Raw genomic sequence first — 56465 nt, forward strand, 5'->3', positions numbered from 1 at the left:
GTGCCGGGCCAAAATCTTCCCGGAAATGTTTCAGGGCACTCAGCACGGGGTAGGGCGTGAAGCCGCCGAGCGCGCAGAGCGAGCCGAATTTCATGGTGTTGCAGAGGTCCTCGACGAGCGCGAGGTTTTCGCTCACGCGCTCGCCGCGCATGATCTTCTCGATGGTCTCGACGCCGCGGGTCGAGCCGATCCGGCACGGCGTGCACTTGCCGCAGGATTCGATGGCGCAGAACTCCATCGCAAATCGCGCCTGCTTGCGCATGTCGACACTGTCGTCGAACACGACGATGCCGCCATGGCCGATCAGGCCGTCGCGCGCGGCAAAGGCCTCGTAGTCGAACGGCGTGTCGAACAGCGCGCGGGGGAAGTAGGCGCCGAGCGGCCCGCCGACCTGCACGGCGCGGACCGGGCGGCCGGTGAAAGTGCCGCCGCCGATGTCGTCGACGAGCTCGCCGAGCGAGACGCCGAATGCGGTCTCGAACAGCCCGCCATGGCGGATATTGCCGGCGAGCTGGATCGGCATCGTACCGCGCGAGCGACCCATGCCGAAATCGGCGTAGGCCTTGGCGCCTTCTGAGAGGATGAAGGGAACGGCGGCGAACGACAGCACGTTGTTGATGACGGTCGGCTTGCCGAACAGGCCGTGATGGGCCGGCAGCGGCGGCTTTGCGCGCACGATGCCGCGGCGGCCTTCGAGGCTCTCCAGCAGCGAGGTCTCCTCGCCGCAGACATAGGCGCCTGCACCGACGCGCACTTCGAGATCGAAGCTCTGGGTGGAACCGCCGATGTTCGTGCCGAGATAGCCGCCGCGCGTTGCCGCCGCAATCGCCGCGTTCATCGCCTCGACGGCGTGCGGATATTCGCTGCGGATGTAGATGTAGCCCTTGGTGGCGCCGACGGTGATCGCCGCGATGGTCATGCCCTCGATCACCAGGAAGGGATCGCCCTCCATGATCATGCGGTCGGCGAACGTGCCGCTATCGCCTTCGTCGGCGTTGCAGACGATGAATTTGCGGTCGGCCTTCGCCTGCGCGACCGTCTTCCACTTGATGCCGGTCGGGAAGCCGGCGCCGCCACGGCCGCGCAGGCCGGACGATGTGACCTCGGCCACGATCGCATCCTCGCCAAGCGACAGTGCGCGCTCGAGGCCCTTGTAGCCGCCATGGGCGCGATAGTCCGCGAGCGAGCGCGGATCGATCACGCCGCAGCGCGCGAAGGTGAGGCGGGTCTGGCGCTTCAGCCAGGGAATCTCGTCTGCGATGCCAAGCCGGAGGGGGTGCTCTCCGTTGCTCGCCATCGAGTCGAACACGGAGGAGACATCCGCCAGGCTGACCGGTCCGTACGCGACACGGCCCTTGAGGGTCGCCACCTCGACCATCGGCTCCAGCCAACACAGCCCGCGTGAGCCCGTCCTGACGATCTCGACTGGAAGGCCGCGCTTCTCGGCGGCCTGCTCGAGCGCCGCGGCCACATCATCGGCGTCGACAGCGACGGCGGCTGCATCGCGGGGAACAAAGATCCGCATCTTCATCGCTGCGCCTCCGCAACCAGCGCATCGAGGCGCTTCTCATCGAGCCGGCCGACGAGGCGGCCATCGAGCATTGCGGACGGGGCAGTCGCGCAGAGGCCGAGGCAGTAGATCGGCTCCAGCGTGACGCGATCGTCGGCAGTGGTGCTGCCGAGCGACACGCCGAGCCTCGCCTCGGCACGCGCCGCCAGCGCATCGCCGCCGGCGGCCTGGCATGCCTCAGCGCGGCAGAGTTTGAGGACGTGGCGGCCGGCGGGCTTGTGGCGGAAATCGTGGTAGAAGGTAAACACGCCATGAACCTCGGCGCGCGACAGGTTGAGCGCCTGCGCGACCATGGGAATCGCGGCCTCCGGGACATAGCCGAAGGCCGCTTGCAGGGCATGGAGGATGACCAGCGTCGCGCCCTCCTGTCCGGCGTGTTCGGCGATGATTTCAGCGCCGCGCGTTTCGTCCCAAGGCTCGTGAATCCCCGTCATTTTTCATTCTCAACCAGAGGGTGACCTGCCCCCATGAGTATTTGGAATCATTCGAAAATCAATAAAGCTGTCCCATGCTGCGATCGGGAATTCGCATCGATAGGGTCACGCAATCGGGTGATACGAAATCGCAATGATTGTTCCGGCAACGTCCCGTTTTCGGGTGTTGGAGAAGGCCCATCGTGATAGCTTGCATCCCACGACATAATCCCAGGGGAATAGCGGTTGCTCGACAAGCTTGAACTTCTGCTGGCGCTCGCCAAGGAGCGGCATTTCGGACGCGCGGCGGAAGCCTGCGGCGTCACCCAGCCGACCATGTCGACCGGGCTGAAGCAGCTCGAGGAGATTCTCGGCGTCATGCTGGTCCAGCGCGGCTCGCGCTTCCAGGGCTTTACGCCGGAAGGCGAGCGGGCGCTCGACTGGGCGCGACGCATCGTCGGCGACGCCCGCGCCATGCGCGACGAGATCAACGGGCTGAAGCACAAGCTCTCCGGCGAGATCCGCATCGCGGCGATCCCGACCGCGCTCGGCATGGTGGCCTCGCTGACGACGCCGTTCCGCGCCAAGCATCCGGAGGTGCGTTTCCGCATCCAGTCGACCACCTCGTCGGAGGTGCTGGGACTTCTCGAAAATCTCGAGGTCGATGCGGGGCTGACCTATATCGAGAACGAGCCGATCGGCAAGGTGCGCACCATCCCGCTCTACAACGAGAGCTATCGCCTCCTGACCGCGCCGGATGCGATGTTCGGCGACCGCGAGACGGTGACCTGGGCGGAGGTCGGCAAGGTGCCGCTGTGCCTCCTGACGCCGGACATGCAGAACCGCCGCATCATCGACCGCGCATTGCGCTCGGTGAATGCCGAGGCGACGCCGACGCTGACGTCGAACTCGCTGCTGGTGCTGTTCACCCATGTGAAGACCGGGCGCTGGGCGAGCGTGATGCCTGCGAAGCTGGCCGAGACGCTCGGCCTCAAGGACACCGTCCGCTCGATCCCGATCATCGATCCCGAGGTCAACTACAGCATCGGCCTTGTGATCCCGCAGCGCGACCCGATGACGCCGCTGATCGCCGCGCTCGTCAACGTCGCGCGCGAGGTGGCGCCGACGCTGCAATCCTGACCGGGGTCAGGCGGCCGCGGGGATCCTGGCTGCGGCCTTGTTGGCATCGCGCGGCAGCGTGACGCGCACGATGGTGCCGACGTCGATCTTCGAGCGCAGCCGCATCGTGCCGCCGTGCAGTTGCGCGAGCGAGCGGGCGATCGCGAGCCCCAGGCCCGAGCCGTGATAGGTCTTTGTGAGCTGGCTCTCGACCTGCTCGAAGGGGCGGCCGAGCCGCGCCAGCGAATGCGGGGCGATGCCGATGCCGGTGTCGGCGATCATCAGCACGACCTTGTCCTCGAGTTGCCGGCTGCGCACCACGATGCGGCCGCCGTCGGGCGTGAACTTCACGGCGTTGGACAGGAGGTTGACGATGATCTGCTTGGTGGCGCGGCGGTCGGCGACAACGGAGATGATGCTGTCGATGTCGGCATCGAGCGTCAGGTTCTTGTCCTGCGCGCGGCCCGAGACCACCCGCAGCGATTCCGCGAGCGTGCGCGACAGGTCGAGCTCCTCCATGTCGAGCTTCATGCGGCCGGCCTCGATCTTGGACATATCGAGGATGTCGTTGATGACCTCCAGCAGGTAGTGACCGCTGGTGAGGATGTCCTGGCAGTATTCCTGGTACTTCTCGTTTCCGAGCTCGCCGAACATGCCGCTTCCCATGACCTCCGAGAAGCCGATGATCGCGTTCAGGGGCGTGCGCAGCTCGTGGCTCATGTTGGCGAGGAATTTCGACTTGGTCTGGTTGGCTTCTTCGGCGCGGGTCTTTTCGCGCTGGTATTTTTCGGCGAGATCGGCGAGCTCGTTGGTCTGGCGCTCCAGCGCCGCTTGCGAGCGCTTCAGGTCGATGACGGTGGCGCGCAGGCGCAGATCGTTGTCGACGAGCTTCTGCTCGTGCTCCTTGATGCGCGTGATGTCGGTGCCGACCGAGACGTAGCCGCCGTCCTTGGTACGGCGCTCGCTGATGTGCAGCCAGCTGCCGTCGTCGAGCTGCGCCTCGAAGGTGCGGGCGCCCGGTCCCTGATTGGCGGTCTCGTTGTGGCGGGTGCGCACCTCCGGCATGCGGCCGACCTCGAGCACGGTCTCGTAGGAGGTGCCGGGGATGACGGCCGAGTCCGGCAGCCTGTGCAGGCGCTGGAAGTGCGAGTTGCAGAGCACCAGACGGTCGCTGTTGTCCCACAGCACGAAGGCTTCCGGGATCGTCTCGATGGCGTCGCGCAGCCGCAGGTCGGCTTCCACCGTCTTTTCGGCAAGGCTCTTCTGCTCGGTGATGTCGACGGCGATGCCGATCAGGTGCATGGCGGAATCGCCCGTGGCGCGCGTGCGCTCGCAGCGCACGCGGAGCCAGATCCAGTGGCCGTCGACATGCTGCATGCGGAAGCTCTGGTCGATGTGGTCAATCTGGCCCGAGATCAGCTGGTCGGCGATCGCGAACAGGTCGATGTCGTCCGACTTCACCAGCGCATTGACCTCGCCGAAGGTGAGGAGCTCGTTGCGGCCGTCGAGGCCCAGCATCGAGAACATCGACTGCGACCAGAAGATTTTGCCGCGCGAAAGATCCCAGTCCCAAAGGCCGCAGCGCCCGCGGTTGAGCGCGGTGTCGATCCGGCCGCGTACGGCGTCGTTGATCAGGTCGCCCTCGCGGGCGCGGGTCGACTGCCAGTGGAAAGCGAAGCCGAGAATCAGGACGACGAAGCCGGTGGTCGCCGACAGCGTCACCGAGAGCGCGGCATCCGAGCCCCAGATCGGCTCGTTGCGCTCCTGGATCACGGTGACCTGACCGGGCAGCGACTTGATCGGCCGCGAGATCGCCACCGCGCTGTTGCCGCTGGGCAGCGTGAGATCGGAGACGTCGTTCTGTTGCGGCGGCGTCGCCACCAGCTGCGCGGTGGTGATCGCATCGAGCAAGCGGTCGTTGCCGGCCGGGTCGGTGTCCACGGGAATGCGTGCGAGGATGCGGCGGTCGGTGCCGACGGAGGTGACGATGACGTGGCGGCCCGAGGCCGTGCCCCAGGAGGGAACGAGCTCGGGCAACAGCGTCGGCAGGCGCTCGATGTTCTTCTGCCGTTCCATGCGCACCGAGGCGAGACGATCGATGCGCTCGGCGAGCAGGTCGGCGAGCGCCTGAATGTCGTGCTTGATCACCAGCCGCTTCTGCCGGGTCTGGTCGACGACCTGGACGAAGGCGCCGAGACAGATGGTGATGAGGAAGGCGATGATGAGAGTAGGCACAGCGCGCCGGAGCGCCGGCTCGGCGATCAGGAGCCGGTGGTAGGCCGGTTTCGCGATCGATTGCGCCAATCCCTTGATCGAATCGGATTGGACGCACGCGCTCGCGGCGTCTGCGCGCGGCATGCCTTCGGCCCCCAGGAGATATTGCTGCACCACAATTCGGAATGAAGCCCCCGCTCGCTTCCGAATCACAGCGATTTGAATCCAGTTTTCGCGGACTGTCGAGAGTCAACGAATCGTTAACGCGAAATAATTCTTATCCAATGGAGAGTTTGCGCCGCGAGCGGCCGCAATATGACGTGCGCGGCGAGTCCGAAACGGGAACGTGTGACTCTTCGCGCACCTGTTCATGCGCGCGGCGGCTCGGCGTGACTGATCACGCGCTTCACGCTCGGGAAGGCGCGACGCAGCGCGCGCTCGATCTCGTCGACATGCTCGTGCACCTTGATCACGCTCATCGACGGCGTGGCGCGGCAGTGGAAGTTGACGATCTCGCCGGCATCCGTGTTGCGCACGCGCACATTATGAATGTCGTGGATATCGCTATCAGCGGCAAAGCCGGTGAGCGCGGCTGCAATGGCCTGCACCCGTTCCGCCGGCGCGTCGACGCCGAACGGCAGCTCCGGCTGGAGCGGCTCGATGTGGACGTCGACCTCCACATCCTCGCCGAATTCCTCCTGGATGTTGCGCTCCAGCGTGTTGGCGACGTCGTGGGCCGCAACCAGCGGCATCTCGGCGTCGACCTCGAGATCGATGCCGACGATCAGCTTGGCGCCGAGGTCGTGCACGGTGACGTGATGGATGGCAAGGCCCGAATTGCGCGCGATCACCATGATGCGGTCGCGCACGGTCTCGTTGTCGCGCGCGACGGGGACGGCGGTGAATGTAAGGTCGGCGTCGCCGAACGCCTTGCCGACGGCGGCTTGCGCGTTGCGCTTGATGTCCTCGACGCGGTCGATCGGATAGGTCCGCGGCACTTTTGCGATGGTGTCGATGAAATAGGTCGCCCCGACCATGCGTACGCGCAGGCGCTCGACATCGAGCACGCCGGGCACGCTTTTGATTACGGCAGTGGCCTTCTCCAGCGCGCCCTCCGGCGCGCGGTCGACCAGCGTCTGCACCGTGGAGCCTGCCATGCGCAGGCCGAGAGCCGCGATCATCACGGCGACGGCGGCCGCCGCCGCGGCGTCGCCCCACCAGAAGCCGAGGCCGGCGAGGATGAGGCCGGCGATGACGGCGAACGAGCCCATCACGTCGGAGGCAAAATGCAGTGCGTCGGCCGCGAGTGCCTGGCTCCGCGTCTCCCGCGCGGCGCGATGCAGCGCCCGGGCGCGCCAGAGATTGACGACGATGTCGATCACCAGCACGACGAAGGGCACGGCGGAGATGGTCGGCGGCGGCGAGCCCTCGCGGATCCGGCTATAGGCCTCGACCAGAATGCCGCCGGCCAGCACGTAGAGCAGGGCGGTGACGCCGAGCGCGGAGACGCTTTCGAGCTTGCCGTGGCCGTAATGGTGCTCGTCGTCCGCCGGCTTGTCGGACACCCGCACCACCGCCCAGGTGATGATGGTCGCGACCAGGTCGATCGAGGAATGCAGCGCCTCCGAGATCAGCGCCAGCGAGCCAATCGCGATCCCGACCGCGAATTTGGCCGCCGCCATGCCGCCGCTGGCGAAGATGGAGATCGCGGCGACCGAGGTTTTGCTGGTGTGAGAATTCATGGCCGGGGATTTAGCAGGCGGTCCGCGAACATCAAGCGACGATCCACAGGTGCAGTCGCAAGTGAGTTGCAAGAGCGGGGCCCGCTCTGTGACTCCGGGTTCGCCCTTCGGGCGCCCCGGAATGACGGTCACGCCCTCACAGCGTGACGACGATCTTGCCGAGATGCCTGTTGGCCTCCATGTGCGCGAAGGCCGCGTCGATGTCGCCAAAGGCAAACACCTTGTCGATCGGCAGCTGCAGCTTGCGCGCTTCCACCGCACTCCAGATGTCCTTGCGAACCTCCTCAAAGAGCTCGCGGATTTCCTCGATCGTGCGGGTGCGGAAGGTGACGCCGATATAGTTGATGCGACGCGCCGCATGCAGGTCGAAATTGAAGTCGGCATGGGTGCCGCCGAGCCGGCCGACATTGACGATGCGGCCCTTCACCTTGGTTGCGGCAGGGTTCTGGCTCGCGACCTTGCCTGAGACCTGGTCGACGATGAGGTCGACACCTTCGCCGCCGGTGGCCTTCAGCACCTGGTCGACCCAGCCGGGGTCGGAGGAGTCGATCGCGAGATCGGCGCCGTAGTCGGTGAGCCGGCTGCGGCGATGGGCATCCGTCGACGAACCGATCACGAGCCTTGCGCCCTTGAGCTTGGCAATCTGCATCGCCATCAGGCCGACGCCGGAGCTTGCGCCCTGGATCAGGACGGATTGGCCCGGCTGGACCGCGCCGACGGTGACGACGGCGTTGTGCATGGTCGCGAGCGCGACGGGCAGGGTGGCGGCTTCCTCGAAGTTCATGTTCGAGGGGGCGCGGAACAGGCGGCCGTGATCGGCGAGTGTGTACTCCGCAAACGCCGCGGCGCCCGAGCCCATGATGCGGTCGCCGACCTTCACGCCCTTCGCGTCGGGCCCGAGGGCCGCGACTTCACCGGCCCATTCCATGCCGAGTACGGTGCCGACCCCGCCGGCCGCGCCATGGGCATGGCCCTTGCGCATGCCGGTGTCGGCGCGGTTGAGCGCGCAGGCGCGGACGCGGACCAGCACCTGCGTGCCCTTAGGCGTTGGTTGAGCGACGTCGGAAATCGCAGCTCCCTCAGGGCCATAGACGTAGGCCTTCATGCGTCACCTCTGGTTCATCCTAAACGTGAATCGCAACGCTAAGCGCGCGCTGGCGATCATTCCGCAGCTTGTGCCACCGGTTGAACGATCATGCCTTCGAGCCGGTTCCTGATGATGGCCTCCGCCTCGCGCACGATGCGGGAGATGAGCTCGGCGCAGCTCGGGATGTCCTGGATCAGGCCCTGCACCTGGCCGGCCGACCAGATGCCTTCGTCCGAATTGCCGGTCGCATAGACCATCTTGCCGCGGGCGCCCGCCACCAGCTCGCGGATGTCCTCGAACCGGGCGCCTTCCTTCTCCATGGCAACGACCTTGGTGGAAATCGCGTTCCTGGCGACGCGCGAGGTGTTGCGCATGGTGCGGAAGATCAGCTCGGTCTCGCGCTCGTCATTGGCGACGATCTTCTCCTTGATGAGCTGGTGGATCGGGCTCTCCCTGGTCGCCATGAAGCGGGTACCCATGTTGATGCCGTCGGCGCCCAGCGCCAGTGCGGCAACGAGGCCCCGCGCGTCGGCAAAGCCACCCGAGGCGATCATCGGGATCCTGACCTTGTTGGCGGCGGCCGGGATCAGGATCAGGCCGGGCGTGTCGTCCTCGCCGGGGTGGCCGGCGCACTCAAAACCGTCGATCGAGATGGCGTCGACGCCCATCCGCTCGGCGGACAGGGCGTGGCGGACGCTGGTACATTTGTGCACGACCTTGACGCCGTGCTTTCTGAACTCGTCGACATGCTCCTGCGGCTTGTTGCCAGCGGTCTCGACCACCTTGATGCCGGCCTCGATGATGGCGGCGCGATATTCCGCATAGGGCGGCGGCTTGATCGCTGGCAGGATCGTGAGGTTGACGCCGAATGGCCTGTCGGTGAGTTCGCGGCAGCGCGCAATCTCCTTGGTGAGGTCCTCGGGCGTCGGCTGGGTCAGCGCCGTGATGAAGCCGAGCGCGCCGGCGTTCGCCACCGCCGCCACGAGCTCGGCGCGCCCGACCCACTGCATGCCGCCCTGGACGATCGGATGCTCGACGCCGACCAGATCGGTGAAACGTGTCTTCAGCATGAGTCCCTCTGTTTCCTCGGGCGCGCGCGATTGGCCGTGCGGCCTCTTATCGATCGTGTTCGGCGGCAGGATGCCGCCCGGTCCGGCAAAAGTCTATTCGCGGGAAGTGCGGCCAGGGCAGGGCGAGCATGCGAGGGACGAGCGATGTTCCGCGCGGCGGATAATTCCTGCCGGCAGTCGCCAGATGCGCTCTCCGGTATCGTCCTGGCGAACGCCAGACGATCGCGAAACGCTGCACTTATAAAATCAAAAATTCGGTAGAAGATAATATTGGTCGTGAGTGCGACACAGTGACCGTGCGAAGTGCGGCCGCCCTGTGATCCAATTCACAAATGTGACCTGTCCGAAATGCTACCTTCGCGGGAACTCGGAAGTCGGCTCGAAACACTGCCTGCAGCGATGCGCGCGCTGCCGCGGATCGCTCCACTCGCGAAGACGGGAGGCGCCGCCATGCTTGGCTGGATATGGATCGCGCACAATGCGCATTGGCTTGCGGCGCTAGGCTTCGGTGCGATGATCATCGGGGTGTATTTCTGGTCGCGGTTCGACGAGCCGAGCTATGAAGGCACGTCCGAATATTTCGTGCGCTACAAACCGAAATTCTCGACCTCGCGAAGGCGCTACCTGCGCGCCAAGCTCGGCTATGTCTTCGCGATCCTCATCGTCTTCTTCATCCTGTCGGCCGTGCCGGAGATATTCTACGCCCTGCTTCCCGAGGAGCTCAGCCAAAAAGCTCCAAAGCCCAGCGATACGACCCTTCCGCTCGGTGTTGCGCTGATGCTGATAGCATTCCAGACCATTCCGCGGCTGAACGAAGGCGAACGCCGCATCCGAGGGCTTCTTCATTCGGTCGCTCGCATCCCTGAATCGATCCGTCGAACCGTCGCCCGACTTCGCGGCTTCCCGTTCCACTGCAGCGCCGCTGCAGTCGCCCTGCAGACCCGCAAGCTCGGCGTGCAGATCGGAAAGAGCGGTCAAGAGCCGGCAAACCTGAGCAAGCTGATCTTCGAGGACGATTTCCTGCACGTCTGGTACAACACCGGGTGTGTGCTGAGCGCATTGTCCGAGAATAACCAGGCGAGCACCAACATCGATCCGCTCTTCTACGACTACTACAAAGAGGAGCTCGACAGCATCAACGACAGGCACATTGCGCTCGCTCTGCCCGTGCGCAAGTACTTGACCGAGCGGTTGCGCGCCAATTCCAATCCTGACGCAGTTCCCGACCCGGCGGCGATCCGCGAAGTCCGGAACCTGCGAGATCGGCTTTATACCTTCGTGGCTTGCGGCGTCCGGTCCAGCGTCAGGAACGACGCGGAGAGCCTCGACATCATCAGCAAGCTCGGGTTTGCGGTCAGGCCGGATCCGCCCCGCGAACGCCGCATCGAGGCGCTCGTTTGGTTGTCGCTCGCAGCGCTCTCGATTCTGTCCGTGTTCGCGGTCTGGACGACGCAGCTCTTTGAGAACTTCGTTTTGAAGGACGAGCAGACGATCGAAGCGTTGAAGGTGCCGACCGAGTTGCCTGGGCAGTTCTTCTGGTCCTGGTCGACGGATGCCTTCTATTTCTTCGCGATCCTGGGAGCGCTGCTCATTCGCGGCGTCCACATCGGTCGACGGGAGTGGTTCGACATCAACAATTTCGATCGAGAGCGTCCCATCCTGCGTTACGCGAAGCCCATCCTTCTCGGCGGCGCCCTCGGCTATATTGCGCTCGTTCTCATTGCCCTGCTCGTCGGCGGACAGGTGCTCAAAGTGGAGGCCCGCGACATCAGCAAGGGGCTGGTCGAGGCCGTCACTCAAACATTGCCCTGGGCGCCGCTTGCAATCGTCATTGCTGGCGTCGCGTTGTGGCTCGGCGACAGCCCAGTTCAGGACGCGCGGCCGTCGTGGACAAGGATTCTCGGTCGTGCCGTAGTCGGCGCGCTCGTCATGATGGCGGCCGGATTTTTCACGAGCAGCCTCGCCCAGCCGGCCGTTCGCCAGGTGGGGATTGCGAGCATCTATATGAGTCTGTTCGTTGCGATGCAGATCGGCCTCGTTGCGTTTGTGTTGTGCATCATCGTGCAGATTTCGGAGCTGTACACGGACAGAGGACGGTCCTTTGCGGGACAGTTCATCGAAGCTTCGAGCCGACAGGGGCGTCTGTTCTCGATGTATCTCCATCGCGATGGCACGGCATGTCTGCTGTCGCCGAACGGAGGAGGGCTGAAGAGTTCGGCGGTGCGCTGCCAGGGACACTGGCAGCAATTTCCCGAAGGCACTGCCGTGAGATGGGATGGTGAAGGCGATGCCTGCGGAAAAGCCGGGGGCTTCGGCTTGATGTCAGCCTTCGGCGATTCACTCATCTACGAAGCCTATGCGGAGCGCTTCTCCGGCACCCCCGACTTCGTCGCTCAGCTCAACATGCGAGCGAGCGTCGATACCACGAGACCGTCTCCCGCCCCCGACCCTTCGCGAGGCATCCAGCCTTCCGCCTGGCAGGCAAATCCGGCCGATGCGACCAGCGGCGCGACCAGTTGAAGGATGCAATCGAATGCCCAGCGAAGCCCGATATTTCATTCCGGTGTGTCTTTACCCGCACACAAGGTACCGTACGACCGCCGGGCTCATGACGCTCTTCGACAAGTATGACCTGAGGCATCATGATCACCTGATGGTGGTCGCCGATCGCCTGCTTGTCCTGGATCGTCTGATGACCGGCCGATACTGGACCATTCCGTCGGCAGTGCACAAGGCGAAGCAGGAAGCCAGCCAGATCCTTAAGCTGATCCAGCGGACATCCTTCCGATCGGGTGCACGGGCGCGCGGTACCATCGTCTGCTGGGACGAGATCGCGGAAACGGCGCAATACTCGGACTTCGCGCAGCGCCTGCAACAAGCAGTGCTGGCGGACCGGATGCTCGCGGACACGATTCAGGCATTCGTCGAGCAGAGAGCCGGACGCTATGGTCTCGGCGCGTCGCCGGAACGGGAGCGAGACTACGAACGCGAATACCTGCTTTCGGAAGTGTCGATGAGCGTTTACTGCACCGAGATGCTCGGGTTTTCGAACGAGGTGTGGGAGCGACCACCCGGCGCCGACATTCCCGATCCCCTGAAGTTGCTCTATGGCGAACGCCGAGAATTGATCAGACGCGTGACCGGACAAGCCGCGACTCGGGTTCTGACTTTCGTGTTTCCCGACGCCGAGGACAGCGAGCAAGAGGTTTATGAGGAGAGCCGTCCCGAAGCTTAGGGGCAGCAGCCCAGCCAGTCTTGCGCGCGACGCGATTTTCTAGCGATCGGCAGTCAGGCGGAAATTCATCTCGATCTTCGCGGGCGACCCGCCGATCCCGGGGCGCCAGGGCGAATAGCCCGGTGTGGGATCGGGATCGCGGGAGAGATCGATCCGCCAGGTCTCGGTGGGCGTGTCGGGAAGAGTCAGGATGACCTCGCGCCGGCTCGTCTTGTACGACAGCGCGGCGGTCGCGAGGATGACCTGGCGGTCGCCATCGTGACCGTGCCAGCCTTCGCTCAAGGTGACGGGCGCGAAGCCGTGGCTTTCGTCGACATAGATCTGCACGTCGGTCTTGTCAGGCGGCAAGGCCTTGCCGGGCGGCAGGCGGAATTGCAGCTCGAGCGTCATGAAGCCGTGTGTGAGGTAGGGCGAGCGGATCAGCTCGTACCAGCCCCAATAGGCGAGGCCGGCGACGATCAGCACGACAGTCACGGCAAAGGGGTAGGAGATGTGCGTCCGGCTCACCGCGCGCGACATGTCGTCCGGCGGGGCGCTCTCGCGAACGATGCCGAATCTCGTGAACAGCCAGACGCCGATACCGAAGCCGACGAGGCCGCCGAAAGGGCCGATGTTGAAGAACGCCCCCATGGCGATGCCCCCGTCGCGGTCAGGCCCGGACAGCGCCACTACCAGCGCGGCAAGGCCGGACCAGCCGGCGAGTGCGCCGAGGAGACCGGATAGGAGGCCGAGGATGAAAGACATGATTGGTGCGTCGACGTGCTTGCGGTGAGCGGCGGCTATTTTGTCGCTCTGTCAGGCGCCCGGGTTCGAGCCGCAAGATCCGAAAGTACGTCATTCCGGGGCGGCGCGAAGCGCCGAGCCCGGAATGATGCACGGCCGCCTTGCCGGCTCGTGACCCAACTAACGCTCGCGGATATGGATTCCGGGCTTGCGCTTGGCGCGTCCCGGAATGACGAGGAGGCTCGTGGAAGGGCAGGAGGTCCTGCCCAGTGGGTATGAACGCGCGCGCTACTGCTCCGGCGCGAGCCGGACCATCTGGCGGCCGGCGTTCATTTCCTTCAGTTTGCTGACGTACTCCTCGGGGCGTTGCCAGCGCATGGGGACCTTCAGTCCCATGAACTCCGCGATGTTGCCGATGAAGCCCGTGCAGTTCATGGTCTCGGCGTTCCAGACCGGCGAACTGTCCTGCAATTTCCTGATATAGGCGAACACCCGCTTGGCGTCGGCCTCGTTCAGATAGACGCGGTAGCTTGCCGTCAGATATTCCGGATCGAGGTCGCCATAGCTCGCCCCCGTCTCGGACGGGACCGGAATGACGTGGCCGAGCATATAGGTGAGCGTGTCGCCCGCGGGCGTCAGGCCTGCGACTTCGACGGCGCGCTCGCTGGTCTTGCCGTACCAGACGAAGGCATGTCCCCAGCTTGCCGCGGTCCTTGCTCTGAAGTCCACGTAATAGGGGCCCTTCGCCTGACCGGCCTTGGACGGGGCAGGCGCGTTACGGGGCGCAAGCGCATTCGCGTCAGCGATGCGCTTGCGTGCCTCGTGGGCAGAAGCCGACTGGATTGTGCAAACGAGCGAAAGGACTGCGCATCCCGCTAGGATGCGCAATCCCGATCTCTGACGTGTGATTGCCACGCTTCGCCTTTCAGCCGTCGACAAAAGCAGCTTTGGAGATGCGTGAGGCTTCAGTAGCGCGACACGATGGGGCCGGGCGCCTTGCCGATCGGAGCTTTTCCAATCGGCGATTTGCCGATCGGCATCTTGCCGATCGGAGCCGGTCCCTGCGGATAGACGGGGACGGGCTGCCGGTGCGGCAGATCCGCGGCGCTCGCGGCCGTCGCCAGGGCAAGCGTTGCGCCCATTGCAATCACGATTTTCTTCACTGGTAGTTCCCCTTTGAGATCAGACAAAGCACGGCCGTAGCCCGCCGCGCTCCCCAAGCACCTCGAAGATGCGCGTCGGAATGCGTCCACAGTGCGGCGAACGCGCGGCGCGTTGGAGAAATATGTTTGCTGTGCGTGAGACCTCACACGCGCGTGATGAGCGCAGGATGGGTTTTGCGAGAACTCAAGCAAGCCATCCCGCGGAGGCGCGCCTCCCGGATGTCGCTTCGCTCATCCGGGTTACGACGGTTCGGCTACAGACGAAACTCGTTGGTCAGCTCGCCGATGCCGTCGATCGCGACGGTCACGGTGTTGACGGGCTCCTTCATCACGCCGACTCCGACGGAGGTGCCCACCGCAATGAGGTCGCCCGGAAGCAGGGTCATGTCATGCGAGATCTTGCTGACCAGCTCCTGCGCGCTGAAGATCATGTCGGAGATCGGATAGTTCTGCCGCTCCACGCCGTTGAGGATGGTTCGCACGACGAGCTTTGCGGGATCGAGACCGGTTACGATCACCGGGCCGAACGGGCCGTAGTCGTCGATGCCCTTGGCGCGGGCCCATTGCGCGAAGGTAGGATCGCGGGTGAGGATGTCGTTGGCGGTGATGTCGTTGACACAGGTGTAGCCAAAGATGAAGGCGTCGGCCTCGGCTTTCGAAACGCGGCTGCAGCTCTTGCCGATGACGATGCCGAGCTCGCCTTCATACGTGGTCTTGCCGTCATAGGAGGAGGGGCGGCGGATCACGGCGCCCGGCGTTGTGATGCTGGTGGTTGCCTTCAACAGATACAGCGGCTCCGGCGGCTCGGGCTGATTGAGCTTTGCGGCGAGCGCGTGAAAGTTGTTCCAGAGCGCGACGATCTTGCTCGGCGCGCACGGCGCGAGCAGCTCCACTTCGTCGAGCGCCAGCACTCGGCCGTTCGGCGCGTTGCGGCCGAAAATCTCGCCGTCATGTACCGCGATGCCGCTTGGCGTGAGCGTTCCGAATCCCGTCGCGCCGGCGTGTCGGAAGCGGAGCCATTTCGTCGGGCCGGCCGCGCTCATCACGCCACCGCCTTGGTTTGGGCAGGCGTCGTGACGCCGTCGTAGAGGCCGGCGATCCGGGCGCGCTGGGTGACCATGGCGAGCACGGAATCGAGCGCCGGCGTAGCGATGCCGGTCATGCGGCCCATCTCCTGGACCACAGTGACGAGCGGATCGATCTCCATCGGGCGGCCGCGCTCGAGATCCTGGAGCATCGAGGTCTTGTGCGCGCCGACCTTGCGGGCGCCCTCGATGCGGCGCTCGACGTCGACGCGGAACTTGACGCCAAAAGTCTCGGCGATCGCCTGCGTCTCCAGCATCACCGCACGCGACAGCGCACGCGTCGCAGGATCGGTGCAGATCACGTCGAGCGTTGCATGGGTCAGCGCGCTGATCGGGTTGAAGCAGACATTGCCCCAGAGTTTCAGCCAGATCTCGTCACGGATGCGGTCGAGCACCGGCGCCTTCATGCCGGCGGCGACGAAGAGGTCGGCCAGGCGCTGCACGTCGGGCGTGATCTCGCCCGAGGGTTCGCCGAGCGGGAAATTGTTGCCGTAGACATGGCGGATCACGCCGGGCGCCTCGATCTCGGTGGCGGGATAGACGATGCAGCCGATGGCACGCTCGGCGCCCAGCTCCCGCCACTGCCGGCCGCCGGCATCGATGCTCTCGAGCGTGGAGTTCTCGTAACTTCCGCCGTGCTTGTAGAAGTACCAATAGGGGATGCCGTTCACCGCGGTGATGATGCGGGTACGCGGCCCCAGCAGCGGCTGCATCTTCTCGATCACGCCGGTGATCGAATGCGCCTTCAGCGTGACGATCACGTAGTCCTGCACGCCGAGCTCGGCCGCGTTGTCGGTGCAGCGCGGATGCACCACGTGCTCCTCGCCATCCATGAGCAGCCTCAAGCCGCGCTCGCGCATGGCGACGAGGTGAGGGCCGCGCGCAACGAGGCTGACGTCGGCGCCCGCGCGCTTAAGCTGCACTCCAAGATATCCGCCGATCGCGCCGGCGCCGTAGATGCAGATCTTCATGAAATCCTCGCAGAGGGGGAGCTGAATCGGGAATCTGGGCACGAAGGGTCCTGGCCGGCTCGGATGGTCCGAGCCGGGGCCAGAAGTCGCAGGGGAAGTAGTTCAGCCTGTCAGGCCGCGTGCGGCGTGCTGTCGGTGATCGCGTCGACGGCGGCGGCGATGTCGCGCATGCTGATGACGGAGACGAGGCTGTAGTCGTCGATCACGGGCAGGTGCCGGATGTGGTGCCGGTTCATCAGATGCCGCACGTGCTCGATTGTGTCGGAGGAGGTGCAGGAGACGAGCTGCTGCACCGAGATGAGCTGCGAGACCTTGACGTTGACGCTGGCCGCGCCGTGCTCGGCGACGGCGCGCACCACGTCGCGCTCGGTGAACATGCCGACGGCGGTGTTGCCCTCGGAGCGGACGACGTCCTTGACCACGAGCGCGCTGATGTTGTTGGCGCGCATCAGCTTCGCGGCAATACCCACCGTTTCGTTCATACGCACGGTCACGACGCGCGACGTCTTCTTGCGCAGAATGTCTCCGACCAGCATTGCAACCTCCCTGGGTGAACGATCTGGAAATAGTCTGGTATACATTATGCCAATCGTCAAGCGCTGGATTTGGCGCATCCGAAAAATCTTGCGGCAGCAATGCTGACGTTTCGCATGCGCCAACCAGCAAAAAGAAAGGGGCGCAATACTGCGCCCCTTTTGGCCGATGCGAAAGCGTTTGCTCTCGCTACGCCGTCTCGGTCTTTGCGTTGCCCGTTGCAGCCTCGATCGTCGCGGCTTCCTTGCCGAGGATGAAGGAGCGCCGCAGCGGCTTGATCACGAACACCGCCATCAGCGCCGCCGTCGCGTTCAGCGCGACTGCAACGACGAACACCGCCTTCCAGCCATAGGTCGCCGAGATCACGCTTGCGAGCGGCACCAGCAACGAGGCGGTGCCCTTCGCAGTGTAGAGCATGCCGTTGTTGGTGGTTGCGAACTTCGAACCGAAGGTGTCGCCGCAGGTTGCGGGGAACAGCGAGTAGATCTCGCCGAACACGCCGAAGTACACCGCCGTCGCAAGCACGAACACGATCGGCACGTGGCCATAGGCCGATAGCGTCAGCAGCATCAAGGCGGCCGTGCCGAAGGCGATGAACATGGTGTGCTCGCGGCCGATATTGTCGGAGACCCAGCCGAAGAACGGACGGCCGAAACCGTCGAAGATGCGGTCGAGCGAGATCGCGAAGGTCAGCGCCGCCATCTGGAAGCCGGCGAGCGTGACCGGCGTGTTGGCGATGTTGAAGTCGTGTGCGATCGGCGCGATCTGGGCAGCGGTCATCAGGCCGCCGGAGGCAACCATCACGAAGACCACATACATCACCCAGAAAATTGGGCTGCGCAGCACCTGCGGCGGGGTGAAGTCGATCTTGGTCTGCGGCAGGTTGAGCTTCTTCTTCCTCGGCGGCACGAAGATCGACGGCGGCTGGATGAAGAAGGCGAGCACGAAGACGATCACGCCCTGGCCGATGCCGAAGGTGAAGAACGCGGTCTGGTAGCCGCTGGAGGCGATCATGCTGGCGATGGGCACCACGGTGATCGCCGCGCCCGCACCGAAGCCTGCGGCGGTCGCGCCGGCGGCAAGGCCGCGACGGTCGGGGAACCATTTCAACGCGTTGCCGACGCAGGTGCCGTACACCGCGCCCGCGCCCATGCCGCCGACGACTGCGGCGGCGTAGAGAAAGGTGAGCGAGTCAGCGTAGGAGTTGAGCACCCAGGACAGGGCGATCATCACGCCGCCGAACATGATCACGATGCGCGGGCCGTATTTGTCGACGAACCAGGCCTCGATCGGCACGAGCCAGGTTTCGGTCACCACGAAGATCGTGAAGGCGAGCTGGATCGCGGCGCGGCCCCAGTGATGCTTGGCATCGATCGGATCGACGAACAGCGTCCAGCCATATTGCAGGTTGGCGATCATCGCCATGCAGACGATGCCCATCACGAGCTGGAGCCAACGGAAACCACTTCGAAGAGGCGCGGCCGTGACGGCGCCGTCCGTGCTGGAAATCATCAACAACCTCCCAACGCGCTGCCTGTTGTTACCCGGCGTCGGCAAGACGACGGAGTGTCGCAAATCTTGTGGCGTATGGTCGCAAGCGCGGCGCGGAGCTTGGTATACCATATCCCAGAATGCAAGTCCTATCTTGCGGTGCGTCGCAGCAAAATGCGCTGGTTCCTTCGGATTATGTGAAGTTGGAACTATTCTCTAAAAACGAAACGCCCGGCCCCCAAAGGGGCCGGGCGCAGTGCGCGAGATTGGAAGGGTGAGGGCTTAGGCGGACGCCTGCGCGACGACCGTCTTGCGCCAGGGTTTCAGCACCAGGATCGCAAGCAACGAGGCAAGGATGTTGGCGCCGGCCGCGATGATGAACACGTTGTCCCAATGGCCCGAGGTCTGCTGCACATAGTTGGCCAAGGGAACAAGGAGCGCGGCCGTGCCCTTCGCAGTGTAGAGCAGGCCCGCATTGGTGGTCGCGAACTTAGCGCCGAACGTGTCGGTGCAGGTCGAGGGGAACAGCGAGTAGATCTCACCCCAGGCGAAGAACACGAAGCCCGACAGCAACACGAACCAGACGGGATCGTGGCCCCAGAGGTAGAGCATCCAGATGCCGATGCCTTCCATGCCGAAGGCGATGAACATCGTGTTCTCGCGGCCGATCATGTCGGAGATCCAGCCGAAGAACGGACGCGTCAGGCCGTTGAGCACGCGGTCGATGGTCGCTGCGAACGTCACCGCCGTCATGGTCATGCCCATGAGCGTGACCGGAATGGCGTCGACCTTCCAGTCGACCGCGATCGGCTTGAGATTCGCCGTCACCATCAAGCCGCCGGCGCCGACGATCATGAACATGAAGTACATCAGCCAGAAGATCGGCTGGCGCAGCACTTCCGTTGGCTGATAGTTGCGCCGGCTCTGCACGAGCGCGGCATTCTGCACCACGTTCGGCACCTGGCCCGGCTTCGGCGCGAGCAGGAAGAAGGCGAGGATGCAGATGATGATGCCTTGGCCGAGGCCGAAATAGAGGAAGGTGGACTGGAATCCCGAGTCCTTGATCATCGCCTGGATCGGCGCGACCGTGAGCGCGGAGCCGGCGCCGAAGCCGGCCGCCGTGAGGCCGGCGGCAAGACCGCGCTTATCCGGAAACCATTTCAGCGCGTTGCCGACGCAGGTGCCGTAGACGGCGCCGGCGCCGATGCCCGCGATGATCATGCCGAGATAGTAACCGTTCAGCGTGGTGGCCTTGGCGTTGATCATCCAGCCGATCGCGCAGAGCACGCCGCCGACGAGGACGACGATGCGCGGACCGTATTTGTCGACGAACCATCCCTCGACCGGCACGAGCCAGGTCTCGAACAGCACGAACAACGTAAACGCCCACTGGATCGAGGCGCGATCCCAGCCGAATGTTTTCTGGATGTCGGGGACGAAGAACGTCCAGCCATATTGATAGTTCGCGATCATCACCATCGCGGCGACGCCGATCGCGAGTTGAGCCCAGCGAAAGGTGTCGCTGACGCGCGCGGCCGTTGGGGCCGTTGTTGCGTGCACCATGTCCGTCATGAATCCTCCAGATGCGCTTCTCTTTTTTGCGAGCGCTGTAGAGGCATTCTTGTATTCATTATGCCAAGCTTCAAGCGCCCGACGGCTCACCGTGCGCTTATGCCGCAACCTGCTTGTGTGGAGGTCGCGCAACGAGCCGTATGCGCAAATAGAAATGGCCCCGCGCAGAGGGGCCATTCATCGAAAGTCGCAATTCGGGAGATTTAAACTCGGCGCGACAATTCGACGCGCTGAAGGTCTCAGAGGCCGAAGCGCGGCTGGTCGCCGTTGCGGATGGAGATCTCGGCGCTTGCCATCAGCAGGCGGTCGATCGCGGCCACGAGGCGGCTGATCAGGGAGCTGGAGGGCTGGAGCGCGACGGCGGCGGACTTGGACATCGGAAGTTCCCTTTCTCAAGACGGTCAGTATTGCTGTCTCATCCTTGAATGGCAATCTATGTATACCAGATGCCAACGGCAATCGGTTTGTTTGCATAGCAGCATTTGGCATCCTGCATTGCAGCATAGAAATCCCCTAAAGCAGCTGTTTCGGGCATAAAGCTCCGAAAATGGAGCAAAACGGGGCCGTTTTCGTTGCTGTAGCCGTCCCCAAGCCCGATCGGCTCCACCCAGGTTGACGCCGTGGGGCGACAGGGTCTTTATTCGCCTGACGGGGATGTGCGATCTCCCCGTGAGGCGACATGCCCAAGAATCGCGTCCTGACTTCGCAAGGACGCCGCATGTCAGCTCCCATCCCGATTTCACCAGACAAACGATCTCGACTTGCCGGCAGCACGAGCGCGCCGGCGCACGTTGAGGCGCGCTGCCTCCGCGGAGCGGCGCCTGTTGCCCTGGGGCAGGACACAACCAGGAGAACAATCATGCGCAAATCCATCATCTCTTGTGCGGCACTGCTGTTGATGGCGATCAGCGGACTTTTGCCCGCGCACGCCCAGGACATCGACTGGCAAAGGGTCGATGACACGCTGGGACGAAAGCCGGCAGTGGCCGGCGACGTGCATCGTTACGGCTTTCCGCGCAGCGATCTTGCCGTGACGCTCGACGGCGTGGCCATCAAGCCGGCGCTTGCGCTCGGTGGCTGGATCGCGTTCAAGCCCGCGCATGGCGGCGCGATGATCATGGGTGATCTGGTGCTGCTCGAATCCGAGATCAATCCGGTGATGTCTAAGATGATCGCGAGTGGGCTCGAGATATCAGCCGTGCACAATCATCTGCTGCGCGCCAATCCTATGACGTTCTACATGCATGTCGCCGGACATGGCGATCCCGTTAGACTTGCCACGTCCATCCATGACGCGCTCGCCGAGAGCAAGACGCCGCTCACCGTCGCCGCGCCGTCGAGTCCGCCGCCCGCGGTCGATCTCGACACGGGGCAGCTCGATCAGATCATCGGCGTCAAGGGACAGGCCAACGGTGGCGTCTACGCGTTCACCGTGCCGCGTCGCGATCCCATCAGCGAAGGCGGCATGCCGCTCAATCCCGTCGGACCGCTGGGAGTTGCGACCGGCATCAACTTCCAGCCGACCGGCGGCGGCAAGGCTGCCATCACCGGCGATTTCGTGCTGACAGGCGAGGAGGTGAACGCGGTGATTGCGGCGCTCAAGTCGAACGGCATCGAGGTGACCGCGCTGCACAGCCACATGCTCGACGAGCAGCCGCGGCTGTTCTTCATGCATTTCTGGGCCAACGACGACGCGGTCAAGCTCGCCAGGGGCCTGCGCGCCGCGCTCGACAAGACCGCAAGCACGAAGAGCTGAGGCAATGGTCGCAAGACCGGTGACGGGACGCGATAGCGCAAAGGAGTCAGGCGATGTCTTACCAGGCCAAACCGATACCGTTCGATCCAAAGTCGATCAGCGGCATCTCCGAAAAAATACTCGTGAGCCACTACGAGAACAACTACGTCGGCGCGGTGAAGCGGCTCAACGCGATCGGCGCGCAGCTTGCCGAGCTCGACTTCGCCAAGGCGCCGAACTTCGTCATCAACGGCCTGAAGCGCGAAGAGCTGATCGCGTCGAACTCGATGATCCTGCACGAGGTCTACTTCGACGGCCTCGGCGGTGCGGGCGGGCCGAGCGGCGCGCTCGCCGACGCGATTGCGCGCGACTTCGGCAGCGTGGAGCGCTGGCGGACGGAATTCGCGGCGATGGGCAAGGCGGAAGGCGGTGGTTCGGGTTGGGTGATACTTTCCTATTCACCGCGCGACAGGCGGCTCATCAATCAATGGGCCGCCGACCATACGACAACGCTTGCCGGAGGTCGCCCGGTGCTGGTGCTCGACATGTATGAGCACGCCTATCACATGGACTTCGGCGCCCGCTATGTCGACGTCTACATGGAGGCCATTCGCTGGGACAACGCCGCCAAGCTGTACGAACAATACGCGAGGGAAACCTGAGGAGGAACGCGTGAACGAACAAAGGGGACTCGACCCGCAATATCCGGGTGGCGGCCGCTGACGAAAATGTCTCGCCGGCAATCCGCTGCTGATCGCGGCAACCGCAGTCGTCGGCTTGATCTCCTATCCGATCCTGCGACGAGGCTGAGTGAGGGTGCACTACTCGAACGCAACGGGGGCGACGATGTCCCATTGGTTCAGGAAATTGGTCGTGGCGTTGGCCGGCGTCGTGCTGGGCGGCGCTGCGACGTCCGCTCAAGCGGAAGAGAACGGCCCCCTGCAACTCGAGGCCAAGATTCTGTTGGGCAAGGTGCGTGGACGGATCGATCACTTGGCAGTCGACCTGAAGCGACAGCGGTTGTTCATAGCCGAGCTCGGCAACGACAGCGTCGGCGTCGTCGATCTCGCAAGTCGCAGCGTGATGCGCACGATATCCGGGTTGAATGAGCCGCAAGGCGTTGGCTATGAGCCAACGACCGATACCCTGTTCGTCGCCAATGCCCGAGATGGCTCGGTGAAGCTGTTCGATGGCAACGACTACAAGGCGAAGGGGCAAATCGAGCTTGGAAGCGATGCTGACAATGTTCGCATCGATGCCGCTGCCCAACGGGTCATCGTCGGCTACGGCGATGGCGCATTGGCGATCGTCGATGCTTCGAGCCGCAAGAAGGTCCGGGATGTGCCGTTGAAAGCGCACCCCGAAAGCTTCCAGATCGAGCCGGAGACCGGTCGCATCTTCGTAAACCTGCCTGACGCCCACGCCGTCGCGGTGATGGACAGCCATTCGGGGAAACAGCTCGCCAATTGGCCGATGGACAAAGGCGGGAATTTCGCGATGACCGTCGATTACAACCGAAACCGCGTCCTTCTGGTGTTCCGCAGTCCGGCCGAGCTTGCTGTCCTCTCCTCGACAGACGGCAAGCCCGTCGCCAAGGCCGAAACCTGCGGCGATGTCGACGATCTCTTCATCGATGCAAAGCGTGAACGCGTCTATGTGAGCTGCGGCACGGGTTATGTCGACGTGTTTGAAATCGACGGCGCGACCTATCGGGGGACCGCGCGCATACCGACCGCGACAGGTGCGCGAACTTCACTGTTTGTGCCGGAGATGGACCGTCTGTTTGTCGCCGTCCGTGCGGGCTTCGCCGGGTCGGCAGCCATATGGGTGTTCAAGCCGATGCCGTGAGGTCGATTTGTCGGGAGGCAGCACATGTGCAAAAGCGACGAAGGTTTCCGGGAATGCCCGAAGCGCCTTGCACCCGACTTTGCCATCGGGCGGCGACCGCTTGCTTGGTCCGCTCCAGCGTTGGCCTATCGCCCCTTATCGCCGAAGCGCCGATTTAAGGCGGCGTGCATCCTCTGCCGCTTCCGCCAAAAGCCAGTTTCGGAACGTCACGATCTTCGGCACGTTCGACGTCGCTTTGGGGCACACAATCCAATACGTCTTCGACAATGGAAGCGAATTCGGAAAGGGGCGTATCAACCGGCCGTTGATCAGATCCCATGCGGCCAAGGTCGTTCGCGCCAGCGCAATGCCCTGCCCATTGATGGCGGCATCAATGACCATGCTCGCTCGGTTGAGAAGCGGTCCATGTGTGACCGCGCTCTCATCGACTCCGGCCTCCCGCAGCCAATGCGTCCAATCCGCCCGGCTGTCCAGATGGATCAGAGGAAGCTTCAGGATGTCCGTGGGCTCTCTGAGTCTGCGGCGTCCCAAGAGCAGCTTCGGGCTGCAAACTGCAAAAAGCCGCTCGCCGCTCAACTGGACGGTATCGAACCCCGGCCAGTTGCCGTCGCCGTGCCGGACGGCAAGGTCGACGTCCTCGCGCGCGAAGTCCACATGATGCAGCGTTGCCGAGACGCGGAGATCGATGCCGGAGTGCGCTTCGGCAAAATGACCGAGACGATGCACGAGCCATTTGGCGGCGAAGTCGGGCGAGGTGCTGACGGTCAGAACACCGGCGTTCTGACGTTGGAGAAGTCGCTCGGTGCCAACTGCAATCCGGTCCAGGGCGTCGCGCACGACCGTGAGATAGTCGCGCCCCGCTTCCGTGATGACCAGACGCTGGCGTTCACGATTGAACAGCTTGAGCCCGAGCCCCTGTTCGAGCGCCTTGACCTGCTGGCTTACCGCACCCTGCGTAACACAGAGTTCCTCGGCAGCGCGCGTGAAGCTTTCGTGCCGTGCGGCGGCTTCGAACGCTTTCAGGTTGTTGAGGGGCGGCAGGCGCGGGCGCATCGTGCGACTAACTTCATAAGCTAAGCTAGGGCAGGGACGAGAAAGGATGGTTTGCCGTCAGCCTGCCGGCGGAATTATTGAAAGGCTCCAGATCAACATTTCATGAGTTTTGGAGCTTGTCGATGTCAACCTCGACCATTCGTGTGGATCGCCATGGTTCGTTACTTCATCAGAAAAAGTGGGGCACCGGCGCCGGCCTGGCCTGGCGTCGAATTTGCCTTATGCGGGCGCGACACAGACAGCGCAAGGCGCTCCGCGATCTTGCTGATGATCCCCATCGGCTCTCGGACATCGGCATGACTCGCGAGCAAGCACTGCAAGAGGCCGACAAGCCCTTCTGGTGGTGACGTCCGATCAACCGCCCATCGAGTGAGACTACAATGCCCGATCCGATTGTATATGGCTTCCCGCGAAGCACTTACGTCAACATCGTTAGGCTTGTGCTGACGCACAAGGACGTGCCGTATTCCTTTCATGACCTTGAAGCGGTGATGGGCAAGCCGGAGCATCTGGCGTTGCATCCGTTCAACCGTGTACCGATCCTGCAGCACGGCGGTCTTACGATCTACGAGACCAGTGCGATTGCCTCCTATGTAGACGAGGCGTTTTCCGGGCCACGCCTGACGCCGCAGGACGTCGGTGACCGTGCCCGCATGAACCAGTGGATCAGCGCGGTCAACTCCTACTACTACCCATACATGATCTATCATGTGACGCATGAACGGCTCGTCTTTCCCGAGCTTGGCATCGCATCCGATGAAAAGGTCGTGGCGCATGCGCTGCCAAAAGTCGAGCTTGGGCTTGCCGTCCTGGAGCGCGAGCTATCGCATGGGCGGGACTATCTGATCGGTGCCGAGATCACGCTTGCGGATTTCTTCATCCTGCCAAGTACCTTCGCGTTTAGCCTGACCGAGGAGGGCCGCAAGATGTATCCGCAATTCCCCGCCTTTTGCCGGTGGCGCGAGCGAATGGAAAGCCTGCCCACAACGAGGAAGTTGCGGGCAATTCTACCACCTCGAGCTCCCATTGATCACGCCGGCGAATGGGCCAATTCGCACCGGCCGAAATATTGATGCGTCACGCTGTCGGCGCGGCTCCGAATGGTCTGGATCAAGAGATTTCGAAGCAGCGTTGGGAGGCGACTTATGGATGGACTTGTCTTCGCGCTGTTTGCGCTTGCCGCGCTCGTCGGCGGCTTCGTCAGTGGCTTCTCCGGCTTCGCCATGGGCCTCGTCGTATCCGGCGTCTGGCTGCACATCATCACGCCGATGCAGACCGCCACGCTGATCGCGGGCTATGGCCTGCTCACGCAAGGCTACGGCATCTTCAAGCTGCGGCATGTGCTCGACCTCAGGAAAGCCTGGCCGCTAACGCTCGGCACCGTCATCGGCATACCGATCGGCGTCAGCATCCTCGCCTATCTCAACCCGGCCCACCTGCGGTCCGGCGTCGGCGTCCTGCTGATGCTCTATTCGATTTATGGCCTCACGCGGCCGGTGTTCGCGCCGATGAAGATCGGCACCGGGGCGGACATCGCGATCGGCATCTCCAACGGGCTGCTCGGCGGCCTGACCGGGCTCGGCGGTATCATCTCGACGATCTCCTGCCAGTGGCGCGGCTGGCCCAAGGAGGTGCAGCGTGCCGTGTTTCAGCCGGTGCTGTTCGTGGCCTTCGTGGTGATCTCGCTGTCTCAGGCCGCCGCCGGGACCATTACCAGGGATACGCTTGTGCTCTATGCGCTGGGCGTGCCGTTCATGGTCGCAGGCCTTTGGTCGGGCTTCAGGCTGTTTGGAAAGATCGACGACGATACCTTCCGCAAGACGGTGCTGGTGCTGCTGCTGTTCGCGGGATTGTCGCTGATCGTCTCGGTGCTGCCGTTTGCCTTTCGCTAACTCGTGAGGCCACCGTGCCGCTGAAAACCCTTGGCGTCATCGCCATCCCCGGCGGATTGAACAGCGACTTCGATCACGCCGCCTTCGATCCCAGAACCCGCCGCGTCTTCATCGCCCACACCGCGCGCGATTGCATCGAGGTGATCGATCACGACGCGCACACGCACATCGCAACGCTTCCGGGCTTTCCGGGGGTGGCAGGTGCGGTCGCCGATGACGGCGAGATCCTGACCACAAACCGCGGCGCAGCCACGATCTCCTGGCTGGACGCTGCGACCTACGAGATCAAGGGCGTCTTCCCGTCGGGGCCGCGGCCGAACGGCGCAGCGATCATTGGGCGTAAGGGGATCGGCATCGGCGCCTGCATCGGCGATGCGCAGCGGGGACCGACGCTGCAATGCATCGATCTGAATGAGGTGACGCAGCGCGCGATCGATCTGCCCGGCCGGCCGCGCTGGTGCGTCACCGACGACGCGGCCGAGCGGGTGTTTCTCTGCATCCGCGAGCCCTCGATGATCCTGACGGCCCGGCTACCCGATCTCGGCGACGTCGTGCATTGCCCATTGCCATCAGGCGGTGCACACGGTCTCGATATCGATCACATCAGCCGCCGGCTTTACGCCGCCTGCGATGACGGCGAGCTGGTGGAGGTCGACATCACGTCTGGAAAGGTGACCAACGCCTGGCCTATCGCAGGCCCGCCCGACGTGACCTTCTTCAACCCGGCGACCGGCCGTGTCCATGTGGCAATCGGCGAGCCCGGTGTGATCGAGACGATCGATCCGAAGACGGGTGCGCGATTACGGACCACGACCGGGAAGGGGGCGCACACCACCGCGATGGTCTTTCCCGACCAGCTCTACGTGATTTCGCCGCGCCATGGCGCAGTCTTGGTCTTGGCCGACGGATGACGGCATTTCAGTTGATCGGGGTCTTGGCAGGGCGATTCAAAGCCGCTAATGGTCTGCCCCCTTTTCCAATCATCTGTCAGAGTGGTTCATGTCGAGCGCCTCGCCCGCCGTCTCGATCGGCATCGATTTTGGGACCAGCAACACGGTCGTCGCGCTCGCGACGGACGATCGCCGGGTCGAGGCCATCCGCTTCGATCATGGCGGACAACGCCACAGCGTCTTTGTGTCGGCCCTGTGCTTCTGGGAGGACCGGCCGGGAAGCGGAGCCCAGGCTGAAGGCGGCCCGTGGGCGATCGAGCAGTTTCTCGAAGGACGCCACATCTACCGCTTTCTCCAGTCGTTCAAGACCTTCGCTGCCAGCAGCAGCTTCAATTCCACCCAGGTGTTCCGGCAGCGCTACAAGTTCGAGGATATTCTCGCGGCGTTCCTGCGAACGCTGGCGCGCCATGGCGGAGACAAATTCGGCTTCGAGGCTGCAAGCATCACGGTCGGCCGCCCTGTGCGCTTTGCCGGGGGCAATCCCGACGAAGCGCTGGCGATGCAGCGCTATCGGGCCGCGTTCGAACGCCTGGGCGCCGGCCACGCGCGCTATGTCTACGAGCCTGTGGGAGCGGCGTTCTCCTTCGCCCGTCGGCTGGAGCGCGATGCCGCCGTATTGGTTGCGGATTTCGGCGGCGGCACGAGCGATTTCTCCGTGATGCGTTTCTCGCGAACGGGGGGCAGCTTGCGGGCGGAGCCGCTCGGCCACGCCGGCATCGGCATCGCGGGCGATACGTTCGACTACCGCATCGTCGACCACGTCGTCTCGCCGCGGCTGGGCAAGGGCTCCAGCTTCCGCACGTTCGACAAGGTGCTGCCGATCCCCAGCGGCCACTACACCAACCTCGCGCGCTGGCATCAACTCGCGATGATGAAGAGCAACGGCGATCTGCGCGAGCTCCGGGAGCTTGCGCGCACCGCGCTCAAGCCGGCTCTGCTCGAGGATTTCATCACCATCGTCGATCTCGACCTCGGCTTTTCGCTGTACCGCGCGGTGTCCGACGCCAAGGTCGCGCTGTCGGCCCAGGATCAGGTCGATTTTCGCTTCAATCGCGGCGGGGTCGACATTGGCTCGACCATCACACGGAAAAACTTCGAAGCCTGGATTGCCGACGATATCGCCCGGCTCAGCGCGACCATCGACAAGGTGCTGGGCGAGGCCGGCATCACGGTGCGCGAGGTGGAAAAGGTGTTCTTGACCGGCGGGACATCCTTCGTGCCCGCCGTCCGGCGGTTGTTCGCCGAGCGGTTCGGCAACGAACGGCTGATGTCGGGAGATCAGTTCGAGTCGATCGCCTACGGCCTCGCCCTGATCGGGCACAGTCCCGACCCGGACCGCTGGGCCGCTAGTGGCGGACTCAAGTCGAGAGCGGGCGCCTGAGCATCGGCCCGCGGTCACGCGGCTTCCCAAGACTCGAGTTCATCAATCCGCGTCGGCTTCGGTCGTAAGCAGACATGCGGCCGCAAGTTGGTCGAGGTCTGCCAAGACCCGAGGCCGACATTCATTGATTTAGATCAATTCGCAATCGCGTCATTCTGTCTCTTGGCGCGGCGGGGGCGGCGCTTCGATTATTTCGGGCAAGTCGCAGGAGGTCCAAGATGAAGCCCAACAAGTCGTTGTCTGGCATCAATCGCCGCGTGCTGCTTTCAGGATTTGCGATGGTTCCGGCCCTGTCCGGTCTCTCCCTTTCTGCATCCGCACAAATGCGGTCGACACAGGACGAACCGTTGGGTTCTTGGAACGAAGGGCCGGCCAAGAAAGCGATCCTTGATTTCGTCCGTTCCACGACCGATCAAGCCAGTTCCAAATTCGTGCCGCCCGAGGGGCGTATCGCCACCTTTGACCAGGATGGCACGTTATGGGTTGAGCACCCGGTCTACTCGCAGGTTGTTTACTGCTTGGACAGGGTGCCAGCCTTGGTCGAACAAGACCCGAAGCTCAAAGACGTTGAGCCATTCAAGACGGTCCTGTCGGGAAATCGCGAGGCAATCGCCAAGCTCTCGCTACATGATCTCGAAAAAGTCCTCTTCGCCACGCTGACCGGCATGTCAGTGGACGACTTCGACGTGGACGTAAAGAAATGGGTGACGAGCGCAAAGGACGGACGCTGGAAGCGACCCTACACCGACCTCATCTACCAACCCATGCTGGAAGTGATGCAGTATCTGCGCAGTAACGGCTTCAAGACCTACATCGTGACCGGCGGCGGTCAGGACTTTGTGCGTGTTTACAGCGAGCGTGTCTACGGCATTCCGCCCGAGCAGGTGGTGGGTACGGCTGCTGGCACGAAGTTCGGATACCAGAAGGACGGCACGCCGTTCCTAACCAAAGAGCCCACGTTGCTTCTGAACGACGACAAGGCTGGGAAGCCCGAAGGCATCCATTTGATGATCGGCAGGCGGCCTCGAGCGTCGTTTGGAAACTCGGACGGCGACCGGGAGATGCTTGAATACACGGGCGTTGGCGACGGTGCGCGGCTGATGATGCTGGTCATGCACGACGACGCGCAACGCGAGTACGCGTACGGACCAGCACAGGGACTTCCCGAGACCAAAGTGGGCGCGTTCAGTCAAGACCTCTATGAGGAAGCGAAGAAGAAGAGCTGGATCGTTATCAGCATGAAGAACGACTGGAAGCGCATCTTTGGGTTCGACGGAAACGGTTGACGTCCGTTTCTGGCCTTAGCTGACCACGCTCAGAACGCTGCGACGTCTGTTGTCGGAAGAGGAGCGGACGGGGGCGGCAAGGCTAACGATGTGCTGAATGGACCTTGCGCGAATGGATCTAAATCCTAGGCGCAGTAGAAAACGGCCCGGAGGGTCGGGGAGACTTCCGGGCCGAGCGTCTCCTCCACTAAAGACCCCTCGTGCGGCGAGGAGGCTACGCTTCGATGGAAACACCACGGTGCAACAACCGCAGAACACGCGCCGCTGCAAATATCTTCTTGGTAAGGCAGATTAACTCGCCGCAAGCTTCATCCGTTTTGGGTTCGAAAGCGGTCGCGGGCTACCGATGACAGGCGCTGCCCGGCCGCGCCCCAAATCCGAAGGACACCTGCGCTCAGGCGTCCCGCGTGAACCCAGCGCGCAGTGTCCGCCAAAGCATGATCCGGACAAGTGCGAAGCGGCTTTCCGGGGCGGCGCGATGACGGTTCATCCCAATCTCATCGCGCTTTAGTGCACGACCAGCACCGGCACGCTTCCGTCGGCCAGGACCTCCGATGTTTGGCTCCCCAGGAATAGCTTCCTGAGGCCGCGACGCCCATGAGAGCCCATGACGATTAGGTCGCAGCCTCCAGACTTTGCTGTTTCGATAATCGTAGTAGCTGGGTGCGCATTCGGAACATGCAGGAGTTCTACGGATATCCCGATCCGCTCCGCCATAGCTCGAGCTTCATCGAGCACTTTGCCCGCACGTTCCTTGCAGGCTGCGTCAAAGCGATCAAACTCTTCCTGTGAGGGAATCCACCCTCCGGCGTGTCCGCCGCCATAGTCGACCGGGAGCGGTTCCGTTACGGTGATGACTGTCACTTTGGCGTTCAAGGCCTTTGCCAAACCAATCCCATGCTCAATGCCTTTTTTCGCGACATCCGATCCATCCGTGCTCAAGAGAATATTGGCGTACATTTGGAGGCTCCCTTGCTCGTCGAATATTTCCCCCGCTTTCGCAGGCGGTCGCACGCCGCGATCTTCGTCAGCTTGTGCGCTGATGCACATCCTGTTTGCCGGTATGCGCCTTTCAGGGGAAATGGTGGGGTTCTATCAGAAACATGACCCCGACGCAGAGCAGCACGCCGGTCACGAAGCCGATCAGGAACCCGAAAAAGAATTCAGTTTTCATCGAGGTGATCATGGGAGGCCCGACGCGCCGCTGCTGATCATCGAAGAAGATGCCTGAGTGTTCCGGCGTTTATGTACTTACCAGAAATGATCGACCCTCGCCATGCATCGAGTGCCACTCCGGCGTTCGACCGGAACGAGCTCGAGATATTCGTCGCAAAACGCGTGGTCGGGACGTGCATCGACGGCTGTTTTGTGATCCGGGGCCGCGAAATCATTGGGTCCCTTATTGGATTTTCCCCACCCCGGCGCGAATCATTCTGACCTTGCGTGCCCGAAGCAACTGGGACGGCCGTCTCTGGCGGGCAATTGTCTTTAGGGACAATTGCAAGCCTCGGTTCTGTCGCCTTTTATGGGAGGGCATATCGGCAACCCGATAGGCATCGCTCCAACGGTCCCGTAGCGGCCGCCCGTTGTGGGACCGTTGGTGCGGATCGGGTCGGCTTGCCGATCATCACGGACGAACGGCGGCGAATCCTCACTAAGACCTTTGGCGTTGGAGCAAGCGAAAGACCCCCTAAAGCGGAAGGCGCTCTCACAGAGAGCGCAGCGATGATCGAGGCGTACATTTAAGCACCGACGGCAAAAGTCATCTCGCGCCATAACATCTCCTGAAGTGAAGTCGGCTCGGCCATGGTTGAAGCCGCGAGTCTGGTTGGCGCTCATGGCGTTGGGCTGTGGCAGGGTGAGCAAAAGTCGCGGTCCTGCCTCGGACAGTGAGCAGATCCACCAGCAAAGAACAAGGAAGTGATAATATGGCGACGGGTACGGTGAAGTGGTTTAATGGTCAAAAGGGGTTTGGATTTATCGCTCCGGATGATGGCGGCAACGATATTTTCGTTCACATCAGCGCGGTCCAACGCGCGGGCCTTTCTGGCCTGGCAGAAGGCCAAAAGGTCTCCTACGAAGTCAAGGTCGACCCCAGGCGTGGCAAAAGCAGCGCAGAAAACCTGAGGGTCTGACGCGTCCACTGACGATTGATCTCCCGCAGAAATTGCCGAGGCGACTGGGCTGCGCCTTCCCCCAGAGGACGCAGCGACAAGGAGCTATGACGAAATGCAAGTCTTCGTTCGCGACAACAATATCGAACAAGCACTTCGAATTCTAAAAAGGAAGATGCAGCGCGAAGGCGTGTTCAGAGAAATGAAGCGGGCGAGCTTCTATGAGAAGCCCTCGGAAAGAGCGGCGCGCGAAAAGTCCGAAGCCGTTCGTCGTGCTCGCAAGCTGGCTCGGAAGCAGGCTATCCGAGAAGGATTGATTGCCGCCTCGGTCAAGAAACCCGGCGATAGGCGCCAGAGCCGCGCGCGTCCCAGCGTTGCGCCGACCAGCCCCAAAAAACCATGACGAAACACGGCCGGGGTCCTGTTTGGTAACGGTGCGACGTCCCGCTCGTGTTTCACACAGGCAGCTACGGCAGCTTTCTGTGCACGTGAGCATCACAGATGCTGATGCGCAGCGGCAACCGTCCGCTTTCGCGGATCGAGCTGAAGGCTTGGCCCAGGTTATGCTCCGATCGGATTGAAAACGGGGCTGGTGCGTTGGCGTTCGATCCGTATGCCGCGCTCGGCGAGGTCGCGTAGCTGCAGGAACATCATTGCGGTCATCAAGGCGTCGTCAAAAGCATCGTGCTGTGCAAGCGGAGGAATTTTGAGGTCGCGGAGGATCGCGGCGAACGAGAGATCGATCGAGGTGTTGGGCGGCGCATCACCGTATTTGCGCTCGTAGTAAAGTCGTGAAATTTCAATCCGCTCGTTCGGCAGTTCGATCCCGACCAGCGGAAGGATGTATTTGTCCAGCATGGCGATGTCGAAGTCGACGTAGTAGCCGATGAGCGGGCGCGGCCCGATGAACCGGAGAAAACTCGGCAGTACTTTCCAGACGATCGGCGCGGCCTCGACATCGGAGTGACGCAATCGGTGGATCTTGATTGCTTCGGCCCCCATCTCGCTGTCCGGGTGGACGACGGCTTCGAAATGCTCGCTGGTCAGAATCCGATTGCCACGGATCCTGATGGCCGCAATGGTGACGATGTCGTCCGTCCGCACGTTGAGACCCGTGGTCTCGCAATCTATGACGACAAAGTCATCGTCCGGAGCCCGATCGAACATGAATCGATACGACTGATCGCTCAGGGTCGCCTGATGGAGCAATCGTTTGATCGCACGTGGCAACATCTTTAGAACATGCCCAGCTTGAAACGATGACGGACAATTTCTCGAAACTGCTTCACGACCTGGAGCGCATCGCGCAGCAGATGACGTTCCATGCTGGACAAATGCGCGGGTCTCACCAGAGTGCCCGACGCGCCGCCGGATGCGGCCAGTTGGCCGTCGAGCCGGAGCATCAGCAGGAACCGGAAGGCCTGTTTCAGGTCGCGTCCAAAATCCGCTCGCAACACTCCCAGATCACATAGTCGGGAGATTCGCTTGTCGGTGGACGTCTCGCGCAGGCCCTGTTCGAGCGCCAGGCTGCGAACGCCGTGCACGATAGGAAAGATTCCGCCTTTCTTGAGGTCGAGTGCGTCTCCGCTACCCTCGGATGTGATCAGGTTGTTGAAGAGGCCGATTGGCGTTTCGAAGGCGTCAATTGCGCGCGCAAAGTGGGCCAGGAACGCTTGTTCACCCCGGATCAGCTCGATCAGCGTCGCCTTGGCCCTGTCCAGCAATGACGCGTTGCCGGCGATCGCCTGTGCATCGTAGACGATGGCCACATTCATGTGCGCGGCCTCGTCGGGGAGCGCGATCCAGCGACGGAAATCTGCCAGGTAATCGGTGAGCGGCTTCGACCATGCCGGATTGCTCACCATGATGTTGCCGGGGCAGGGCGGAAACCCGAAACGTCCTAGCGCGCCGGAGAACTCGTTCCGGAAAGACTCCAGGGAGTTGCTCTCAACCGGACCATCGAGGATGAGACCGTTGTCCTGGTCAGTGCGCATGGTCTGCTCGCCGCGGCCCTCGCTACCCATCACGATCAGGCAACCGCTGGTCCGCAGCTCTGCCGGCGCGACCATCTCGAACAGTCTGGACAGCAGGCGCCGGTTGAGGTCGGAGACGATCTCCGCGATGACCTCGACCTTGACGCCTTGCCGCCGCAGAACCCGCGTTTGCGCCTCGGTCTCGCGTGCAGCACTCGCGAGATCCTGCAGGCTGGCGCCTCGATCGATGCGGCCGGCAACGACCTGAGCACTGCCTGCCAGGAAGCCCAGGAGATCGATTTCCTCGAGAATGCCGACAAACCGTTCACCGTCGTGCACGGCGAGCCGCCGCTTGTTATGCTTCGTCATGAGCAGGAGAGCCGAGGAGACGAAATCGTCGGGGCGGATCGACACGATGTCGAAATTCGCGAGCTCGCCCACCGGAGTCTGGATCGGCAGACGCCGCAACACCACCGCTTTGGACAGGTTCATGCCCGTGATAATGCCGATCCGCTCGCCATTGCGAACGAACAGCGCGTTGCTGTTGATCTCGCGCATCAGGTGACCGGCGGCTTCAATCGTGTCGGTCGCAGCCATAAACGAGGGAGGGTGCAGGAAGAGCTCGCCAACCTTGGCATGCATCAGCGAGCCGTAACGTCTGGCTTCCTCGTCGTTGGCGAGCTCATCCAGCTTTTGAGAGATTTCGCGGTAGAAGAATGCCGCAAATCGCGGATTGGCCCTGATCAGGTTGAGGGCGACTTTCCGGGGGATCACATAGCAAAGCGTTTCATCGCGGGCGAGAAACTTGTGTCCGTTCTGGTCGTGAACGAGTGCGCGGCTATCGAAGGTGTCCTTTGGACCAAGCAGCGCGAGCAGATCGGCTTCACCGCGCTCCTCGACTGTGCCTTTGATGACGACATAGAGGGCATCTGCGGGGGCGTCCCTACGGATGATTGCCTCGCCCGGACGGAAGTACGCGACGTCGAGCGCCGCTCGCAGCGTCTCGGCCTCGTTCGGCGTCAGGCGATCGAATGGTGGATTGTTGATGTCGAATGCCTTGGGCATTTCGGCCTTCCGAAGACACGGACGATCCAGGCCCCGGCGATTGACCCTCGAAACGTGGCATCGGCCGGTCCAGTGACCCGGCCGATGCCGAAGAGCCCGCCCGGGAACCTCGTTCAGTGCGTCGTGGCGGTGGCGGCTCCGATGCCGGTCTGGGACCGAACATATTGTGCATCAAAGCCGTCGCGGTCGAGAGCGGCACGCTTGCTGCGGTCCAGCGTGGAGAACAGCCAGATGCCGGCAAAGGCGATAGCCATCGAGAACAGCGCCGGATTGTCCAGTTTGATCGGCGCCGATCCCTTGGCGAAACCCAGCGTTACCTCCCAGACGGCCGGCGACAGCACGACGCCGACGACCGCACTGATGAGACCGAGGAAACCGCCGATCAGCGCGCCCCGCGTCGTCAGGCCTCTCCAGAAGATCGACATCACCAGCACGGGGAAGTTGCAGGAAGCCGCGATGGCGAAGGCAAGGCCGACCATGAAGGCGACATTCTGGTTCTCGAACACGATGCCGAGGAAGATCGCCAGCACGCCGAGGACCAGTGTTGCGATCTTCGAGACGCGGATCTCATCCTGCTCGTTGGCATTCCCGCCCTTGATGACCATGCCGTAGAGATCGTGGCTGATGGACGATGCACCGGCCAGGGCTAATCCCGACACCACCGCCAGGATGGTGGCAAAGGCGACGGCCGAAATGAACCCAAGGAACAGGTTGCCGCCGACGGCGTTTGCGAGATGGATCGCGGCCATGTTGGAGCCGCCCTTGATCGCCGCGATACCGCTCTTGGTCCGTTCAAGAATGGCCCCGTCCAGGAACATCGGATCGGTCGAAACCAGCGTGATCGCGCCAAAGCCGATGATGAAGGTCAGGATGTAGAAGTAGCCGATAAAGCCCGTGGCATAGAACACCGATTTGCGCGCAGCCTGGGCGTCCTTCACCGTGAAGAAGCGCATCAGGATATGCGGCAGACCGGCCGTTCCGAACATCAGCGCGAGGCCGAGCGAGATCGCCGACAGCGGGTTGGAAATGAGGCTGCCGGGCTCCATGATCGCGAGCTTCTTGGGATGCACTTCGGTTGCCTTGGTGAACAGGGCTTCCGGACTGAACCCGAACTTGTAGAGGACGGCTCCGGCCATGAACGTTGCGCCCGAGAGCAGCAGCACGGCCTTGATGATCTGCACCCAGGTCGTTGCCTTCATTCCACCGAACGTCACGTAGATCATCATCAGGCCGCCGACCAGGACGACCGCGATCCAGTAGTCGAGGCCGAACAGCAGCTGGATCAGCTTGCCTGCCCCGACCATCTGCGCGATCAGGTAGAACGCAACGGTCACCAGCGAGCCGCAGGCCGCCAGGATACGGATTTCGGTCTGCCCGAGCCGAAACGACGTGACGTCGGCAAAGGTGAACTTCCCGAGATTGCGCAGCTGCTCGGCGATCAGAAACGTGACGATCGGCCAACCCACGAGCCATCCGACGGAGTAGATCAAGCCGTCGTAGCCGGATGTGTAGACGAGGCCGGAAATGCCGAGGAACGAAGCCGCCGACATGTAGTCGCCGGCGATCGCAAGCCCGTTCTGGAAGCCGGTGATTCCGCCGCCGGCCGAGTAGAAGTCTGCAGCCGACGCGGTCCGCTTTGCGGCCCAATAGGTGATGACGAGCGTCAAGCCGACGAACCCGACGAACATACCGATCGCCGACCAGTTGATCGCCTGCTTGGAGCCACCCTCGACGGCGCCTGCGGCAAGTGCGAGCGTGGGCATGCTCGCGAGCAGGAGCACAAGCAACCAGGAGAACTTTTTCATGAGGGATTCTCCTCGACGATCTTGCGAATGAGTACGTCGTAGCTGGAATTCGCCTGCCGCACGTAGATGCCCGTCAGCACGAAAGCGAGCACGATGACGGACAATCCGATTGGAATGCCGATCGTCGTCACGCCGCTGCCAAGTGGGGTGCCCAGAAACTTGGGAGCGTAGGCTACCAGCAAAATAAAGCCGAAGTAGATGACAAGCATGATCAGCGACAGCGTCCAGCCCAGCGACGAACGTCGGCGCACGAGCTCCTGGTAATTCGGATCGCGTTCAATCCTTGCGAGCTTGCTCACAGCAATGATCCCTGGAGTTCCCGTTGAGACAGCCCCCCTTACGAGTGAGGGCGGGACTAGATTGTCCTGCTGACGGACCGGGCTCCATGATCCAGATCAAAATTCGGCCAATCCGGGTGAGATGCCCTCCCGGCGACGTCTGGATTGGCCCAACAGGTGCTTTCGCTTGGTTACTGGAACGCGTGCGGCAAGCGTCTTTATCGATCTGTTGCCTTTGCCTTGGGGAGGTTCGCCAGCTTGGATTTTTCCTCCGCAAGGAGCCGCTCGACGGTCCCGCGCGTTCTTTCGTCCAGTGGGGTCTGCAAGAGCCTGCTGTAGTGCTCAATATTCAACTGAGCTATCTCGCGAGGACCCGTAAAGCTGTTTTCCATGATCCTTCTCGCGGTGAGATAATCGCAGTGGCTGATCATTCGGTCCAGGCCAACCTTCAGCGCGACGCCAAGAGGCCGCTCCCTGCTACGTCATGCCCGTGACCGGACGCAGCCAGACGCTCATTTGAAAGACGCCTGGCATTTGCCGCCACCTTCTCCCGAAACCGATTGATCACGTTGACGGCAGTCGCTCCGCACAAAAGCCTGACGCCAACATCAACGACAGCGTCAATCTTTTCGCCAACCATGAGATAAGCCTCATGCTGCGCGTCGGTACCGCCATTAGCAAGCTTTGAGACACGTAGGCCAATGACCTCGCTCGATTCCAGCGCGAGCAATGTGATCGTGAGCCATGGTCCAAGCATGAATACCCCTTGTTGCCGATAATCGGACACTATCCCGCACCGGGTTTCTTGTTGCGGTGGGATCTGACTATCTCCAAATCAGGTGAACGCTGATAGGGCCTTCGTCAATTCTTCGGTCACGGCGTCAATCGGCTGCAAGCCGTCGACGGCTGCGAGGAGTCCCCGCGACCGATAGTATTCGGCAACGGGAGCGGTTTGAGCACGATATGCCTTCAGCCGCGTCCTGAAGGTCTCCGGATTATCGTCGCTGCGCGCGGACTGGCCTTGACTTGCCGCTTCCGCGGCACGACCCTTGATGCGCACGAGGAGCACGTCCTCGTTGACCTCGAGTTCAAGAACTGCGTCGAGTCCGATTCCTCTGGCCGCCAGTTCCCGATCGAGGGCCTCGGCCTGTGGCACGGTCCGGGGAAAGCCGTCGAGCACGAACCCGTTCGCGGCGTCCGCGTGGTCAATTCGATCCGCAACGACCGCAATGACGACCTCATCCGGCACAAGCTCCCCACGGTCCATGATGTGCCGGGCGCGCAAGCCAAGCGAAGTCCCCGCGGTTGCCGCTTCACGCAGCATGTCCCCGGTCGACAACTGCGGAACACCGAAGCGTTTCGCGATTCTTGAGGCCTGCGTGCCCTTACCCGCGCCCGGTGCGCCCAACAGAACCAGTCTCATCGGCCAAGCTCCTCTGCGTTAATTGGTTCTAGCGATTCTTGATCAGATCCTGGACCACCGAGGGATCGGCCAGCGTCGACGTATCGCCAAGCGCACCAAACTCGTTCTCCGCGATCTTGCGCAGGATTCGCCGCATGATCTTTCCGGAGCGCGTCTTTGGCAGCCCCGGCGCGAACTGGATGATGTCGGGGGCGGCGATCGGGCCGATTTCCTTGCGAACCCAGGCGATCAGTTCCTGGCGCAGCGTCGGCGAGGGCTCGCTGTCAGCCATCAGGGTCACGTAGGCATAGATACCCTGTCCCTTGATGGCGTGGGGAAAGCCGACCACGGCAGCTTCGGAGACATCCTTGTGAGCAACCAACGCGCTTTCCACTTCGGCTGTCCCCATGCGATGGCCTGAGACGTTGATGACGTCGTCGACCCGGCCGGTGATCCAGTAGTAGCCATCGCTGTCGCGCCGGCATCCATCTCCGGTGAAATACTTGCCCGGATAGGTCGAGAAGTAGGTCTGCATGAAGCGTTCGTGATCGCCGTAAACGGTACGCATCTGGCCGGGCCATGAATCGGCAATGACGAGGTTTCCTTCGCAGGCCCCCTCCAGCACCGTGCCAGCGGCATCCACGACTTCCGGTCCGATTCCAAAGAACGGCGACGCGGCCGAACCGGGCTTCAGGGCGGTTGCGCCGGGAAGCGGCGTAATCATGATGCCGCCAGTCTCGGTCTGCCACCAGGTGTCGACGATCGGGCAACGCTGCTCGCCCACCACGCGGTGATACCACTCCCACGCTTCAGGATTGATCGGCTCACCGACGGATCCGAGCAGGCGCAGCGAGGTGCGGCTGGTCCGTTTGACCGGTTCTTCACCAGCCGCCATCAGGGAGCGGATGGCTGTCGGCGCGGTATAGAAGATGTTGACCTTGTATTTGTCGATGACCTCCCAAAACCGCGACGTCGACGGGTAGTTGGGGACGCCCTCGAACATCAGGGTAGTCGCGCCATTGGCCAGCGGGCCGTAGACGATGTAGCTGTGGCCCGTGACCCAACCGACATCCGCCGTGCACCAGTAGACGTCGCCGTCGTGGTAGTCGAACACGTATTGATGCGTCATCGATGCGTAGACGAGATATCCGCCCGTCGTGTGGACCACCCCTTTGGGCGCACCGGTGGATCCCGACGTGTAGAGGATGAACAGGGGATCCTCGGCGTTCATTTCGGCCGGCTCGCATGCGGCCGACGCCTTTGCCATCTCATCTTCATACCAGACATCACGGCCATCGACCCAATCGACCTTGCTGCCGGTACGTTTGACCACAATCATCGTCTGAACGATGTTGGACGACTTCGCGACCGCCGCATCGGCGTTGGCCTTCAATGGAACTTTTCGTCCGCCGCGCAGACCTTCGTCTGCCGTTATGACGATTTTCGAGCGGCATCCTTCGATCCGTCCGGCAAGCGCATCCGGCGAGAAACCTCCAAACACGATGGAATGAATCGCGCCGATCCGGGCACAGGCCAGCATGGCGAAGGCAGCTTCCGGAATCATGGGCAGGTATATCGTGACCGTATCGCCTTTCGCCACGCCGTTGCGCTTCAGTACATTGGCGAGACGGCAGACGTGTTCGTGCAGCTCCTTGTACGTGATGAGCTTCGACTCGTTCGGGTCGTCCCCCTCCCAGATGATCGCGATCTGGTCGGCGCGCGCGGCAAGGTGCCGGTCGATGCAATTCATCGATACGTTGGTGGTACCGTCCTCGAACCACTTGATGGAGACCTTGCCGGGATCGAAGCTGGTATTCTTCACCTTCGTGAAGGGGGTGATCCAGTTGATCCGACTCCCGTGATATCCCCAGAATTGATCCGGAGCAGAAATCGAGACGGCGTACATCTCACGGTACTTTGCCGCGTCCACATGAGCCCGCTTCGCCCAAATTTCCGGTACTCCGTAGCTTAGTTCTTCCGGGCTCGGTAATGCGCTCATGCAATCTCTCCACTCCGCCCCGAAGGGGCGCCACTCAGGCTCACGATGATGATGGTGCCGCACTACGGCTCGCCGAACACACGCGCGAACGCGTCAGAAACCGCTTCTCGCGGCCGTTATCGAGGGAGAACATTCCGCCCCGACCGGGAACGACGTCGATGATGAGGTCGGTATGCTTCCACGCCTCGAACTGCGGGGCGCTGATATAGACAGGTGCCCCACCGATATGTCCGAGCAAAACGTCGGTGTCCCCGATGATGAATTCGTTCCGGGGATAACACATCGGCGAGGATCCATCGCAGCAACCTCCCGACTGATGAAACAGGACCGGGCCGTGCTCCCTGACGATTTCATCGAGCAGCTGGAGCGCTGCGGGCGTTGCGGAAACCTTGTCCTCCAAAGACCACTCCCTGAGGCTGAAAAAATGACCGACGCGGACTACTACGACCGCGCCGGCAAGTCTGGGAGAACTCAGAAGAAGCCCAGCTTCTTGGGGCTGTAACTCACCAGCATGTTCTTCGTCTGCTGATAGTGATCCAGCATCATCTTGTGGGTTTCGCGACCGATACCGGACTGCTTGTAGCCGCCGAATGCCGCATGTGCGGGGTAGGCGTGATAGCAGTTGGTCCAGACGCGCCCGGCCTGAATCGCGCGACCGAAGCGATAGAGCCGGTTCGCATCACGACTCCAGATGCCGGCGCCGAGGCCATAGAGCGTGTCGTTGGCGATCGACAATGCCTCCTCGTCGTCCTTGAAGGTCGTCACCGACACCACCGGTCCGAAAATCTCCTCCTGGAAGATCCGCATCTTGTTGTGGCCCTTGAACACGGTCGGCTTGACATAATAGCCGCGGGCCAGATCGCCCGGCAGTTCGTTGCGCGAGCCGCCCGTCAGGACCGTTGCGCCCTCCTGGCGGCCGATGTCGATATAGGAAAGGATCTTTTCGAGCTGTTCGCTCGACGCCTGCGCGCCGATCATCGTGGCCGGGTCGAGCGGGTCACCCTGAACGATCGCCTCGACACGCCTCAGCGCACGCTCCATGAACTTGTCGTAGATTCCTTCATGGATGAGCGCCCGGCTCGGGCAGGTGCAAACCTCGCCCTGGTTGAGGGCAAACATCACAAAGCCTTCGATCGCCTTGTCGAAGAAGTCGTCGTCCTCGGCGGTTACATCCTTGAAGAAGATGTTGGGCGACTTGCCGCCAAGCTCCAGTGTCACCGGGATCAGGTTCTGGGCGGCGTATTGCATGATCAGCCGGCCCGTCGTGGTCTCGCCGGTGAAGGCGATCTTGGAGATGCGGGGGCTGGAGGCGAGAGGCTTGCCGGCCTCGAGGCCAAAGCCGTTGACGATGTTGAGGACGCCGGGCGGCAACAGGTCGCCGACCAATCCGATCCAGACCAGGATCGAAGCGGGCGTCTGCTCGGCAGGCTTGAGCACCACGCAGTTGCCAGCGGCGATGGCGGGCGCGAGCTTCCAGCAGGCCATCAGAAGCGGGAAGTTCCAGGGGATGATCTGGCCGACGACCCCAAGCGGTTCGTGGAAATGGTAGGCAACCGTATCATGATCGATCTCGGCAATGCTGCCTTCCTGTCCGCGAATGGCACCGGCGAAGTAGCGGAAATGATCGATCGCGAGCGGCAGATCCGCCGCCGTCGTTTCGCGGATTGGCTTGCCGTTGTCCCAGGTTTCCGCCAAAGCGAGGAGGTCGAGATTTTCTTCCATACGGTCGGCGATCTTGTTGAGAATGATCGCGCGTTCCGCGGCGCTGGTCCGTTTCCAAGCATCCTTGGCAGCGTGGGCGGCATCGAGCGCGGCTTCCACATCCTGCTCATTTGAGCGGGCGATCTCGCAAAGCAATTGGCCATTCACCGGCGACCTGTTTTCGAAATACTTACCGGAGCGCGGCTCGGCCCATTTGCCGCCAATGAAGTTGCCGTAGCGCGTTTCAAAGGGAACTTTCGCGGTCCGTGAAAACTCCACCTTGTTCATGGTCGTCCTCCTCAAACTGCGACGCTTGATGCGGCGCTTGAGGAGAGGCTTGTCGATATTGGATCGTCGTGCCAGCCCCCTGGAACGGATTGCCATCCCATATGTCTCAAGACTGAGACATTCGAGAGGGCAAAGAGTCAACGGGCGGGGCGAAGGCCCGATCGCCGCAGCTTTCGGTAAAGTGTAGCCCGGCTTACGCCAAGCGCTTCAGCTGCGGCTTTGACATTGCCCTCCGCCCGCGTCAGCGCGCGTTGCAGCACCCGACGCTCGGCCGTCGCAAGGTCTTCGGACAGCCGCTTTGACATACCCAGAATCTCCGCTGCGGGCAGTGGATTCTGCAGACAGGCGTGGGAGAGGCCAAGCGCCTGGCGGGCCACGCGGCTAGCCCCCACGACAAGATCGTCTTCGTCCACGGCGATGAAGGCTTTCCCCATCTTGTCGGGGACCGGAACGATCTGGATCCGCGCTCGAGAATAGGCCAAACGGAAGCATTCGGCCTCAATCCGCGCTGCGGCGTCGATCACCGCCGCCGCGAGAAGATTGACGTAGCATTCGATGAAATCCGCCCTGCATGACGACACATCGAGTGCCCCCACCAGATGCCCCTCATGGTCGTAAAGCGGGGCAGTCGTGCAGCTCAATCGAGCATTGCGCGAATAGAAATGTTGGTCACGATGGATCGTCAGTGCGCGATGCTCGACGAGACAGGTGCCGATGCCGTTCGTACCCTCGCTGTCTTCGCTCCAGACTGCACCAGGCCATAGTCCCCAATCCAGAAACGTTGGATCGTCGCCAGGCGCGCCGCGCCGCTCGACGGGAACGCCGCTCCGATCTGCAAGCAGCACACAGCAACCTGTCCCTCCAACCGCAGTGTGGAGCCTGTCGAGGCTTGGCTGCGCGACGTGGATGAGCGGCTCGATTTCTTGCCTGACCTTCCTTAGTTCGGAATCGGTTAGTCTCTTCGGCGGGGTTCGTTCGTCCGGATCAAGCTTATGGAAACATGCCGACCTTTGCCATGAAGCAATCAGCGCGGATTTCGCAGCACCATTCGACGAGATCGCGGAGTGGACCCGATCTGCGTGGTGGCCAGTTCCATCTGCCGGCATTTGCTTCTCCGAGGATTCTCACCTGTCGGACTCGTCGCCCGTTCACTCCATCAATCTGCAAAACCAGCTTATCGAGGCCCTGCGGCGCCAGACCTGTCCCAGAAGACCTGGGTCGATCAGCGCATTTCACGCCAGATCACGGGCCACTCGGTACGAGAATGCACTTAGCCGACCCAACTGCGATTGACTTGATGTATCGCAAGCCGGATGCGCTTTCTTGGGCGACAGGACCTTCTTGCTGCACAGCTCCAGGGCTCGGATGCTCTTTGCGCGCGGCGGCGTTGCGACACCGAATTGAGCTAGATCAAAACCGAACTGCACACAGCCGGCATTTTGTCCTGCCTTTGCAGGATCAACGCACATGAGAGTTCTCGTCGTGGACGATCATCCACTGTTTCGGGAGGCGGTGGGCAATAGCATTCGCCAGGCCGTAGCCGATGCTGAGATCATAGAGGCGGCAACGATCGACGAAGCGCTCGATGTGCTGTCTTGTGGCGGAATTGAGCTTACGCTTTTCGACCTGTCCTTACCCGGAACGACAGGATTGTCCGGTCTTCTACGTCTCCGTAAAGCCTTCCCGGGGAGTCCAATCGTCGTCATTTCGTGCCACAAGGATTCGCTGATCGTGGCAAGCGCGCTCTTTCTCGGCGTATCAGGTTACATCCACAAGTCCACTTCGAAGAAAGAACTCGTACGCGCGATCGGCGAAGTGCTGCGAGGTTCGATTTATCTCCCAAACTGCTACCGGCACAATGCGGAGCCAGATCGATCCAAGGATTCGCTCGAGGAGTTCCTGAAGCGCCTGCACGATCTGACCCCGCAACAATTGCGGGTCCTCGAGTTGATCCACCGCGGCTTGCAGAACAAGCAGATCGCATACGAACTGCGTATATGCGAAACGACCGTCAAGGTGCACGTGTCGGAGATCCTTCGCAAATTGGACATTGCGAATCGCACCAAAGCCATCGTCGAGATGTCAAAGATCGACTTCGCGAACCTCGCCGGGGACAGCCCCGGCATGCGGGTCCAGGAGAGCGTGTGAGCAAGCCACCAAGGCTCAGGGGACGTGAGCCACAGAGCCAAGCAGGCCAGGAATTGAGATCGCTTCGTGAAGCAAAGCGGTCGAGGTCTAAATATTGGAGCATTGCGGACTAGAGTTGCTCGCATTGAGTGTCTCGCGTTTTGACCCATCTGCGACATCAGTGCGAATATTTGCTGTGACGCACATTACACTTGGAGCTCGAAGCATATGCTAGACCGTGTCGCTCGACCTGAAGGGCGACGAATGCGACGACGCAAGTTCATTGCACTTTTAGTAGGTGCGGCCGCTGGCTGGCCGTTGGCCTCGTGCACGCAGCAGGCGACGGGCATGCGTCGCGTTGCGTTCCTCCATCCGTACCTCGAGAATGATAGCGAAGTGCTGACCCGCGTCATTGCGTTTCGGGAGGGGCTCGAGGCGCTCGGGTGGATCGAGAATCGCAATATTCGAATTGAGCATCGATATACCGGCGGAGATCTGGGCCGGATCCGAGCCTACGCGACGGAGCTGGTGCATTCGGCGCCGGACGTCATCGTCGGAAGCGGGACGCCAATCACCGCAGCATTGAAAGAGGCGACCAGCACCATTCCGATCGTATTCAACCTCGTCAACGATCCGGTCGGACAGGGTTTCGTGACCAGCCTGTCGCGGCCGGGCGGCAACATCACCGGCTTCACCTTCATCGATTTCCTATTGATTGGGAAATGGATGGAGATGATTAAGGAAATTGCTCCCGGGGTCAGACATGTAGCGCTCATCTTCAATCCCGACACGACGCCTTTTTACCCGGCATTCCTACGCGAACTCGAAGCGGCCCGCACATCGCTCGCCCTCGAGCTCTCCGCATCTCCTGTGCACGACGAGGCGGAGGTCGAGGCAGCCATCACGGCGCTCGCACGCGAGCCTGGCGGCGCTCTGATCGTCGCACCGGACGCATTCATCAACAATCACCGCCGGGCGGTCATTACATTGACGGAACGACGGCGACTTCCTGCGATATACGGCTTCCGGCAGTTCGCTGCGGAAGGGGCACTGATCTCCTATGGACCGAATACTGCCGACATAGTCCGACGCTCGGCTGGGTACGTCGATCGTGTCCTCAAAGGTGAAAGACCGGCCGACCTTCCGGTGCAGGCGCCGACGAAATACGAGTTAGTCATCAATCTCAAAACTGCGAAAGCGCTTGGCATTGCGCCAGCTCCTGAGCTGCTCGCTCGCGCCGCCGGAGTGATCCAATAGAACTTCCTTGTTGCGATGCATGAGTCCGGAAATAGCCCGAGCCGAACAGGCTGACGCGCATTGTCAGGTCGGATTTCAAACGTCCATCGGACATGGGTCCACGCTCGCTTTCAGAGCCGCTTTTGATCCCAACGCTTGCTCCTACTCACGTACTGTCAAAGAAGCTCCAATCAGTCATGCTGCTGACGCAATCTCTGTCTTAGTCGGAGAGATGCAAAACACTGCGTGAGAACCACCCTGGTTCCCACAACGGTTCCGTCGCCAGGATTGGCACGAATCCGCAAAAAATTGGCACGAGCTCGTTTAACGCCTCCGCGTTTCGCGTGACCGTGTTTTTGCGGCATCGGGAACCGAACAATCGAAAAAAAATCAGTCGAGGAGTTATGATGGTGTTCCACTCGAGCGCCGCAATTTGCGGCGCCGTAGTTGCGCTTGCCATGTCTGTTACCGTTGCTCGAAGTGAAATCGGTGCAGTTCATTCAAGTGCCGTCGTCAATGCCGCTTCTGGGGATGCGATCATTGGCGCAGCATCCATGTACAATCCGTTCCGGCCCGGATGGCGGGAGGGCGGTCCGAACACAGCCTCCGGCGAGCGCTATGATCCCTCCGTCTGGGCGGCTGCCATCAAGACGAGTTTGCGTCAGAAATTCGGTGGGGTCCAATTTGGCGCGAGGCCGAAATATGCCCTCGTTGAGGCGGTAGGTAAAAAAGCAATCGTCAAAATAAATGACGTGGGACCACTAACGCCCGGCCGCATCATTGACCTGAACGAGCGGACGATGCGCTACTTCGATCCAAGTCTGCAGCGCGGGGTAATTGCTGGCGTAAGTGTCAGGCCGCTTGCAGGGGACTATTGGATCCCCGGACCGGTCGTCGACGGTCTTCTAGCCGCTGATCTTTGCGGCGATGCCACCTCTGGCGACAAGGCGCCGGCCGGCGCAACTTGCGTTGCCAACAGTTCTGAAATGTAGAGAAGGGCCTAACCGAATGTCCCCTGGGGGACTCCGTCCTTGTTTCGCGGCGAAATCCAGGCCCTCATGGTGAGGAGCGCCGCGCACGGCGCGTCTCGAACCATGAAGGCCGCGCACTTTCGCAACCCCTGCCATATGCGATGGCCCTGCGAAGCAGAGGAAGCAGCGGCCCACATCAGAATCACGGCTGTCCGCGGCACTCTCGCGCCATCTGGACGGACCAGCGTGAACCATCGTCATCCCAACCACAGGTCTGCCCATGGATCATCGATATGATTTTGAGGCTGCGGCCTAACGGCGCGCGGCGCGGACATGCGGTTCATTTCGTAAACCTGCGCGTGCGGGCGCACCAGGGACTCGGCCGCGGCATGCATTGGGTGAGCTGCAAGAGCAGGGGAAGAGGCAAGCGCAACGCCGAGCGCCATCGTTGCGAAGACGAGAACAGGGCGTCGTGATTTTTCGACGGTCATTCCGATTCTCCATTTGTTGGGTCATGTGACGAACGAATTGGTGAACCTTCGCTGCACCACTCAATGAATGGACCCCGCTCACCGTGCTCGGGGCGATGCCCTGCGGGACGAATATGACCGCTCCGCAGGTCCACTCTTGCGTCGATCAAATCTTGGCAACCTCGATGATTGCCTTGGCAAAGGCCTGCGGTGCTTCCTGCGGCAGATTGTGTCCGATGCCGCCCTTGATCGTCCGGTGCTGGTACTTGCCCGAAAACTTCCTGGCGTAGGAACTCGGTTCCGGATGTGGCGCACCATTGGCGTCACCTTCCATCGTGATGGTAGGCACCGTGATGACGGGAGATTCCGCAAGTCGCTTGTCCAGATCGTCGTATTGGGGCTCGCCCTTGGCGAGGCCGAGTCGCCAGCGATAATTGTGGACTGCGATGGCGACTTGATCCGGATTATCCAGGGACGCTGCGCTGCGATCGAATATAGGATCGTCGAAGTCCCATTTCGGCGAAGCGAGCCGCCAGATGAGCTTCGCAAAATCGTGCCGGTATTTGTCGTAGCCGGCCCGGCCATTTTCTGTGGCAAAGTAATATTGGTACCACCAGGCGAGTTCAGCCTTTGGCGGCAACGGCACCATGTTCGGAGTGCCGATCAGATAACCACTCACGGAGATCATGGCCTTGCAGCGCTCCGGCCACAGCGCCCCGATGATGTTGGCAGTCCGCGCTCCCCAATCAAATCCGGCGAGGGTCGCCTTCTCGATCTTGAGCGCGTCCAAGAGAGCGATGATGTCCGTCGCGACCGCCGCTTGCTGGCCGTTCCGGAACGTTTCGCTGGAAAGAAAGCGCGTCGTGCCATAGCCGCGCAGATAGGGGACAATCACGCGCTTGCCGGCCTGCGCCAGCAATGGTGCGACATCTACAAAGCTGTGAATGTCGTAGGGCCAGCCATGCAGAAGAATGACCGCTGGACCGTCGGCGGGACCAGCTTCTGCGTATCCGACATTCAGAAGGCCAGCGTCGATCTGCTTCAGAGGGCCAAACGACGTGTTGGTCCCCGTTTTGATAGAGCGCGCACCTGCCTGCTCCGCTTGGCTTGGTTGCGCCTCGGCAAAGCTGTTCAAGGACAACTGAGCGGCAGCGATCGTCAGAGCCGCAGTACCAAAGAAGCGCCGGCGCGGCTGGTTGATCTCTTCTGCCTTCTTGGTTGTATCCATTGGTCGATCTCGTTGGTTGTTGGTCCGACCTGGACGAGGGGTCCCTTCGTCCGGCTCCGATGCGAGCGAAGATGGCGCACGACTAGTGATCGATCCAACGAATAATTTATGCTATTTCAATCGATAAAATCGATTAAACTTTCCGACGCAGCGACGCCACCGGGCGAGAGTGCCACCGCCGAAAGCGACGGATTGTTCTCGATCGCGAGATCGCGCTTGTTCGGAAAGAGCAGTGGTTTGGGTGATGGAACAGGATCGCAGGCATGACCCTTGAGCAGCTTCGTATTTTTGTTGCCGTGGCAGAATGCGAGCACGTCACGCGAGGCGCGCGACAGCTTAATCTGACCCAATCGGCGACGAGCGCCGCAGTCGCCGCGCTCGAAGAGCGTTACGCGACCAAGCTGTTCGACCGGATCGGTCGTAGGATTGCGCTGACCGAGGCCGGGCGGCTATTCCTGAAGGAAGCAAAGGCGGTGCTCGCCCGTGCGTCCGCCGCCGCGAAGGTGTTGACCGACCTTGCCGACCTCACACAAGGCTCGTTGGCGCTGGCTGCGAGTCAAACCGTGGCGAACTATTGGCTGCCTGTGGCGATCCAGAGCTACCGGTTGCGATATCCTGGCGTCATCGTCAGCACGACGATTGGCAACTCGGAAAATGTCGCAGCCATGGTTCGCGAAGGCAGCGCCGATCTCGGCTTGGTCGAAGCGGCAATAGATGATCCAACCCTCGTCATGGCTCCCGTTGCGGAAGACGAACTCATCCTTGTTGCGCCGCTAACCCATCCCTGGGCAGCAAGAACGCCGCGATCGGCGCAGGAAGTGAAGCGCGGACCTTGGGTGTTGCGCGAGCCAGGCTCAGGTACGCGATCGGTCTTCGAGGGTGCGCTGCCCAGCCTTGGTTTAACGAGCAAGGATCTCAACGTAGCGCTGGTGCTCCCATCGAATGAAGCCGTTCGCGCCGCAGCCGAGGCTGGCGCCGGGGTCACCGTGATATCCAGATTGGTGGTTGCGAATTCGATCAAGGCAGGCAACCTCGTTCCCGTCAAATTTCCTCTTCTGCATCGCCGCTTCGTCGCCCTTCGACACAAGGAGCGATACGTCAGCCGCGCGGAGAAGGCATTTCTTGACGTGATTTCGAACGACGCTGCTTCGAATCGTCAAAAAGGGAAGGGCGGCGCGAGAAGCTTCCGTCCCCCAATCATCGAGAGATAGATTTCATCGGTTACTCGTCGGGAGAGGCGATCTATCGAATATCCTTCGGACCGACGACGTGTTTTCACGCATACGAGCAATGGGCAACAACTACTCATTCCCGCAATTCTCCAAGGCGATTCCGGCGCCAACTGAGGCCTCGATCCGTCCGAGGCCATAAACGAAATCGTGACCCCTGCGGCCGAGGAATTGAACTAGCTTTGGTGTTGCAGGGAGGGGTGCAGTGAAGCTTCCTCGCCGACTTTTTTGCATCTGGCCAGGCGCTGCAGCGATCCCGGTCGTGTAACGCATGACGCGCTAGAGCTGATCCGATGCGCCCGGTGCACTGGCTGCTCGGTCGCATCGCCGGCGGTTCGACCCTAACTCTACATGGCGTCAACGTGACTAAAGGACGTTTTTGCCGAAAGGCCACTGAGCCAACCTTGAGCGCGGCGACGATCTGGAAAATGAACATGATCGGGAGATCGGGATGAATTCGCTCACTCGCGGTTCGGCCATGCTTACGGTGACCACGCTGGCGGTCGTGTGCGCCGTTGGAACCATCTTCTTTGCGTCCGCCCAATCGATTCCGACGTCACATCCGGAGATTTGCGCGAGGCCCACCTCCGATGTTGGTGCAGAAGCTCCCTTCCTGGCCGAGAACGTCACCGCCATGAAAAGAATGATGAGCGATATGGCGGTGAAGCCGACCGGTGACGTTGATGCCGATTTTGTGGCGATGATGGTGCCTCATCATCAGGGTGCGATCGACATGGCGCTTGCCGTGCTTCGCCACGGCCGCAATCCGCAGATCAGGCGGTTGGCCCAGGAGATCATCGTGACCCAGCAACAGGAGATCGCGGTGATGCGCCTCGCTGTCGATCGAGCCGTGGAGCCGTGACATGAAACGCGCCGCTTATCTGGGGGCCCTCCTGGTATCGATCGTTCTCGTGGGAGCGCGATATGCCGGTGCCGGACAAGTCCCGGGCGCTGCCTCCAATCCCGACATCCCGATCAGCCACCGCGATCGCGTCTACGCTGCCGAGCAGTTTTCGAACACAGTCTCGGTCACTGATCCCGTCGACAACAAGCTGCTCGGCGTTATCCGGCTCGGCGATCCGCTGCCGACGAGCTTCAGCCCGCTCTATCGCGGCCAGTTGCTGGTGCACGGCTTGGGTTTTTCGCCCGATCATCGCACCCTTGCCGTGGTCGCAATCGGCTCGAACGCCGTGAATTTCATCGATACCGCAACCAACACCGTCAAGCGCGTCACCTACGTCGGGCGCTCGCCGCACGAGGCGTTCTTCACGCCGGACGGCAATGAAGTCTGGGTGGTGGTGCGGGGCGAGAATTATGTCGCCGTACTCGACGGCACGACCTACCAGGAAAGGACGCGGATCCTTGTGGCAAACGGACCGGGCATGACGATCTTTTCGCCGGACGGGAAGTACGGCTATGTCTGCTCGTCGTTCACGCCCGAAACCGCAGTTATCACCGTCGCCGACCACAAGATCGTCGGCAAGGTCCCGCAGGCGAGTCCGTTTTGTCCGAACATTGCAGCCACGCCGGATGGTGCCCAGGTTTGGTTCACGTTGAAAGACACCGGCAAGGTTCAGGTGTTCGATGCCCAGCCGCCATTCGCGCTCTTGAAGACGATCGACACCGGGCCGATCACAAACCACGTCAACATCGTGCGCAACGCCAACGGCATGTTCGCCTATGTCACGATCGGCGGCCTCAACGAGGTCCAGGTTTATCGCACCAACGACTTCTCGAAGGTGGCTACCATTCCGGTCGGCAAGCTGCCCCATGGCATCTGGCCGTCCGGTGACGGCACGCGGGTGTATGTCGGCCTCGAGAACGAGGACCGCATCGCCGCGATCGATACGCTGACGAACAAGGTGATCGCGACGAGCCCGATCGGACAGGCAGCGCAGGCGGTGGTCTACGTGCCCGATGCCAGCTCGGTGATGGCCGTGAACGGCAACGCCGCGATGACGATGATGCCTGCGGTCCCTGATCGCGCGGGAACGGAGAACCTGCAGCCACTCGGCGTAGCCGGGATGTCGACGCAACTGCGGCTCGCGCCGCTCGGGCAGAAAGCGGACCAGGCGCCCACCAGCGTCTCGCTCTCCGACCAAGGCCTGGTGCAAGTGCTCGAGGCTTCGGTCACCGGGCTCGAACCGGGCAAGCCCTACGTGCTGGCGCTGGCGAGCGAGGCGTCGGGCGGCGGCGCACTGCAGCCTCTGCAGGGCTTCATGACCAATCCGGCGGGCGCGGCGGTCGTCACTGCGATCGGACCTATCCGGCAGCTCGTGCGCGGTGATGACAAGGTCCAGCGCCGCTATCTGGTGATTGCGCCCGGTATGGTCGACGGCCCGGGCGCGCCGGTGCAGGTGCAGGCGGAGTGATCGCGGTATGCCCGAGAGGAAAGGGCACCTTTCGCGCAATGCATGTGTCCGGTTACGGCCCAACTCGGACCATAAGCGACGTCCGCGCTTCCGCGGATGTCGGTCCGATAGGGATGTGGAGGACTCTGCGATGGTGGACTTTTGCCACTGATTTGCCCGACGTGTCAAATGAGTTCGTAAAAGCAGAAATCCATGTGCTGACGATCCTCAGCTACTTTGCATGGGGTTGTTTTTCAGCTTTTGGTGGAAGCCGCGCGAGCGAGAGAGAGGGCACGCAAAAAAGGCCGCCTGAACAGGCGGCCCTTCGTCTCGGGTCGAAGTAGTCCCGCTTACTCAGCGGCCTGCTTCTGCGGCGGATCGAGCGCGCCGGACTTGTGGATGTCGGCGACCTGGTGATCCGAGAAGCCGAGCACGGAGCGCAGGATCTCGTCGGTGTGCTCGCCGAGCAGCGGGGAGCGCTGCACGTCGCTCGGTGAGTCCGACAGCTTGATCGGGTTGCCGACCGAGATGTACTTGCCGCGGGTGGGGTGGTCGACTTCGACCACGGTGCCGGTCGCGCGCAGCGACTGGTCTTCCGCGATCTCCTTCATCGAGAGGATAGGACCGCAGGGGATGTCGTCCTTGTTGAGGATCTCCATCGCCTCGAACTTCGTCTTCGTCATCGTCCACTGCTCGATGCGGGCGAAGATCTCGTTGAGCCGCGGCAAGCGGGCGGGGGGCTTTGCGTAGTTCGGATCGGTCTTCCAGGTCGGCTCGCCGATCACGTCGCAGATCTTCTCCCAGACCTGGGCCTGGGTGATGAAGTAGATGTAGGCGTTCGGGTCGGTCTCCCAGCCCTTGCACTTCAGGATGCGGCCGGGCTGGCCTCCGCCGGAGTCGTTGCCGGCGCGCGGCACGGCATCGCCGAACGGAATGCCTTCGCCGAACTGGCTGTACTCCTTCAGCGGACCATGGGCGAGGCGCTGCTGGTCGCGCAGCTTGACGCGCGCGAGGTTGAGCACGCCGTCCTGCATCGCAGCCGTGACGCGCTGGCCCTTGCCCGAATGCGTGCGCTGATAGAGCGCGGTGACGATGCCGAGCGCGAGGTGCAGGCCGGTGCCGGTGTCGCCGATCTGCGCGCCGGTGACAAGCGGCAGGCCATCGCGGAAGCCGGTGGTGGAGGCGGCGCCGCCGGTGCACTGCGCGACGTTCTCATAGACCTTGCAGTCCTCGTATGGCCCGGGACCAAAGCCCTTGATCGAGGCGACGATCATCTTGGGGTTGATCGCCTGGATCTTCTCCCAGGGGAAGCCCATGCGGTCGAGCACGCCGGGGCCGAAGTTCTCGACCAGCACATCGCACTTCCTGATCAGCTCGGTGAGAACCTCCTTGCCCTTGGGGTTCTTGGTGTCGAGCGTGATCGAGCGCTTGTTGTGGTTCAGCATGGTGAAATACAGGCTGTCCACGTTCGGGATGTCCTGCAGCTGGCCGCGGGTGATGTCGCCGACACCGGGACGCTCCACCTTGATCACGTCGGCGCCGAACCATGCCAGCAATTGCGTGCAGGTCGGCCCCGACTGGACGTGGGTGAAGTCGAGAATGCGAACGCCCGTGAGCGCCTTGGTCATCGTGTTTGCTCCGTACTCTGTCTGCCCCTGCACCCGCAGGGAATAATGGGTTGAAGGGGTAGCTTACTTCTTCTTCTGCAGAACGCTCTGCGGATTGAGATTGCCGATGCGGCCGCTCTCCGAGCCCGCCGCCGGATCGATCACCGCGTTGATCAGCGTCGGCTTGCCCGAGCTGATCGCCTCGTTGACGGCGCGCTTCAATTCGTCCGGCGAGGTGGCGTTCACGCCGACGCCGCCGAAGGCTTCCATCATCTTGTCGTAGCGCGCGCCCTTGACGAACACGGTGGTCGCGGGATCCGAGTTGGCGCTGTTGACGTCGGTGCCGCGATAGATGCCGTCATTGTTGAAGATGACGACGCAGATCGGCAAATTGTAGCGACAGATGGTCTCGACCTCCATGCCGGAGAAGCCGAAGGCGCTGTCGCCTTCCACCGCGAGCACGGGGTTGCCGGTCTCGAGCGCAGCCGCAATCGCCTGGCCCATGCCGATGCCCATCACGCCCCAGGTGCCGACGTCGAGACGCTTGCGCGGCTTGTACATGTCGATGACGCCGCGGGCGAGGTCGAGTGTGTTGGCGCCTTCGTTGACGAGGATCGCGTCGGGATGCTCCTTGATGACGTTCTTCAGCACGCCGAGCGCACCGTGATAGTCCATCGGCGACTTGTTGTTCATGAGCTTCGGCGCCATCTTGGCGACGTTCTCTTCACGCTTGGTCGAAACAGCCTTGGTCCATTCGGCCGGCGGGGCGGTCCAGCCCGCGCCCATCGCCTGGTTGAAGGCGGAGACGACGGAGCCGATGTCGCCGACGACGGGCGCGACGATCTCGACGTTGGAGTCCATCTCCTTCGGCTCGATGTCGACCTGGATGAATTTCTTGGGTGCTTCGCCCCAGCTCTTGCCCTTGCCGTGCGAGAGCAGCCAGTTGAGCCGCGCGCCGATCAGCAGAACGACGTCGGACTCTTTCAGCACGGTCGAGCGGGCGGCGCCGGCGCACTGCGGATGCGTGTCGGGGAGAAGGCCCTTGGCCATGCTCATCGGCAGGAAGGGCACACCGCTCTTCTCGACGAAGCTCTTGATCTCTTCGTCGGCCTGCGCGTAGGCCGCGCCCTTGCCGAGGATGATAAGCGGGCGCTTTGCGCTCTTCAAAACATCAAGTGCGCGCTTCACTGAAGCAGGCGAGGGGATCTGCGCGGGCGCAGCATCGATCACCTTCACGAGCGACTTCTGGCCGGCATCGGCGTTCATCACCTGGCCGAACAGCTTTGCCGGCAAATCGAGATAGACGCCGCCGGGACGACCCGAGACCGCGGCGCGGATCGCGCGGGCCAGACCAATGCCGATGTCCTGGGCGTGCAGCACGCGATAGGCCGCTTTACACAGCGGCTTTGCGACCGCGAGCTGATCCATCTCCTCATAGTCGCCCTGCTGGAGGTCGACGATCTCGCGCTCGGAGGAGCCCGAGATCAGGATCATCGGGTAGCAGTTGGTGGTGGCGTGGGCCAGCGCGGTAAGGCCGTTGAGGAAGCCGGGGGCCGAAACGGTGAGGCAGACGCCGGGCTTCTTGGTGAGGAAACCTGCGATGCCCGCCGCGTAGCCGGCGTTCTGCTCGTGACGGAAGGAGATCACGCGAATGCCGGCGGCCTGCGCCATGCGGCCCAAATCCGTGATCGGGATGCCCGGCACATTATAAATGGTGTTGATGCCGTTCAGCTTGAGCGCGTCGATGACGAGATGAAAACCATCCGTCAATTCCTGCTCGGTGCCCGGTGCTTCGGACTTGGTCGCGGTATTCAGCATGGGCCTTGTCTCCCTGGTCTCAAGGTGCCGTTTAGGCTTTGGGGGCGAATGGTTCGCCCTTCTGGTGAAGTTGCTATGTAAAGAGTTCCTGGCCATGCGCTTCGACGTAAGCCGCAAGGCCAAGGGTGTGATCGCGGGCGCGCTTTTCGGCGAGCTCGGTGTCGCGCGCCTCCAGCGCTTCGATGATCCCGAGATGCTCGGGCAGTGAGGTCGCAGTGCGATCCTTCCGTCCGATCGTCAGTTGCCGGTAGCCGCGCACATGCAGCAGGAGGTCGTTGGTGAGGTCGACGAGGATCGGCGATTCCGACAGCGAGATCAGCGCCTGGTGAAAGGCGATGTTGGCGCGCGAATATTCCTCGATGTGATCCTCGGGCAGGCGGTCCTTTCCGAAGTCCTTGAAATAATCGCGCAGCGCCGAAATGTCCTTCTTGCGCGCAGTGGTGGTGATCAAGCGCGCCGCCATGCTCTCGAGCGCCGCCCAGGCGCGGATCATGTCGACGATCTCGCTCTTGGTCCTGCGCACCACCATGATGCCCCGGCGCGGCACGGTCTTCACGAAGCCGTCCTGCTCAAGCATCGCGATCGCTTCGCGGATCGGCGTCCGGCTCACGCCCAGGCGTTCGGACAGCGCGCGCTCGTCGAGCATCACCGGCTCGGGCGTCGAATAGA

Annotated in this window: 53 protein-coding genes and 1 pseudogene (1 of these 54 running past the window's edge); 21 read left to right on the forward strand and 33 right to left on the reverse strand. The window is 62.2% G+C overall.

What is annotated here, in order from left to right; genetic code table 11:
- Both Q2941_RS00005 and Q2941_RS00010 read right to left on the reverse strand, forming a co-directional pair.
- The coding region (locus Q2941_RS00005) for a formate dehydrogenase beta subunit (protein ID WP_458191128.1) at nucleotides 1-1531 on the reverse strand (1531 nt) is incomplete at its 3' end.
- The gene (locus Q2941_RS00010; RefSeq protein WP_458191130.1) at nucleotides 1528-2004 is read right to left on the reverse strand and encodes a formate dehydrogenase subunit gamma; all 477 of its coding nucleotides are present in this window, start codon (nucleotides 2002-2004) and stop codon (nucleotides 1528-1530) included. The genes Q2941_RS00010 and Q2941_RS00005, both read right to left, overlap by 4 nt.
- A gap of 225 nt (nucleotides 2005-2229) precedes the next feature.
- Between Q2941_RS00010 and Q2941_RS00015 the strand changes: the two genes are divergently transcribed.
- Nucleotides 2230-3123 carry a LysR family transcriptional regulator gene (locus Q2941_RS00015; protein WP_027521257.1) on the forward strand — a complete coding sequence of 298 codons (894 nt, stop codon included), beginning with the start codon at nucleotides 2230-2232 and terminating at the stop codon, nucleotides 3121-3123.
- A 6-nt stretch (nucleotides 3124-3129) separates the two neighbouring features.
- On the opposite strand, the gene Q2941_RS00020 is transcribed toward Q2941_RS00015, so the two are convergent.
- From Q2941_RS00020 to Q2941_RS00035, 4 genes are all read right to left on the reverse strand, one after another.
- Nucleotides 3130-5460, reverse strand: coding sequence for a PAS domain-containing sensor histidine kinase (locus Q2941_RS00020; RefSeq protein ID WP_458191132.1), 2331 nt, complete (start codon nucleotides 5458-5460; stop codon nucleotides 3130-3132).
- Nucleotides 5461-5684: 224 nt separating this feature from the next.
- Nucleotides 5685-7058, reverse strand: coding sequence for a cation-efflux pump (locus Q2941_RS00025; RefSeq protein ID WP_458191134.1), 1374 nt, complete (start codon nucleotides 7056-7058; stop codon nucleotides 5685-5687).
- A 136-nt stretch (nucleotides 7059-7194) separates the two neighbouring features.
- Nucleotides 7195-8163, reverse strand: a complete 969-nt coding sequence (locus Q2941_RS00030) for a zinc-binding dehydrogenase (RefSeq protein ID WP_458191136.1) — start codon at nucleotides 8161-8163, stop codon at nucleotides 7195-7197.
- Between the two features lie 56 nt (nucleotides 8164-8219).
- Nucleotides 8220-9215: an NAD(P)H-dependent flavin oxidoreductase gene (locus tag Q2941_RS00035; protein WP_027521253.1), complete on the reverse strand. Its 996-nt coding sequence runs from the start codon at nucleotides 9213-9215 to the stop codon at nucleotides 8220-8222.
- 450 nt (nucleotides 9216-9665) lie between these two features.
- On the opposite strand from Q2941_RS00035, the gene Q2941_RS00040 reads away from it, so the two are divergent.
- Nucleotides 9666-11735 (forward strand): hypothetical protein, encoded by a 2070-nt coding sequence (locus Q2941_RS00040; RefSeq protein WP_458191138.1) that lies wholly within the window; start codon nucleotides 9666-9668, stop codon nucleotides 11733-11735.
- A gap of 88 nt (nucleotides 11736-11823) precedes the next feature.
- Complete coding sequence (locus tag Q2941_RS00045; RefSeq protein WP_458191140.1) at nucleotides 11824-12450, forward strand: hypothetical protein; 627 nt, start codon at nucleotides 11824-11826, stop codon at nucleotides 12448-12450.
- A gap of 39 nt (nucleotides 12451-12489) precedes the next feature.
- Here the strand turns inward: Q2941_RS00045 and Q2941_RS00050 are convergent, their stop codons facing one another.
- From Q2941_RS00050 to Q2941_RS00090, 9 genes are all read right to left on the reverse strand, one after another.
- Nucleotides 12490-13194, reverse strand: coding sequence for a hypothetical protein (locus Q2941_RS00050; protein ID WP_458191142.1), 705 nt, complete (start codon nucleotides 13192-13194; stop codon nucleotides 12490-12492).
- 267 nt (nucleotides 13195-13461) lie between these two features.
- Entirely contained in the window at nucleotides 13462-14088 is a 627-nt protein-coding gene (locus tag Q2941_RS00055) for a hypothetical protein (RefSeq protein WP_458191144.1), read from the reverse strand.
- Nucleotides 14089-14138: 50 nt separating this feature from the next.
- Nucleotides 14139-14336 carry a hypothetical protein gene (locus Q2941_RS00060; protein ID WP_027521248.1) on the reverse strand — a complete coding sequence of 66 codons (198 nt, stop codon included), beginning with the start codon at nucleotides 14334-14336 and terminating at the stop codon, nucleotides 14139-14141.
- Between the two features lie 254 nt (nucleotides 14337-14590).
- Nucleotides 14591-15379: a fumarylacetoacetate hydrolase family protein gene (locus Q2941_RS00065; protein WP_458191146.1), complete on the reverse strand. Its 789-nt coding sequence runs from the start codon at nucleotides 15377-15379 to the stop codon at nucleotides 14591-14593.
- Complete coding sequence (locus Q2941_RS00070; protein WP_458191148.1) at nucleotides 15379-16392, reverse strand: 2-dehydropantoate 2-reductase; 1014 nt, start codon at nucleotides 16390-16392, stop codon at nucleotides 15379-15381. Before Q2941_RS00070 ends, Q2941_RS00065 begins: the two co-directional genes overlap by 1 nt.
- A gap of 110 nt (nucleotides 16393-16502) precedes the next feature.
- Nucleotides 16503-16928: a CBS domain-containing protein gene (locus Q2941_RS00075; protein WP_027521245.1), complete on the reverse strand. Its 426-nt coding sequence runs from the start codon at nucleotides 16926-16928 to the stop codon at nucleotides 16503-16505.
- A 187-nt stretch (nucleotides 16929-17115) separates the two neighbouring features.
- A complete protein-coding gene (gene oxlT / locus Q2941_RS00080) occupies nucleotides 17116-18438 on the reverse strand; it encodes an oxalate/formate MFS antiporter (RefSeq protein WP_027521244.1) in 1323 nt (440 codons plus the stop codon).
- 261 nt (nucleotides 18439-18699) lie between these two features.
- The gene (oxlT, locus tag Q2941_RS00085; protein ID WP_027521243.1) at nucleotides 18700-19989 is read right to left on the reverse strand and encodes an oxalate/formate MFS antiporter; all 1290 of its coding nucleotides are present in this window, start codon (nucleotides 19987-19989) and stop codon (nucleotides 18700-18702) included.
- Nucleotides 19990-20228: 239 nt separating this feature from the next.
- A complete protein-coding gene (locus Q2941_RS00090) occupies nucleotides 20229-20366 on the reverse strand; it encodes a hypothetical protein (RefSeq protein WP_198031694.1) in 138 nt (45 codons plus the stop codon).
- A gap of 521 nt (nucleotides 20367-20887) precedes the next feature.
- Here Q2941_RS00090 and Q2941_RS00095 point away from each other — a divergent pair.
- The 3 genes from Q2941_RS00095 to Q2941_RS00105 all read left to right on the forward strand — a co-directional run bounded on the left by Q2941_RS00095 (nucleotide 20888) and on the right by Q2941_RS00105 (nucleotide 23572).
- Nucleotides 20888-21745: a DUF1259 domain-containing protein gene (locus Q2941_RS00095; RefSeq protein WP_458191320.1), complete on the forward strand. Its 858-nt coding sequence runs from the start codon at nucleotides 20888-20890 to the stop codon at nucleotides 21743-21745.
- A 53-nt stretch (nucleotides 21746-21798) separates the two neighbouring features.
- Nucleotides 21799-22386, forward strand: coding sequence for a superoxide dismutase (locus tag Q2941_RS00100; RefSeq protein WP_458191151.1), 588 nt, complete (start codon nucleotides 21799-21801; stop codon nucleotides 22384-22386).
- A 184-nt stretch (nucleotides 22387-22570) separates the two neighbouring features.
- The gene (locus Q2941_RS00105) at nucleotides 22571-23572 is read left to right on the forward strand and encodes a YncE family protein (protein WP_458191153.1); all 1002 of its coding nucleotides are present in this window, start codon (nucleotides 22571-22573) and stop codon (nucleotides 23570-23572) included.
- 135 nt (nucleotides 23573-23707) lie between these two features.
- Here the strand turns inward: Q2941_RS00105 and Q2941_RS00110 are convergent, their stop codons facing one another.
- A complete protein-coding gene (locus Q2941_RS00110) occupies nucleotides 23708-24625 on the reverse strand; it encodes a transcriptional regulator GcvA (RefSeq protein WP_458191155.1) in 918 nt (305 codons plus the stop codon).
- Between the two features lie 122 nt (nucleotides 24626-24747).
- On the opposite strand from Q2941_RS00110, the gene Q2941_RS00115 reads away from it, so the two are divergent.
- From Q2941_RS00115 to Q2941_RS00140, 6 genes are all read left to right on the forward strand, one after another.
- The gene (locus tag Q2941_RS00115; protein WP_198031693.1) at nucleotides 24748-24972 is read left to right on the forward strand and encodes a DUF1127 domain-containing protein; all 225 of its coding nucleotides are present in this window, start codon (nucleotides 24748-24750) and stop codon (nucleotides 24970-24972) included.
- Between the two features lie 33 nt (nucleotides 24973-25005).
- On the forward strand, nucleotides 25006-25698 hold the full coding sequence (locus Q2941_RS00120) for a glutathione S-transferase family protein (protein ID WP_458191157.1): 693 nt from the start codon (nucleotides 25006-25008) through the stop codon (nucleotides 25696-25698).
- A 72-nt stretch (nucleotides 25699-25770) separates the two neighbouring features.
- Nucleotides 25771-26517, forward strand: coding sequence for a sulfite exporter TauE/SafE family protein (locus Q2941_RS00125; protein WP_458191159.1), 747 nt, complete (start codon nucleotides 25771-25773; stop codon nucleotides 26515-26517).
- 14 nt (nucleotides 26518-26531) lie between these two features.
- Nucleotides 26532-27428 carry a YncE family protein gene (locus Q2941_RS00130; protein ID WP_027521236.1) on the forward strand — a complete coding sequence of 299 codons (897 nt, stop codon included), beginning with the start codon at nucleotides 26532-26534 and terminating at the stop codon, nucleotides 27426-27428.
- Nucleotides 27429-27516: 88 nt separating this feature from the next.
- Entirely contained in the window at nucleotides 27517-28848 is a 1332-nt protein-coding gene (locus Q2941_RS00135) for an Hsp70 family protein (RefSeq protein ID WP_458191161.1), read from the forward strand.
- A 218-nt stretch (nucleotides 28849-29066) separates the two neighbouring features.
- Nucleotides 29067-30134 (forward strand): HAD family hydrolase, encoded by a 1068-nt coding sequence (locus Q2941_RS00140; RefSeq protein ID WP_458191163.1) that lies wholly within the window; start codon nucleotides 29067-29069, stop codon nucleotides 30132-30134.
- Between the two features lie 507 nt (nucleotides 30135-30641).
- Here Q2941_RS00140 and Q2941_RS00145 read toward each other — a convergent pair.
- Nucleotides 30642-31094, reverse strand: a complete 453-nt coding sequence (locus Q2941_RS00145; protein ID WP_458191165.1) for a universal stress protein — start codon at nucleotides 31092-31094, stop codon at nucleotides 30642-30644.
- An 82-nt stretch (nucleotides 31095-31176) separates the two neighbouring features.
- Here Q2941_RS00145 and Q2941_RS00150 point away from each other — a divergent pair, with 82 nt between their 5' ends.
- The 3 genes from Q2941_RS00150 to rpsU all read left to right on the forward strand — a co-directional run bounded on the left by Q2941_RS00150 (nucleotide 31177) and on the right by rpsU (nucleotide 32651).
- Nucleotides 31177-31365: a hypothetical protein gene (locus Q2941_RS00150; RefSeq protein WP_156944081.1), complete on the forward strand. Its 189-nt coding sequence runs from the start codon at nucleotides 31177-31179 to the stop codon at nucleotides 31363-31365.
- A gap of 697 nt (nucleotides 31366-32062) precedes the next feature.
- Nucleotides 32063-32269, forward strand: coding sequence for a cold-shock protein (locus Q2941_RS00155; protein ID WP_027521232.1), 207 nt, complete (start codon nucleotides 32063-32065; stop codon nucleotides 32267-32269).
- 94 nt (nucleotides 32270-32363) lie between these two features.
- Nucleotides 32364-32651 (forward strand): 30S ribosomal protein S21, encoded by a 288-nt coding sequence (rpsU, locus tag Q2941_RS00160; RefSeq protein WP_084801323.1) that lies wholly within the window; start codon nucleotides 32364-32366, stop codon nucleotides 32649-32651.
- Nucleotides 32652-32809: 158 nt separating this feature from the next.
- Here rpsU and Q2941_RS00165 read toward each other — a convergent pair whose 3' ends face one another.
- The 10 genes from Q2941_RS00165 to Q2941_RS00210 form a co-directional block, all read right to left on the reverse strand.
- Nucleotides 32810-33481, reverse strand: a complete 672-nt coding sequence (locus tag Q2941_RS00165) for a 3'-5' exonuclease (RefSeq protein WP_027521231.1) — start codon at nucleotides 33479-33481, stop codon at nucleotides 32810-32812.
- A 2-nt stretch (nucleotides 33482-33483) separates the two neighbouring features.
- Nucleotides 33484-35286, reverse strand: a complete 1803-nt coding sequence (locus Q2941_RS00170) for a putative nucleotidyltransferase substrate binding domain-containing protein (RefSeq protein ID WP_254113260.1) — start codon at nucleotides 35284-35286, stop codon at nucleotides 33484-33486.
- A gap of 113 nt (nucleotides 35287-35399) precedes the next feature.
- Nucleotides 35400-37091, reverse strand: coding sequence for a cation acetate symporter (locus Q2941_RS00175; RefSeq protein WP_458191168.1), 1692 nt, complete (start codon nucleotides 37089-37091; stop codon nucleotides 35400-35402).
- On the reverse strand, nucleotides 37088-37390 hold the full coding sequence (locus tag Q2941_RS00180) for a DUF485 domain-containing protein (RefSeq protein WP_027521228.1): 303 nt from the start codon (nucleotides 37388-37390) through the stop codon (nucleotides 37088-37090). The genes Q2941_RS00175 and Q2941_RS00180 overlap by 4 nt, the downstream gene beginning before the upstream one ends.
- Nucleotides 37391-37817: 427 nt before the next feature.
- Nucleotides 37818-38156: a hypothetical protein gene (locus Q2941_RS00185; RefSeq protein ID WP_198031692.1), complete on the reverse strand. Its 339-nt coding sequence runs from the start codon at nucleotides 38154-38156 to the stop codon at nucleotides 37818-37820.
- A gap of 48 nt (nucleotides 38157-38204) precedes the next feature.
- Nucleotides 38205-38792 carry an adenylate kinase gene (locus tag Q2941_RS00190; protein ID WP_027521226.1) on the reverse strand — a complete coding sequence of 196 codons (588 nt, stop codon included), beginning with the start codon at nucleotides 38790-38792 and terminating at the stop codon, nucleotides 38205-38207.
- A 28-nt stretch (nucleotides 38793-38820) separates the two neighbouring features.
- Nucleotides 38821-40770 carry an acetate--CoA ligase gene (gene acs, locus Q2941_RS00195; protein ID WP_458191321.1) on the reverse strand — a complete coding sequence of 650 codons (1950 nt, stop codon included), beginning with the start codon at nucleotides 40768-40770 and terminating at the stop codon, nucleotides 38821-38823.
- A gap of 40 nt (nucleotides 40771-40810) precedes the next feature.
- The gene (locus tag Q2941_RS00200) at nucleotides 40811-41170 is read right to left on the reverse strand and encodes a DUF779 domain-containing protein (RefSeq protein WP_027521224.1); all 360 of its coding nucleotides are present in this window, start codon (nucleotides 41168-41170) and stop codon (nucleotides 40811-40813) included.
- Between the two features lie 71 nt (nucleotides 41171-41241).
- On the reverse strand, nucleotides 41242-42759 hold the full coding sequence (gene adh, locus Q2941_RS00205; RefSeq protein WP_458191171.1) for an aldehyde dehydrogenase: 1518 nt from the start codon (nucleotides 42757-42759) through the stop codon (nucleotides 41242-41244).
- A 137-nt stretch (nucleotides 42760-42896) separates the two neighbouring features.
- Nucleotides 42897-43865 carry a GAF domain-containing protein gene (locus tag Q2941_RS00210; RefSeq protein WP_027521222.1) on the reverse strand — a complete coding sequence of 323 codons (969 nt, stop codon included), beginning with the start codon at nucleotides 43863-43865 and terminating at the stop codon, nucleotides 42897-42899.
- 361 nt (nucleotides 43866-44226) lie between these two features.
- Here Q2941_RS00210 and Q2941_RS00215 point away from each other — a divergent pair, with 361 nt between their 5' ends.
- From Q2941_RS00215 to Q2941_RS00225, 3 genes are all read left to right on the forward strand, one after another.
- Nucleotides 44227-44907, forward strand: coding sequence for a response regulator (locus Q2941_RS00215; protein WP_027521221.1), 681 nt, complete (start codon nucleotides 44227-44229; stop codon nucleotides 44905-44907).
- 375 nt (nucleotides 44908-45282) lie between these two features.
- Nucleotides 45283-46143, forward strand: coding sequence for an ABC transporter substrate-binding protein (locus Q2941_RS00220; protein WP_254113257.1), 861 nt, complete (start codon nucleotides 45283-45285; stop codon nucleotides 46141-46143).
- A 323-nt stretch (nucleotides 46144-46466) separates the two neighbouring features.
- Nucleotides 46467-47114 (forward strand): RlpA-like double-psi beta-barrel domain-containing protein, encoded by a 648-nt coding sequence (locus tag Q2941_RS00225; RefSeq protein ID WP_458191174.1) that lies wholly within the window; start codon nucleotides 46467-46469, stop codon nucleotides 47112-47114.
- A gap of 236 nt (nucleotides 47115-47350) precedes the next feature.
- Here Q2941_RS00225 and Q2941_RS00230 read toward each other — a convergent pair whose 3' ends face one another.
- The 3 genes from Q2941_RS00230 to Q2941_RS00240 all read right to left on the reverse strand — a co-directional run bounded on the left by Q2941_RS00230 (nucleotide 47351) and on the right by Q2941_RS00240 (nucleotide 49105).
- Nucleotides 47351-47584 carry a hypothetical protein gene (locus tag Q2941_RS00230; protein WP_458191176.1) on the reverse strand — a complete coding sequence of 78 codons (234 nt, stop codon included), beginning with the start codon at nucleotides 47582-47584 and terminating at the stop codon, nucleotides 47351-47353.
- Nucleotides 47585-47729: 145 nt separating this feature from the next.
- The gene (locus Q2941_RS00235) at nucleotides 47730-48791 is read right to left on the reverse strand and encodes an alpha/beta fold hydrolase (RefSeq protein ID WP_458191178.1); all 1062 of its coding nucleotides are present in this window, start codon (nucleotides 48789-48791) and stop codon (nucleotides 47730-47732) included.
- A gap of 116 nt (nucleotides 48792-48907) precedes the next feature.
- On the reverse strand, nucleotides 48908-49105 hold the full coding sequence (locus Q2941_RS00240) for a hypothetical protein (protein WP_458191326.1): 198 nt from the start codon (nucleotides 49103-49105) through the stop codon (nucleotides 48908-48910).
- On the opposite strand from Q2941_RS00240, the gene Q2941_RS00250 reads away from it, so the two are divergent.
- The 3 genes and pseudogenes from Q2941_RS00250 to Q2941_RS00260 all read left to right on the forward strand — a co-directional run bounded on the left by Q2941_RS00250 (nucleotide 49055) and on the right by Q2941_RS00260 (nucleotide 52392).
- Nucleotides 49055-50002: a LysR family transcriptional regulator gene (locus Q2941_RS00250; RefSeq protein WP_479684028.1), complete on the forward strand. Its 948-nt coding sequence runs from the start codon at nucleotides 49055-49057 to the stop codon at nucleotides 50000-50002. The genes Q2941_RS00240 and Q2941_RS00250 overlap by 51 nt on opposite strands.
- A 469-nt stretch (nucleotides 50003-50471) precedes the next feature.
- A pseudogene (locus Q2941_RS00255) lies at nucleotides 50472-50879 on the forward strand (DUF305 domain-containing protein); the annotation flags it as partial.
- A gap of 4 nt (nucleotides 50880-50883) precedes the next feature.
- Nucleotides 50884-52392 carry a YncE family protein gene (locus Q2941_RS00260; protein ID WP_458191180.1) on the forward strand — a complete coding sequence of 503 codons (1509 nt, stop codon included), beginning with the start codon at nucleotides 50884-50886 and terminating at the stop codon, nucleotides 52390-52392.
- A gap of 329 nt (nucleotides 52393-52721) precedes the next feature.
- Here the strand turns inward: Q2941_RS00260 and frc are convergent, their stop codons facing one another.
- From frc to Q2941_RS00275, 3 genes are all read right to left on the reverse strand, one after another.
- On the reverse strand, nucleotides 52722-53999 hold the full coding sequence (gene frc / locus Q2941_RS00265; RefSeq protein WP_458191182.1) for a formyl-CoA transferase: 1278 nt from the start codon (nucleotides 53997-53999) through the stop codon (nucleotides 52722-52724).
- A 63-nt stretch (nucleotides 54000-54062) separates the two neighbouring features.
- Nucleotides 54063-55796: an oxalyl-CoA decarboxylase gene (gene oxc, locus Q2941_RS00270; protein ID WP_458191184.1), complete on the reverse strand. Its 1734-nt coding sequence runs from the start codon at nucleotides 55794-55796 to the stop codon at nucleotides 54063-54065.
- A 73-nt stretch (nucleotides 55797-55869) separates the two neighbouring features.
- Nucleotides 55870-56465, reverse strand: the 3' portion of a protein-coding gene (locus Q2941_RS00275; RefSeq protein WP_051389613.1) for a GntR family transcriptional regulator. Its footprint extends 100 nt past the window's final position; the window shows 596 of its 696 coding nt (coding positions 101-696); its start codon lies off the right edge, out of view; it ends in the stop codon at nucleotides 55870-55872.

This window comes from Bradyrhizobium sp. UFLA05-153 (assembly GCF_054185185.1).

What these genes read in the sequence shown, in the direction of transcription:
- Q2941_RS00110 (WP_458191155.1), bottom strand. Translation starts at nt 24,625, where the DNA reads ATGCGCCCGCGCCTGCCGCCCCTCAACAACCTGAAAGCGTTCGAAGCC.
- Q2941_RS00150 (WP_156944081.1), top strand. Translation starts at nt 31,177, where the DNA reads ATGCACATCCTGTTTGCCGGTATGCGCCTTTCAGGGGAAATGGTGGGG.
- Q2941_RS00155 (WP_027521232.1), top strand. Translation starts at nt 32,063, where the DNA reads ATGGCGACGGGTACGGTGAAGTGGTTTAATGGTCAAAAGGGGTTTGGA.
- Q2941_RS00230 (WP_458191176.1), bottom strand. Translation starts at nt 47,584, where the DNA reads ATGACCGTCGAAAAATCACGACGCCCTGTTCTCGTCTTCGCAACGATG.
- Q2941_RS00135 (WP_458191161.1), top strand. Translation starts at nt 27,517, where the DNA reads ATGTCGAGCGCCTCGCCCGCCGTCTCGATCGGCATCGATTTTGGGACC.
- Q2941_RS00010 (WP_458191130.1), bottom strand. Translation starts at nt 2,004, where the DNA reads ATGACGGGGATTCACGAGCCTTGGGACGAAACGCGCGGCGCTGAAATC.
- Q2941_RS00145 (WP_458191165.1), bottom strand. Translation starts at nt 31,094, where the DNA reads ATGTACGCCAATATTCTCTTGAGCACGGATGGATCGGATGTCGCGAAA.
- Q2941_RS00095 (WP_458191320.1), top strand. Translation starts at nt 20,888, where the DNA reads ATGGCGATCAGCGGACTTTTGCCCGCGCACGCCCAGGACATCGACTGG.
- Q2941_RS00115 (WP_198031693.1), top strand. Translation starts at nt 24,748, where the DNA reads ATGTCAACCTCGACCATTCGTGTGGATCGCCATGGTTCGTTACTTCAT.
- acs (WP_458191321.1), bottom strand. Translation starts at nt 40,770, where the DNA reads ATGAGCGCATTACCGAGCCCGGAAGAACTAAGCTACGGAGTACCGGAA.
- Q2941_RS00170 (WP_254113260.1), bottom strand. Translation starts at nt 35,286, where the DNA reads ATGCCCAAGGCATTCGACATCAACAATCCACCATTCGATCGCCTGACG.
- Q2941_RS00025 (WP_458191134.1), bottom strand. Translation starts at nt 7,058, where the DNA reads ATGAATTCTCACACCAGCAAAACCTCGGTCGCCGCGATCTCCATCTTC.
- Q2941_RS00075 (WP_027521245.1), bottom strand. Translation starts at nt 16,928, where the DNA reads ATGCTGGTCGGAGACATTCTGCGCAAGAAGACGTCGCGCGTCGTGACC.
- Q2941_RS00190 (WP_027521226.1), bottom strand. Translation starts at nt 38,792, where the DNA reads ATGAGACTGGTTCTGTTGGGCGCACCGGGCGCGGGTAAGGGCACGCAG.
- Q2941_RS00070 (WP_458191148.1), bottom strand. Translation starts at nt 16,392, where the DNA reads ATGAAGATCTGCATCTACGGCGCCGGCGCGATCGGCGGATATCTTGGA.
- Q2941_RS00105 (WP_458191153.1), top strand. Translation starts at nt 22,571, where the DNA reads ATGTCCCATTGGTTCAGGAAATTGGTCGTGGCGTTGGCCGGCGTCGTG.
- Q2941_RS00215 (WP_027521221.1), top strand. Translation starts at nt 44,227, where the DNA reads ATGAGAGTTCTCGTCGTGGACGATCATCCACTGTTTCGGGAGGCGGTG.
- Q2941_RS00040 (WP_458191138.1), top strand. Translation starts at nt 9,666, where the DNA reads ATGCTTGGCTGGATATGGATCGCGCACAATGCGCATTGGCTTGCGGCG.
- Q2941_RS00045 (WP_458191140.1), top strand. Translation starts at nt 11,824, where the DNA reads ATGACGCTCTTCGACAAGTATGACCTGAGGCATCATGATCACCTGATG.
- Q2941_RS00165 (WP_027521231.1), bottom strand. Translation starts at nt 33,481, where the DNA reads ATGTTGCCACGTGCGATCAAACGATTGCTCCATCAGGCGACCCTGAGC.
- Q2941_RS00250 (WP_479684028.1), top strand. Translation starts at nt 49,055, where the DNA reads ATGACCCTTGAGCAGCTTCGTATTTTTGTTGCCGTGGCAGAATGCGAG.
- Q2941_RS00050 (WP_458191142.1), bottom strand. Translation starts at nt 13,194, where the DNA reads ATGTCTTTCATCCTCGGCCTCCTATCCGGTCTCCTCGGCGCACTCGCC.
- Q2941_RS00175 (WP_458191168.1), bottom strand. Translation starts at nt 37,091, where the DNA reads ATGAAAAAGTTCTCCTGGTTGCTTGTGCTCCTGCTCGCGAGCATGCCC.
- frc (WP_458191182.1), bottom strand. Translation starts at nt 53,999, where the DNA reads ATGACCAAGGCGCTCACGGGCGTTCGCATTCTCGACTTCACCCACGTC.
- Q2941_RS00140 (WP_458191163.1), top strand. Translation starts at nt 29,067, where the DNA reads ATGAAGCCCAACAAGTCGTTGTCTGGCATCAATCGCCGCGTGCTGCTT.
- Q2941_RS00235 (WP_458191178.1), bottom strand. Translation starts at nt 48,791, where the DNA reads ATGGATACAACCAAGAAGGCAGAAGAGATCAACCAGCCGCGCCGGCGC.
- oxlT (WP_027521244.1), bottom strand. Translation starts at nt 18,438, where the DNA reads ATGATTTCCAGCACGGACGGCGCCGTCACGGCCGCGCCTCTTCGAAGT.
- Q2941_RS00090 (WP_198031694.1), bottom strand. Translation starts at nt 20,366, where the DNA reads ATGTCCAAGTCCGCCGCCGTCGCGCTCCAGCCCTCCAGCTCCCTGATC.
- Q2941_RS00035 (WP_027521253.1), bottom strand. Translation starts at nt 9,215, where the DNA reads ATGCTGAAGACACGTTTCACCGATCTGGTCGGCGTCGAGCATCCGATC.
- Q2941_RS00065 (WP_458191146.1), bottom strand. Translation starts at nt 15,379, where the DNA reads ATGAGCGCGGCCGGCCCGACGAAATGGCTCCGCTTCCGACACGCCGGC.
- oxc (WP_458191184.1), bottom strand. Translation starts at nt 55,796, where the DNA reads ATGCTGAATACCGCGACCAAGTCCGAAGCACCGGGCACCGAGCAGGAA.
- Q2941_RS00100 (WP_458191151.1), top strand. Translation starts at nt 21,799, where the DNA reads ATGTCTTACCAGGCCAAACCGATACCGTTCGATCCAAAGTCGATCAGC.
- Q2941_RS00125 (WP_458191159.1), top strand. Translation starts at nt 25,771, where the DNA reads ATGGATGGACTTGTCTTCGCGCTGTTTGCGCTTGCCGCGCTCGTCGGC.
- Q2941_RS00030 (WP_458191136.1), bottom strand. Translation starts at nt 8,163, where the DNA reads ATGAAGGCCTACGTCTATGGCCCTGAGGGAGCTGCGATTTCCGACGTC.
- Q2941_RS00020 (WP_458191132.1), bottom strand. Translation starts at nt 5,460, where the DNA reads ATGCCGCGCGCAGACGCCGCGAGCGCGTGCGTCCAATCCGATTCGATC.
- oxlT (WP_027521243.1), bottom strand. Translation starts at nt 19,989, where the DNA reads ATGACGGACATGGTGCACGCAACAACGGCCCCAACGGCCGCGCGCGTC.
- rpsU (WP_084801323.1), top strand. Translation starts at nt 32,364, where the DNA reads ATGCAAGTCTTCGTTCGCGACAACAATATCGAACAAGCACTTCGAATT.
- Q2941_RS00260 (WP_458191180.1), top strand. Translation starts at nt 50,884, where the DNA reads ATGAAACGCGCCGCTTATCTGGGGGCCCTCCTGGTATCGATCGTTCTC.
- Q2941_RS00120 (WP_458191157.1), top strand. Translation starts at nt 25,006, where the DNA reads ATGCCCGATCCGATTGTATATGGCTTCCCGCGAAGCACTTACGTCAAC.
- adh (WP_458191171.1), bottom strand. Translation starts at nt 42,759, where the DNA reads ATGAACAAGGTGGAGTTTTCACGGACCGCGAAAGTTCCCTTTGAAACG.
- Q2941_RS00210 (WP_027521222.1), bottom strand. Translation starts at nt 43,865, where the DNA reads ATGCCGGCAGATGGAACTGGCCACCACGCAGATCGGGTCCACTCCGCG.